Here is a 55888-nt window from a genome sequence, read left to right as displayed (position 1 = left end):
ACTCGTCGCGCCGCTCGCCGAGTTCGGCCACCAGATCGACACCAGCACGCTGCGCGCGAACGCGCTGCGCACCTGGGTCAAGCGCTTCATCGAGCAGAAGAACAACGACCTGATGCTGATGTTCGAGTCGTTCGGCTTCAAGCGCGGCGTGCCGCTCGACGCGGACCTGATGTTCGACGTGCGCGCGCTGCCCAATCCGTACTACGACCACGAGTTGCGCCCGCTCACCGGGCTCGACCAGCCGGTCATCGCCTTTCTCGACGCACTGCCGATCGTCCACCAGATGATCGACGACATCCATGCGTTCCTGATGAAATGGCTGCCGCACTTCCGCGAAGACAACCGCAGCTACCTGACCGTCGCCATCGGCTGCACGGGCGGTCAGCATCGCTCGGTATTCATCGCGGAAACGCTCGCCGCGCGCGTCGCGCACGAGGCGAACGTGATCGTGCGGCATCGTGACGCGCCGGTGGATGTCGACGCGTCGTCGCGGCTCGTCACCGAGGTCGACCGACCCTAGCGACGGCCCGCCCAACGCCCGCGCGCCATGTCCTCCCTATCGACCACCCTGATCGACCTGCCGCTGTTCCCGTTGCATACGGTGCTGTTTCCCGGCGGCCTGCTGCCGCTCAAGGTGTTCGAGGCGCGCTATCTCGACATGTCGCGCGCGTGCCTGCGCGACAATGCGCCGTTCGGCGTCTGCCTGCTGAAAAGCGGCCCCGAGGTCGCGCAGGACGGCGCGGTGTCGGTGCCCGAGACGATCGGCTGCATGGCGCGCATCACCGAGTGCGACACCGGCGAATTCGGCATGCTGTTCCTGCAGGCGATCGGCACGCAGCGGTTCGAACTGCTGTCTTACCGCGTCGAATCGAACGGGCTGCTGGTCGGCATCGCCGAGCCGCTGCCCGACGACATCCCGCTCGAAGGCGAACAGGCGCTCGCGCAGTTCGGCTCGTGCGCGGAGGTGCTCGAACGCATCATCGATGCGCTGAAGAAGAAGACCGAGCCGGACAAGCTGCCGTTCGCCGAACCGTTCCGCCTCGACGACCCGAGCTGGGTATCGAACCGCCTCGCGGAACTGCTGCCGCTCGATTTGCGCGCGCGGCAGAAGCTGATGGAGTTTCCGGACGTCGGCGCGCGCATCGACGCCGTGCACCACGTGCTCGATCGGCACGGCTGGTTGTAAGCGTCTCGCAGCCGGCCCCCTTCCCGCCTTTACAGCAGCGGCCCGCTCAGCGCATCGAGCAGCTTGCGCACCGGCGCCGGCACGCCGTACGCGTCGAGCCCGGCAAGCGGTACCCATGCCGTCTCCGCCTCCTGCGCGTGCACGGCCGCCGGCGCGCCGCCGTCGGCCAGCTCGCTCAGGCGCGGCTCGATCTCTAGCCGGAAATGCGTGAAGGTATGCGTGAGCGGCGCGAGCGGCACCGGGCCGCCGCCGCCGAAGCGGCGCGCGAGATCCGCGAGCGCGGCATCGCCGTCGGCCTGCGGCAGGCTCCACAGGCCGCCCCAGATGCCGGCCGGCGGACGCCGCTCGAGCAGCACGGCGTCGCCGTCGCGCAGCACCAGCATCCAGGTCTTGCGCGTCGGCACGGTCTTCTTCGGCCGCGCGGCCGGCAGTTCGCGCTGCCGGCCCGTCGACTGCGCGACGCAGTCGCCCGCAAACGGACAGCGCGCGCAGTCGGGCTTGCCGCGCACGCACAGCGTCGCGCCCAGATCCATCAGCCCTTGCGTGTAGGCGCTCACGTCGGCCGCGTTCGCGGCATCGGGCAGCAGCGATTCGGCAAGCGCCCACATATCGTTCTCGACGCGCTTCTCGCCCGGAAACCCTTCGACGCCGAACACCCGCGCGAGCACGCGCTTCACGTTGCCGTCGAGGATCGTTGCGCGTGCGGCATACGCGAACGACGCGATCGCCGCAGCCGTCGAGCGGCCGATGCCGGGCAGTTCGGCGAGCGCGTCGGGCGTGGCCGGAAACGCGCCGCCGTGTTCCGCGACCACGACCTGCGCGCAGCGGTGCAGGTTGCGCGCGCGCGAGTAGTAGCCGAGCCCCGCCCACAGCGCCATCACGTCGTCGATCGGCGCGGCCGCAAGCGCGGCGACGTCCGGATAGCGTTCGAGAAAGCGCGTGTAATACGGGACGACGGTCGATACCTGCGTCTGTTGCAGCATGATTTCAGACAACCAGATCCGGTACGGATCGCGGGTGTTCTGCCACGGCAGGTCGTGACGGCCGTGCACGCGCTGCCATGCGATCAGGCGCGTGGCGAAGGTGCGGTGCAGCGGCGTGACGGGAAACGGAGCGGGGGCGATGCGGGGCGGCTTCAAGTTTTCGGATCGGAAGAAAGGGAGTTCAACGCTGGCAGGTCGGACAGAAATAGGTCGACCGCTGGCCCTGCACGATTTGCCGGATCGGCGTGCCGCATACGCGGCACGGCGCGCCCGCGCGATCATAGACGAAGCAGTCGAGCTGGAAATAGCCGCTCTCGCCGTTGCTGCCGACGAAATCGCGCAACGTGCTGCCGCCGCGCTCGATCGCGTCGGCCAGCGTCGCGCGCGCTGCGTCGGCCAGCCGCTCGTAGCGCGCCAGCGACACCTTGCCGGCGGCGGTGGTCGGGCGGATGCCGGCGCGGAACAGGCTCTCCGACGCGTAGATGTTGCCGACGCCGACGACGATGTCGCCCGCGAGCAGCGCCTGCTTGACCGACACTGTGCGCCCGCGCGTGCGCGCGTGCAGCAGCGCGCCGCTGAACGCCGGCGAGAACGGCTCGACGCCGAGGCTCGCGAGCAGCGGATGCGCATGCACGTCGCCCGCCTCGCGCGGATGCCACAGCACGGCGCCAAAGCGGCGCGGATCGCGGAACCGCAGCACGAATTCGTCGAAGATCCAGTCGATGTGGTCGTGTTTCGCGGCGACCGGCACGCCGGCGGCCGGCAGCACGCGCAGCGTGCCGGTCATGCCCAGATGGACGATGAACCAGCCCGCATCGATTTCGAACAGCAAATACTTGCCGCGGCGCTCGACGGCAAGCACTTCGCGCGCGCGCAGCTGTTCCGCGAGCCCGGCCGGCACGGGCCAGCGCAGCATCGCGGTACGGACGTCGACACGCTCGACGCGGCGGCCTGCGACAAAGGGCTCGATGCCCCGGCGCGTGACTTCGACTTCTGGCAACTCTGGCATGGTTTGCGGGTCTGAAACCCGATGATCACGATCGTGCGTGTATTGTAGCGAGCGCGTTACAATCGGTTGAAACATCGAACGGATTTCCATGACCCTGCCCTCGAAGCTGCTTCAGAAGCGCCCCGCCGCCGCCGCCGAGCGCGGCGCGCGCGCATTCCCGGTCCGCCGTGCGCTCGGTGCCGCGCTGTTCGCCGTCTGGACCCTCACCGCCTTCCCGGCTCACGCGCAGGATCCGGCAACGGACGACGCGGAGTCGCAGGGTGCGTTCGATCATGTGATGCCGGACGAGAAGAAGGATCTCCCCGGCGTCGCACTGACGAGCCAGATCGTCTACCAGGTGCTCGCCGCCGAGGTCGCGCTCCAGCGCAACCAGCCTGCGCCGGCGTACCAGACCTACCTCGCGCTCGCGCGCGACACGCGCGATCCGCGCATGGCGCAGCGGGCGACCGAGATCGCGCTCGGCGCGCAAAGCCCGGCCGACGCGTTGTCCGCCGCCAACCTGTGGCGCCAGTACGCACCCGACTCGAACCGCGCATCGCAGGTGGACGCCGCGCTGCTCGTGCTCGCCGGCAAGCCGGCCGACGCGCAGCCGATGCTCGCGCGCGAACTCGCACGCGCGACCGGCGAGACGCGCGGCCCGGCGATCCTCGCGCTGCAGGCGCTGCTCGTGCGCGGCCCCGATCGCGTCGGCGGCCTCGCGGTGCTGAAGGACATGCTGAAGAACGACATGAGCCGGCCCGAGGCGCAGCTCGCGATCGCGCGCCAGCAGCTCGCGGTCGACGACAAGGAAGGTGCCGCGCAGTCGCTGAAGCAGGCGCTGCAGATCCGCCCCGACTACCTGCCCGCGGCGCTGATGCTGTCGCAGATGGGGCCGGCGGAGCGCGCGGCCGGCATCGCGTCGTTCGAGAAGTATGTGCAGCAGAATCCGAAATCGCGCGATGCGCGGCTCGCGCTGTCGCAGCTCTATCTCGCCGACGATCGCCTCGACGACGCGCAGAAGCAGTTCGAGACGATGCGCAAGCTCGACGCGAAGGATCCGACGCCGCTAATGGCGCTCGCGCTGATCAAGATCCAGCAGAAGAAGCTCGACGATGCGAGCGCGTACCTGAAGCAGTACGTGCAACTCGGTGCGAAGCAGCCGGATCTCGACGTCGGCCAGGGCTACATCTACCTCGCGGAAATCGCGATCGAACAGGGCAACGACGCACAGGCGTCGCAATGGCTCGACAAGGTCGACCAGACGAGCCAGCACTACCTGCCCGCGCAGATCACGCGCGCGCAACTGCTGCAGAAGCAGGGCAAGACCGACGAGGCGCGCAAGGTGCTCGACGACCTGCCGGTCAGCGATCCGCGCGACGCGGCCGTGATCGCGCGCACCGACGCGTCGATCCTGTTCACCGCGAAGCGCTATCCGGAGGCCGAAGCGCGCCTCGGACAGGCGGTCCAGGACTTCCCCGACGATCCCGACCTGCGCTACGACTACGCGATGGCGGCCGAGAAGACCGGCCACTACGCGACGATGGAAAAGCAGCTGCGCGAGCTGATCCGTACGCAGCCCGACAATCCGCAGGCGTACAACGCGCTCGGCTATTCGCTCGCCGATCGCAACCAGCGCCTGCCGGAGGCAAGCAAGCTGATCGAGAAAGCGCTGTCGCTCGCGCCGAACGACGCGTACATCATGGACAGCCTCGGCTGGGTGAAATACCGGATGGGCGACACGGCCGGCGCGGCGAAGATCCTGCGCCGCGCGTACGAGCTGCAGCCGAACGCCGAAATCGGCGCGCATCTCGGCGAAGTGCTGTGGAAGACCGGTTCGCAGGACGATGCGCGTTCCGCGTGGCGCGCCGCGCAAAAGCTCGAGCCGGACAACGAGACGCTCGTGCAGACGCTGAAGCGCTTCCAGATCAACGGTCTTTGATGCGGATGTTCCCGATGCTTTCCCTGTCTTCCCGCGCGCAGCGCACGCTGGCCGCGGCCGGCGCGGCGCTCGCGCTCGCCGGCTGCGCGAGCACGCCGCCGTCGGCGCACGCGCCGGCCGGCGCCGCGCTGCAAACCGCCGCGACGCATGCCTATCACGGCCGCTTCGCGGTGCAGTACAACGACCGTCTCGGCAAGCCGCAGAACGTGTACGGCAACTTCGACTGGCAGGAGCACGGCGACGACGTGTCGCTCGAACTGCGCAGCCCGCTCGGCCAGACGCTCGCGATCGTCAAGTCGACGCCGCAGGTCGCGACGCTCGAATTGCCGAACCGCCAGCCGCAGTACGCGACCGATGTCGGCGAGCTGATGCAGAACACGCTCGGCTTCTCGCTGCCGCTCGCGGGCCTGCGCTACTGGCTGCTGCCGACGCCCGCGCCCGCGACGCCCGCCGAGACGGTGCGCGACCCGGCCGACGGCACGCGCGTCAAGCAGATCCGCCAGGACGGCTGGACCATCGATTACCTCGCCTACGCGGACGCCCCGGCCACGGGCGTCAAGCGCGTCAACCTCGTGCGCGCGACGCCGCCGCTCGACATCAAGCTCGTGCTCGACCAGTGAGCACCCACCCACGCATGACCGATTCGACCCGCTCGCTGCGCGACTGCCTCGCGCCTGCGAAACTCAACCTGTTCCTGCACATCACCGGCCGCCGCCCGAACGGCTATCACGATCTGCAAAGCGTGTTCCAGTTGCTGAACTGGGGCGACACGCTGCACTTCACGCTGCGCGACGACGGTCGGGTCGTCCGCGTGACCGACGTGCCCGGCGTGCCCGAGCAAAGCGATCTCGTCGTGCGCGCGGCCAACCTGCTGAAGGCGCATGCGGGCACCGCGGCCGGCGTCGATATCGAGATCGACAAGCGCCTGCCGATGGGGGCGGGCCTCGGCGGCGGCAGCTCCGACGCCGCGACGACGCTGCTCGCGCTGAACCGCCTGTGGCGGCTCGACCTGCCGCGCGCCGAACTGCAATCGCTCGCGGTCAAACTCGGCGCCGACGTGCCTTTTTTTGTTTTTGGAAAAAATGCGTTCGCAGAGGGTATCGGAGAAGAATTAGCTGAGGTACAATTGCCGACTCGCTGGTTCCTGGTTGTGACGCCAAGCGTTCATGTCCCGACCGCTGAAATTTTTTCAGATGAGTTGTTGACAAGAGATTCGAAGCCAGTCACAATTACGGACTTTCTTGCACAGCAAAACGTTGATGCGGGATGGCCAGACAGCTTCGGCCGGAACGACATGCAGCAGGTTGTGACAAGGAAGTACGCGGAAGTTGCGCAGGTGGTCAAATGGTTGTATGATGTGACCCCCGCGAGGATGACCGGCTCCGGAGCAAGCGTGTTTGCAGCGTTTCGCAGCAAGCAGGAGGCAGAAGCGGCGCAAGCCAGACTGCCTTCCGGTTGGAACGGCGCTGTTGCCGAGAGCCTGAACGAGCATCCGCTCTTCGCTTTCGCGTCATGAAGTTTTGCTTGATCGGATGTCCTACCGTCCGGTGAAGTTATCAGTTAAGTGTAGGGGAGTCGCCAAGTTGGTCAAGGCACCGGATTTTGATTCCGGCATGCGAGGGTTCGAGTCCTTCCTCCCCTGCCAAAAATTTTCCCGCATTTTCCCGCCTAAGCCCGAAGCAGGTGCATGATGAGCAGCCATGACGGCCTGATGGTTTTTACTGGCAACGCGAATCCCGCGCTTGCTCAGGAAGTCGTCAATATTCTTGGAATCCCCCTCGGCAAAGCAATGGTCAGCCGTTTCTCCGACGGCGAGATCCAGGTCGAGATCCAGGAAAACGTGCGCGGCAAGGACGTCTTCGTCCTGCAATCCACGTGCGCACCGACCAACGACAACCTGATGGAACTGATGATCATGGTCGATGCGCTGAAGCGCGCATCCGCCGGCCGGATCACTGCTGCCATCCCCTACTTCGGCTACGCCCGTCAGGATCGCCGCCCGCGTTCGGCGCGCGTCGCGATCTCGGCGAAGGTCGTCGCGAACATGCTGGAAATCGCCGGCGTCGAGCGGATCATCACGATGGATCTGCACGCCGACCAGATTCAGGGCTTCTTCGACATTCCGGTCGACAACATCTACGCGACGCCGATCCTGCTGGGCGACCTGCGCAAGCAGAACTACGCGGATCTGCTGGTCGTGTCGCCGGACGTCGGCGGCGTGGTCCGCGCCCGCGCGCTCGCGAAGCAGCTCAACTGCGATCTCGCGATCATCGACAAGCGTCGCCCGAAGGCGAACGTGTCGGAAGTGATGAACATCATCGGTGAAGTCGAAGGCCGCACCTGCGTGATCATGGACGACATGGTCGATACGGCCGGCACGCTGTGCAAGGCTGCGCAAGTGCTGAAGGAGCGCGGCGCGAAGCAGGTGTTCGCCTACGCGACGCACCCGGTGCTGTCGGGCGGCGCCGCCGAGCGCATCGCCGCGTCGGCGCTCGACGAACTCGTCGTCACCGACACGATCCCGCTGTCGGCCGAATCGCTCGGCTGCTCGAAGATCCGTGCGCTGACGAGCGCGAGCCTGCTGGCCGAAACGTTCTCGCGGATTCGCCGCGGCGATTCGGTGATGTCGCTGTTCGCGGAATCCTGATCGCGCTACGACAAGCAAAAGCATGCGTAAAAAGCGAAGCGGCAACGCTTCGCTTTTTGCACAATCGGACGGGATAGACGAAACCCCGGCCGTTTCATCGGGGGCCGCCGTATCGACGGCCCCGTTTTACTGCCTGGTCGCGGGCAGCCATTGGAGAATCACATGAAAGTCGTCGCTTTCGAGCGCCAACAGCAAGGTACGGGTGCGAGCCGCCGCCTGCGCAACGCCGGTAAGACCACGGGTATCGTTTACGGTGGCGAAGCCGCCCCGCAAATGATCGAACTCGATCACAACGCGCTGTGGCACGCCCTGAAGAAGGAAGCCTTCCACTCGTCGATCCTCGACCTCGAAGTGGCCGGCCAGTCGCAACAGGTTCTGCTGCGCGACGTGCAATACCACCCGTTCAAGCAACTGGTGCTGCACGTGGACTTCCAGCGCGTCGACGCGAAGAAGAAGCTGCACACGAAGGTGCCGCTGCACTTCCTGAACGCTGAAGTCAGCCCGGCCGTGAAGCTGTCGAGCGCGGTCGTGTCGCACGTCGCGACGGAAATCGAAGTCGAGTGCCTGCCGGCTGCCCTGCCGGAGTTCCTCGAAGTCGACCTGTCGAAGATCGAAGCCGGTCAGTCGCTGCACGCGAAGGACATCGCACTGCCGAAGGGCGTCACGCTGACGGCCCACGTCGACGCGGAAAACCCGGTTGTCGCATCGGCGACGGTTCCGGCAGGCGCCGTGTCGGACGCTGCGGAAGGCGAAACGCCGGCTGAGTAAGCGCCTCATCGATCCGTTTCACGAAACGGTCGACGCAACCCGCCGCGGCTTGCCCGGCGGGTTTTTCTTTTTCTGCGCCCAGGCGGCCGATGCCGCCTTCGAAACGTCATGATCAAACTGATCGTCGGCCTCGGCAATCCCGGGGCGGAATACACCGCAACGCGTCACAACGCCGGCTTCTGGCTGATCGACCAGCTCGCCCGCGAAGCCGGCGCGACGCTGCGCGACGAGCGCCGCTTCCACGGCTTCTACGCGAAAGCGCGCCTGCACGGCGAGGAAGTCCACCTGCTCGAGCCGCAGACCTACATGAACCGCTCGGGCCAGTCGGTTGTCGCGCTCGCGCATTTCTTCAAGATCCTGCCCGACCAGATTCTCGTCGCGCACGACGAGCTCGACCTGCCGCCCGGCACCGTGAAGCTGAAGCTCGGCGGCGGCAGCGGCGGCCACAACGGCCTGAAGGACATCTCCGCGCACCTGTCGTCGCAGCAGTACTGGCGGCTGCGAATCGGCATCGGCCATCCGCGCGATCTGATTCCGGAAAGCGCGCGCGCCGGCGCAAAGCCCGACGTCGCGAACTTCGTGCTGAAGCCGCCGCGCCGCGAAGAGCAGGACGTGATCGACGCGGCGATCGAACGCGCGCTCGCGGTGATGCCGATGGTCGTCAAGGGCGAGCTCGACCGCGCGACGATGCAGCTGCATCGCAACTGATGCGTCGTTGCACCGCCACGGTGCAACGAACGCCGACCTTCGCCTCCGGCCCGCGCAACACCGCGCATGAACGCGCACCGCGCCGCGCACATGCGGTAACCTCGTTGTTTTGCCCGTCAGGAGCCAAGCGGTGAGCCGTTACTGGAGCGACGTCGTTCAGCAACTCGTGCCTTACGTGCCGGGCGAGCAGCCCGCGCTCGCACATCCCGTCAAGCTGAACACCAACGAGAATCCCTATCCGCCGTCGCCGCGCGTCGTCGCGGCGATCGCGCGCGAGCTCGGCGAAACCGGCGACACGCTGCGCCGCTATCCCGACCCGCTCGCGCGCGCGCTGCGCGAGACGGTCGCCGCCCACCACCGGATCCGCGCCGAGCAGGTGTTCGTCGGCAACGGCTCCGACGAGGTGCTCGCGCATACGTTCCAGGCGCTGCTCAAGCATGACCGGCCGCTGCGCTTCCCGGACATCACGTACAGCTTCTACCCGACCTACGCGCGCCTGTACGGCGTGCAGACCACGACCGTGCCGCTCGCCGACGATTTCTCGATCCGCGTCGACGACTATCTCGACGACGGCGGCGGCGTGCTGTTCCCGAACCCGAATGCACCGACCGGGCGTGCGCTGCCGCTCGCGGATGTCGAACGGATCGCGGCCGCGAACCCGTCGTCGGTCGTCGTGATCGACGAGGCCTATGTCGATTTCGGCGCGCAGTCGGCGATTACGCTGATCGATCGCCATCCGAACCTGCTCGTCGTGCACACGACGTCGAAGGCGCGCTCGCTCGCCGGCATGCGCGTCGGCTTCGCGTTCGGCGACGCGGCGCTGATCGACGCGCTGAACCGCGTGAAGGACAGCTTCAACTCGTATCCGCTCGACCGGCTCGCGCAGGTCGCCGCACAGGCTGCATACGAAGACGACGCGTATTTCGGCGCCACGTGCCGGCGCGTGATCGACAGCCGCACGCGGCTCACGCAGGCGCTCGACGCGCTCGGCTTCGACGTCGTGCCGTCGGCCGCGAACTTCGTGTTCGCGCGCCATCCCGCGCACGATGCGGGCACGCTCGCGGCAAAGCTGAAGGAACGGGAAATTTTCGTGCGGCACTTCCGGCTGCCGCGCATCGACCAGCATCTGCGCATCACCGTCGGCACCGACGCCGAATGCGATGCGCTGATCGCCGCGCTGCGCGAGCTGCTGCACTGAAAAGCACGCGGGCGGCATGCGCCGCCCGGAAGGGTGTCACGCGACGCGCGCCGGCGCATCGCCTGCTCTGCCGTACATCGCCACCCGTTGCGGCGGGCGGCTGTCGATCGAAGTCGGCGCTTTTGCGCGCTTACTTCGATTCCCCGCAGAGCGCGTGGTACTTCTCCATCAATTGCGCGTGCGATTCGTCATGCTGCGGATCGCGCGGAATGCATTCGACCGGACACACCTGCTGGCACTGCGGCTCGTCGAAATGGCCGACGCACTCGGTGCACTTGTTGGGGTCGATCACGTAGATCTCCGGGCCCATCGAAATCGCGCCGTTCGGGCACTCGGGCTCGCACACGTCGCAATTGATGCACTCGTCGGTAATCATCAAAGCCATACTGATCTCGCTTCCTCAGGCCGGCGGCCGGCTTCTCGTCGAAACCGGCCGGCGCCGCGTCACGCGGCCGGGCCTCCCATCGCGGCGACCTTCTCGGTCAGCCATTTTTCCACCGACGGGAACACGAACTTGCTGACATCGCCACCCAACTGCGCGATTTCGCGCACGATCGTCCCCGAAATGAACTGGTACTGATCGGACGGCGTCATGAACATCGTCTCGACGTCCGGCAGCAGATAGCGGTTCATCCCCGCCATCTGGAACTCGTATTCGAAATCGGATACCGCGCGCAGGCCGCGCACGATCACGCGCGCGTTGTTGGTGCGGACGAAGTCCTTCAGCAGGCCCTTGAACCCCATCACCTTCACGTTCGGATAGTGGCCGAGCACCTCGTTCGCAATCTTCAGACGTTCTTCGAGCGAGAAGAACGGCTTCTTCGCGCGGCTGTCGGCGACCCCGACGACCAGCGTATCAAAAATGCTCGACGCACGCCGCACGAGGTCTTCGTGCCCGCGCGTCAGCGGATCGAACGTACCGGGATACACGGCGACTACCATGTCGCTCCTCCTGTCATCACGCAAACGGGAATGCAGCTGCGCAACGCGCACGCCGCTGCAGAGATGGGCCTGCGTCGCCTTTGCGGCGCGCCGCCTCGTATGGAACGCGCATTATTCATCATTTTCGCGCCGCAGCAAATGATAGTGAACCGCGCCGGCTTTGCCGCGCTTGACGATCTGCCAGCCCGCGAGCGCTTCGTGGGCGGCCGGGTCGAGTTCCGCGCCGCTCTCGACGTACAGCGCGCCGCCCGCCGCGACGAGCGGCGCACTCAGCGCAAGCGCGCGCGCGAACACGGCCGCGTCGCCGAACGGCGGATCGAGGAACACGACGTCGAACGCGCCCGGCGCGAGGCCGGCCGCGAGGCGCAGCGCATCGGCCTCGGCGACCTCGACCGTGCACGCGCCGAGCTTGTCCCGGATCGCGCGCAGCTGCTGCGCGGCGCGCGGATGGCGCTCGACCATCACGACGCTCGCCGCGCCGCGCGACGCGGCCTCGAAGCCGAGCGCGCCGGTGCCCGCGAACAGGTCGAGGCAGCGCTGGCCGGCCAGATCCTGGCCGAGCCAGTTGAACAGCGTTTCGCGCACGCGATCGGGAGTCGGGCGCAGCCCGTCGAGGTCGAGCACCGCGAGCGGCGTGCGTTTCCAGTCGCCGCCGATGATGCGAATCGTGTGCGGCTTGCCGCGACTGGAGGGGGCCGACGAACGGCCGGAAGGGGAACGGGACATACTCAATATCGAGACGGGGGGAACGGGCGCGCGCGGGGGCGTGCCGCCAGACAGGCGCACGTTACCACAGCGGCGGCGCACACTGACGCGAGCGCCCCGCCGCGCCTGATAAAATGCACGGTTTCGGCCGCCGTGCGCCGCACCCGCGCGAACGCAGACGGCCCGTCCGGCATCCCGCCCCCGCGGCAGCCGCCCTCTTCCCGACGTCAGACCATGTTCAGCTTCTTCAAACGATTCAAGAAAACGCAGGAGCCCGATCCCGCGGAATCGCAATCGGCCGACGCGCCGCAGCCCGATGCGCCGGCCGAAGCACCCGCGCCCACGGCACCGCCCGCGGCCGATGCGCCCCCTGCGCCGCCCCAGCCGGCCGCCCCGGCCGTCGTGATGACGGTCACGCCGACCGATAACGGCCGCGACGAGGTCGTCGAGACCGTCGAGATCGTGCCGCCGCCCGTGCAGGACGCGTCCGCGAAGAAATCGTGGCTTGCGCGCCTGAAGACGGGGCTCGCGAAGACGGGCTCGAGCATCACGGGCGTGTTCGTCAACACGAAGATCGACGAGGACCTGTACGAGGAACTCGAAACCGCGCTGCTGATGTCCGACGCGGGCGTCGACGCAACCGAATACCTGCTCGGCGCGCTGCGCGAGAAGGTGCGCGCGGGCCGGCTGACCGACCCGCAGCAGGTGAAGGCCGCGCTGCGCGACCTGCTCGTCGAGCTGCTGACGCCGCTCGAGAAATCGCTGGTGCTCGGCCGCGCGCAGCCGCTCGTGATGATGATCGCGGGCGTGAACGGCGCCGGCAAGACGACCAGCATCGGCAAGCTCGCGAAGCATCTGCAGAGTTTCGACCAGTCGGTGCTGCTCGCCGCAGGCGACACGTTCCGCGCAGCCGCGCGCGAGCAGCTGACGGTCTGGGGCGAGCGCAACAACGTGACGGTCGTGCAGCAGGAAAGCGGCGATCCGGCCGCGGTGATCTTCGATGCGGTCAGCGCCGCGCGCGCGCGCAAGATCGACGTGATGATGGCCGACACGGCCGGCCGCCTGCCGACGCAGCTGCACCTGATGGAAGAACTGAAGAAAGTGAAGCGCGTGATCTCGAAGGCGCACGACGGCGCGCCGCACGAAGTGCTGCTCGTGATCGACGCGAACACGGGCCAGAACGGCCTCACGCAGGTGAAGGCATTCGACGACGCGCTCGGCCTGACCGGGCTGATCGTCACCAAGCTCGACGGCACCGCGAAGGGCGGGATCCTCGCCGCGATCGCGCGGCAGCGCCCGGTGCCGGTCTACTTCATCGGCGTCGGCGAGAAGGTCGAGGACCTGCAGCCGTTCAGCGCAGAGGAATTCGCGGACGCGCTGCTCGGCTGAACGCCGCGCTCCGCACCGCACGCACAAGGCGCCTTCGGGCGCCTTTTTCAATGGTTCGGCGGGCGCGCCGCGAGCGCGCGGCTGCCCGCGCTCCCGCGTTACTCGGCGTCCGGCTGCACGCCGGGCTCGGCCGCCTTGAACGCGTCGAGCGTCGATGCGTAATCGGCGATCCGCTGGATCGTCGGATAGACGGTCGTGTCGATCGAGAAGCGGTTCGCGTTGAACACCTGCGGCACGAGACAGATATCGGCGAGCGTCGGCGTATCGCCGAAGCACAGCTTGCCCGTGCGCGGATCGCCCGCGAGCCGCGTTTCGAGCGATGCGAAGCCCGACTCGATCCAGTGCCGGTACCACGCGTTCTTGTCATCCTCGGACACCTTCAGCGTGTGCTTCAGGTATTTCAGCACGCGCAGGTTGTCGAGCGGATGGATCTCGCACGCGATCTGCAGCGCGATCGCCCGCACGTACGCGCGATCGACCGGCTGCTTCGGCAGCAGCGCGGGCTCGGGATGGGTCTCGTCGAGATACTCGACGATCGCGAGCGACTGCTGCAGCGTCGCGTCGCCGTCGATCAGCGTCGGCACGAGCGCATCCGGATTCAGCGCGCGATAGTCGTCCTTCAGTTGCTGGCCGCCGTCGCGCAGCATGTGCACGGGCACGTAGTCGTACGGCAGCCGCTTCAGGTTCAGCGCGATCCGCACGCGGTACGAAGCGGAACTGCGGAAATAGCTGTAGAGCTTCATGGGATGTCTCTCGTAGTCGTATTCGGCCGGCGGCGCGCCGCCGGGAACCAGAGTGTAGCGCGGCCGCGCGGCGGCCCGCCGCTTGTGTGCGCGCTGCCCGTGCGATACTCGGTGCATTCCTGACCGCTCACCGCGCGACCCGATGCCGGCCGCGCCCCCACGCTCCGATGACCGCTGCCCACGATCCCGCCACCCCGTTCCCCTGCGCCCGCTTCATCAAGGAAATCGGCCGCGGCCCGCACGGCGCGCGCGCGCTGTCCGCCGACGACACGTATGCGCTCTATCGCGCGATGCTCGACGCGCGCGTGTCGGACCTCGAGCTCGGCGCGATCCTGATCGCGTACCGCCTGAAAGGCGAAACCGCCGACGAGCTGGCCGCGATGCTCGCCGCCGCGCACGCGTCGTTCGAGCCCGTGCACGTGCAGGACGCCGCCTTCCGTCCGGTGTCGATCCCCAGCTACAACGGCGCGCGTAAACAGCCGAACCTCGTGCCGCTGCTCGCGCTGCTGCTCGCGCGCGAAGGCGTGCCGGTGCTGGTGCACGGCGTGTCGCAGGATCCGGGCCGCGTGACGAGCGCGGAGATTTTCGCGGCGCTGTCGATCGCGCCGTCGACGTCGCACGACGCGATCGAGGACACGCTCGCCGAGCGTCGCGTCGCGTTCGCGCCGATCGACGCGCTCGCGCCGCGCATCGCGCGCCTGCTGTCGTTGCGCGCGGTGCTCGGCGTGCGCAATTCGACGCACACGCTCGTGAAACTGCTGCAGCCGTTCGCGCCGGCGGGCCTGCGGCTCGTCAACTATACGCATCCGCCTTACCGCGACAGCCTCGCGCAGCTGTTCCGCGACCATCCGGACGCCGCGCTCGGCGGTGCGCTGCTCGCGCGCGGCACCGAGGGCGAGGCGGTCGCCGACACGCGGCGCCAGGTGCAGGTCGACTGGTTGCACGACGGCGTCTGCGACACGCTGATCGAAGCCGAGCGTTCGTCGGCCGACGCGCCGCCGGTCGAACTGCCGGAATCGCGCGATGCGGAAACGACCGCCGCGTGGACCGGCGCCGTGCTGCGCGGCGAGATTCCGGCGCCCGAGGCGCTCGCGCGACAGGTCGAGACGATCGTGCGAATCGCGCGGATCGCGCCCTGACGGGCTTCGCCGCGGCGAAGCCGGCCGGTTTCACCTCCGACCATTTGACACGCGCGGGCATCCTGGCATAGAGTTGTCGCCATGCGTTCCTTTTCGAACACCCTCCGAATTACCTCCGGCCGCCTAGCGCGGCCGCTATCGCTACGACTAGCCTAAGGCTGTCGTAGCGCCGTGTGCTGTCCGCACGGTCCCTCCCAGCAGTTCTCGCAGCACCCTTCTCGCAGTTTTTACAACCCGAAGTCGTCAGCTTTCGTCCGTCTATCCGTCGGTCGATTCGCGAAGATCATCCGCATCCGCAGCGCGATCCGGCGCCACGGTGCGAGGCAGCGTCAACCGTCGCTCATGCCGTCCGTCTTCGCTCGCGACTTGAGCCCCGAGGCCAGGAAGATGAAGCGCAACCCGCAAGACAAGTACCGAGCGTTCGAACCCGTCCGTATCAACGGCCGCAAGTGGCCGACCCGCACGATCGAGCGTGCGCCGGTCTGGATGAGCACCGACCTGCGCGACGGCAACCAGTCGCTGATCGAGCCGATGAGCATCGAGCAGAAGCTCGAATTCTTCGAGATGCTCGTCGCGATCGGCTTCAAGGAGATCGAAGTCGGTTTTCCGTCGGCGTCGCAAACCGACTTCGATTTCGTGCGCAAGCTGATCGACGAGCAGCGCATCCCCGACGACGTGACGATCGAAGTGCTCGTGCAGTCGCGCGAAGACCTGATCGCACGCACGTTCGAGGCGCTCGAAGGCGTGCCGCGCGCGATCGTGCACCTGTATAACGCGATCTGCCCGTCGTTCCGCCGCATCGTGTTCGGGATGTCGAAGGACGACGTGAAGGCGCTCGCGGTCGACGGCACGCGGCTCATCAAGGAATACGCGGCGGCGCGTCCGGACACGCACTGGACCTACCAGTATTCGCCGGAAACCTTCAGCATGACCGAACTCACGTTCGCGCGCGAAGTGTGCGACGCGGTCGCGCAGACGTGGCGTCCGACCCGCGATCACAAGATGATCGTCAACCTGCCGGCGACCGTCGAAGCCGCGATGCCGAACGTGTTCGCCGACCAGATCGAATGGATGGACCGCAATCTCGCGTATCGCGACAGCATCGTGCTGTCCGTGCATCCGCACAACGATCGCGGCACCGCGGTCGCGGCTGCCGAACTCGCGCTCCTCGCGGGCGCCGACCGCATCGAGGGCTGCCTGTTCGGCAACGGCGAGCGCACCGGCAACGTCGACCTCGTCACGCTCGCGCTCAATCTCTACACGCAGGGCATCGACCCGGGCCTCGATTTCTCCGACATCGACGCGGTGCGCCGCGTCGTCGAGCGCTGCAACCAGATTCCCGTGCATCCGCGCCACCCGTATGCGGGCGACCTCGTGTTTACCGCGTTCTCGGGCTCGCACCAGGACGCGATCCGCAAGGGCTTCGCGCAGCAGCGCGCCGACGCGCTGTGGGAAGTGCCGTACCTGCCGATCGATCCGGCCGACCTCGGCCGCAGCTACGACGCGGTGATCCGCGTCAACAGCCAGTCCGGCAAGGGCGGCGCGACGTTCCTGCTCGAACGCGGGATGGGCTTCACGCCGACGCGGCGCGTACAGATCGAATTCAGCCACGCGGTGCAGACGCTCGCCGACGCCTCCGGCGAAGAAGTGACGGGCGATGCGATCTGCGCGCTGTTCGCGCGCGAATTCTTCGAGACCGACGGCCCCGCCGCGCGCCACAACCAAGGCGCGCGCTGGCAGAACCGCGAGATCGGCGGCGCGTTCTCGGCCGACGCGACACCCGAAGACGCGGTGCAGCACGCAGCCGCCGCCTTCGCGGCGGCCGCCGGCGCGACGATCGATGTCGCGTCGTGCGAGCACGTGCGCACGGCGGACGGCCGGATCGCGGTGTCGGTCGGCTGCCGCGTCGGCGATGCGCCGCTGCGGCACGGCGTCGGCGTGCATGCGGACGCGACGAGCGCCGCGCTCGATGCGGTCGTCAGCGCGATCAACCGTTCGGCGTGGCACTGCGCCGACCGCCGCGCGGCGGCCTGAGCGCGCGGCCAGCGGTTCAGGGCCGGTTCCCGCCGATCGGGAACGGGCCCTGGAACACCCGGTCAGCGAACGGGGCGTGACCGCCCGTGCGCCGCGCGATCCGCGCCGCACGGGCCAGCAAAAAGCGGCCTACAAGGCCGCTCCGGTCGGGACGATAAAAGGAGCGCCACGCGCGCTCAGGTCTCGGTCGCGCACCGCGTCGCCTGCCATGCCAGCAGGCGCCAGCGACCTTTCTCGTGGGTCTGGACGGCAGTATAGGCAATCGGGAACACGAGGCCGCCGTTGTTGGTTTCCATCTCGATCAACGCGCGCCCCGTGACGACGCAGGTGTCGTCGCCGACCGGCAGCACGTCCTGCGACTGGACCTCGATCTGGCGATAGCGGCGGCGGCCGGCGGCGATGGCGTCGATGAACTGCTGCTTGGTTTCCCGCTTGCCGTTGGTGTGCACGTAGAACACCTTGTCGGACAGCAGCGCATCGAGCGCCTCGCCGTCGCCGTCCACCATCGCCCGGAACCGATCGCGCTCGAGCGCGCGGATCGCATCGACCACCTTCGTCATCGCCTGACTCCTCGGCAACGCGCACGCCGTGCGTGGGCGTGCGGGGATCAGAAGTTGTACTGCACGTAGAACTGGTGGAAATTTACCCCAGGATTCGGCTCTTTGATACCCGCGTTAGACACATGTTGAAAACGGTAACCGACCTGATACTGTTGCCGTTCTCCGAACTGCGCGCCGACGCCGGCGACCGGCGCGAACTGGAACGCGGTCGACAGCGAGAAATTGTCCGAGATCGTCGGGTGCGTCAACAGCCGGACGCCGCCGCCCGCTTCGATGAACGGCCGGATCTGCCCGGCACTCTTGATGAAGCGGAACATCGGCGTCACGCCGAATTCGCCGATGCTGCTGTGGACGTTGCCCCCGGTGTGCCAATAGCCGGCGTGCCCTTCCACCACAAACGAGAAGTGCCAGCCGCCGATCTCCCACCAATTCCAGCCCGGATCCCACACGACGCCGAGCTCGCCCATGTCGATCCCGCGGCGATCGGAGAAGCCGCCGCCCGCCTGGATGCCCCACCGATCCGCAAAGGCCGCCCCCGATCCGCCCAGCAGGGAAGCCGCCAGCATCGCGTGCAGCACAAGCCGGCTACGCGGCCGGCGATTCTTCTTGTTGTTCATCTGACACTCCAACTTTGTGGGTTGAATGGAGCCCGGCGCAACGGCCCGGCTCGAGCGAACTGAATGGTATGGTAAAGGACTTTTCGAATCGGCATCACGAAGCGAAATTGTTTGCTTCCAAATCTACAAAAATCGAAAGCGTCTGCTGATTTCCATCCAAAACAAGGGCTTACGGAACTTCGCTCGGCCGCGCCTGTCGCAGAAGAAGCTATCGGGTTTCAAGGATCGATAGAAAAATCGGGAACTCCAATGCCCGCGCGCGCTCTAAGGAATTAGCACTCGGCTTGCGGGAGTGCTAAGATTGGCCTCGGAATCTCGATCCGAGTCCGGGGTTCATCCCTGATTCCAAAGGAGTTTTTTAGTGAGCAACGCCCTGACCCTTCCGAATACCCTGAGCCCGGCGCCGGCCAAGGCCGAATCGGCAGGCTCGCTGGCGCTCGCAACTCAAGCGATGTTGCCGGGCCAGCTTGGCAACCTCGACGCGTATATCCAGGCCGTCAACCGCATTCCGCTGCTGACCGCCGAAGAGGAACGCCAGTACGCGACCCAATTCCGTGAAGAGAACGACCTCGACGCCGCGCGCCGCCTCGTGCTGTCGCACCTGCGGCTCGTCGTGTCGATCGCGCGCAACTATCTCGGCTACGGCCTGCCGCACGGCGACTTGATCCAGGAAGGCAACATCGGCCTGATGAAGGCCGTGAAGCGTTTCGACCCGGCGCAGAACGTGCGCCTCGTGTCGTACGCGATCCACTGGATCAAGGCGGAGATTCACGAATACATCCTGCGCAACTGGCGCACGGTGAAGGTCGCGACGACCAAGGCGCAGCGCAAGCTGTTCTTCAACCTGCGCAGCCACAAGAAGGGCGTGCAGGCGATGACGCCGGAGGAAATCGACGGCCTCGCGAAGGAACTCAACGTCAAGCGCGAAGAAGTGACCGAGATGGAAACGCGGCTGTCGGGCGGCGACATCGCGCTCGAAGGGCAGGTCGAGGACGGCGAGGAGTCGTACGCGCCGATCGCCTATCTGGCCGACTCGCACAACGAGCCGACCGCCGTGCTCGCCGCGCGTCAGCGCGACATGCTGCAGACCGACGGCATCGCGCAGGCGCTCGACGCGCTCGACGCGCGAAGCCGCCGCATCATCGAGGCGCGCTGGCTGCACGTCGACGACGACGGCTCGGGCGGCTCGACGCTGCACGATCTCGCCGCCGAATTCGGCGTGTCGGCCGAACGCATTCGCCAGATCGAAGCGAGCGCGATGAAAAAGATGCGCACCGCACTCGCCGAATACGCATAAATCCCGGCGATTCAGAGCGCTTCATCGAAAACCGCTGCCTGCCCGGCAGCGGTTTTTTTTCGCCCATTGATGGACCTGATTCATCGGGTATTTCGCGGTTCCCGAGGACCTTCCGCACAAGCTTGATCTACCTCAAGTTTCGGCCCGCGGTTCGCGACGGTCTGCCGCAGCGCAGCACTCGGCTTTGCAAAGCCGTCCTTTTAAAATTGGCATGTCAGGCGCAAAAGGATTAAAACAGCTTAACGGCCGTCATAAATCCGACGTAAAGTCGCCCCAATTCGAAGTAAATCGATTCAGGATTAATGCCTTGATCTCGATCAATAAAAATCCGGTGCCGCCGCCCGCGAGGCCGCCCGGCACGCCCGGCTGGCGCGCGCGCCTCGGCGCGTGGGCGCGCGGGCCGACCCTCGCCCGCGACATCACGCTCGTGCTGATCGTCAAGCTGATCCTGTTGATGTCGCTCAAATACGCATTCTTCAATCATCCGCAGGCTGAACACATGTCGTTGCCGCCTGCCGCCGTCGCCGAGAAGCTGCTCTCGGTACCGGTGCCCGCTTCTACCGAGGGAGACCACCATGATAAGTAGCGAAGTCGTCGATCTGTCACGTCTGCAGTTCGGCATCACGGCGCTCTACCACTTCCTGTTCGTGCCGTTGACGCTCGGCCTGTCCTGGCTGCTCGTCATCATGGAAGCCGTCTACGTGATGACCGGCAAGCAGGTCTACAAGGACATGACGCAGTTCTGGGGCAAGCTGTTCGGGATCAACTTTGCGATGGGCGTGACGACCGGCATCACGCTCGAATTCCAGTTCGGCACGAACTGGTCGTACTACTCGCACTACGTCGGCGACATCTTCGGCGTGCCGCTCGCGGTCGAAGGCCTGATGGCCTTCTTCCTCGAATCGACGTTCGTCGGCCTGTTCTTCTTCGGCTGGAACCGCCTGTCGAAGGTCAAGCACCTGATCGTCACGTTCCTCGTCGCGCTCGGCTCGAACCTGTCCGCGCTGTGGATCCTCGTCGCGAACGGCTGGATGAACAATCCGGTCGGCGCCGAGTTCAACTACCAGACGATGCGCATGGAACTGACCAACCTGTTCGACGTGCTGTTCAACCCGGTCGCGCAGGTCAAGTTCGTGCACACGGTGTCGGCCGGCTACGTGACGGCCGCGATGTTCGTGCTCGGCGTGTCGTCGTGGTACCTGCTGAAGAAGCGCGACGTCGATTTCGCGCTGCGCTCGTTCGCGGTCGCGGCCGGCTTCGGCCTCGCGGCTACGCTCTGCGTGATCGTGCTCGGCGACGAATCGGGCTACACGACCGGCGAAGTGCAGAAGATGAAGCTCGCCGCGATCGAATCCGAATGGGAAACGCAGCCGGCGCCCGCATCGTTCACGCTGATCGGCATTCCGAACCAGGAGGAACAGCGCACCGACTACGCGATCAAGATCCCGTATGCGCTCGGCCTGATCGCGACACGCTCGATCGACGAGCCGGTGATCGGCCTGCGCGAGCTCGCGAAGCACAGCGAGGAGCACATCCAGAGCGGGATGGTCGCGTACGGCGCGCTGCAGAAGATCAAGGAAGGCGACACGAGCGCGGCGACGCGCGAACTGTTCGACCAGCACAAGCAGTATCTCGGCTACGGGCTGATGCTCAAGCAGTTCACGCCGAACGTGGTCGACGCGACGCCGGAGCAGATCAAGGCCGCCGCGAAGAAGACGATTCCGCCGGTCGCGCCCGTGTTCTTCTCGTTCCGGATCATGGTGTTCCTCGGCTTCCTGTTCCTCGCGACCTTCATCGCCGCGTTCTGGTTCTGCGCGCGCCGCGAACTGCTGCAGGACAACCGCCGCTGGTTCCTGCGCTATGCGGTATGGGCGATCCCGCTGCCGTGGCTCGCCGCGGAATTCGGCTGGGTCGTCGCCGAGCTCGGCCGCCAGCCGTGGACGATCGCGGGCATCCTGCCGACGCATCTTTCCGCGTCGAGCCTGACGCCGACCGACCTGTACCTGAGCCTCGCCGGTTTCATCGCGTTCTACACGGCGCTGTTCGTCATCGAGATCAAGCTGATGTTCAAGTACGCCCGCCTCGGCCCGTCGTCGCTGCATACCGGCCGTTACCACCACGAGCTGGCGGCCGCCGGCGAGCGCGCGGCCGTCTGAGCGCGCCCCCGCAACCGAACAAGGAATCGCTATGGACTATGCAACTCTCAAGCTGATCTGGTGGCTGCTGGTCGGCGTGCTGCTGATCGGCTTCGCCGTCACCGACGGCTTCGACATGGGCGCGACCGCGCTGCTGCCGTTCCTCGGCAAGACCGACGAAGAGCGCCGCATCATCATCAACACGGTGGGCGCGACGTGGGAAGGCAACCAGGTGTGGCTGATCACGGCCGGCGGCGCGATGTTCGCCGCGTGGCCGCTGGTCTACGCCGCGTCGTTCTCCGGCTTCTACTTCGCGATGCTGCTGGTGCTGTTCGCGCTGTTCTTCCGGCCCGTCGGCTTCGACTATCGCAGCAAGCGGCCCGACCCGCGCTGGCGCGCAGGCTGGGACTGGGGCCTGTTCGTCGGCGGCTTCGTGCCGGCGCTGGTGTTCGGCGTCGCGTTCGGCAACCTGCTGCAGGGCGTGCCGTTCCAGTTCGACAGCGACCTGCGCGTGACCTACCACGGCAGCTTCTGGGCGCTGCTGAACCCGTTCGCGCTGCTGTGCGGGCTCGTCAGCCTCACGATGCTGGTCGCGCACGGCGCCGCGTTCATCAAGATGAAGACCGACGGCGCGATCGCGCGCCGCGCATCGGTCGCGCTGCGCGTGTCGTCGCTGCTGGCAGTCGTGCTGTTCGTGCTGGCGGGCGTGCTGGTCGCGTCGTATATCGGCGGCTTCCACATCACGCGCGCCGCGCCGACCGATACGGTCGCGAACCCGCTGCTGAAGGACGTCGCCGCCGGCTCGGGCCTGTGGCTCGCGAACTACCGCGACTATCCGTGGATGATCGCGGCGCCCGTCGTCGGCATCGCGGGCGGCCTGCTCGCGCTGCTGCTCGCCGGTTCGAAGCAGGAAAAGACCGCGTTCTTCTGCACGGGCCTGATGATCGTCGGCGTGATCCTGACCGCGGGCTTCTCGATGTTCCCGTTCATCATGCCGTCGTCGCTCGACCCGCGCAGCAGCCTGACCGTGTGGGATTCGACGTCGAGCCAGAAGACGCTGATGGTGATGCTGTTCGCGGTGATCGTGTTCCTGCCGATCATCCTGCTCTACACGAGCTGGGTGTATCGCGTGATGCGCGGCAAGGTCACGCGCCAGGTGCTCGAAGAGAACAAGCACTCGATGTATTGAACCCGGCCGGGGCGCGCAGGCGCCCCGCCGCACCGTTTCGCAAGGAGTCGGATCATGTGGTATTTCAGCTGGATTCTCGGTATCGGCGTCGCGCTGTCGTTCGGCATCGTCAATGCGATGTGGCTCGAGGCACGCCAGAAGAAGCAGGAAGCGCCGGTGCGCACGCAGCGCGACTGACGCGACGCAGTGCCGCCGCCGGTGTCGGCGACGGACCTCGCGCGGTCTTTTTCGCCGCGCCAAAGCAAAACGGCTTGCGACGCATCGCAAGCCGTTTTCATTTCCGGCCTTGAGCGGCCGGCCCGTACCCGCCGGGCCGGCCGCGCCGCATCAGGCCGGTTGCGCGGCCGCGCCGCCGCCCGCGGACGGCAGGCGTGCGCCGAGCTGTTCCGCATAGCGTGCCGCCGCATTGCCGCAGACGATGTGGAACGTATCGGGCGATATCCACGCGACGTCGAGCGTGCCGAGCCGGTCGCGATCGACCGCCGACGCATCGCGCACGACGACGCGCAGCCGCGTGGCCGCGATCGCGTCGAGCGACGCGACGTTGGTTGCGCCGCCGAATACCGCGAGCCAGCGCGCCGGGTCCGGATCGAGCGGACCGGCTGCAGCGCCGGTAACGGGCTGCGCGGCGGCAGTCGCTGCGGCCGCCGGTGCGGCGGACGTGCCGCTGCCGATCGCGCTGCGCATCTCGTCGGCGATCAGGTCGGCCTCGGGCCCGATGATTACCTGCACGCTGTTACCGCCGCGCTTGAGCACGCCGCGCGCACCGATCGCCTTCAGTTCGGGCTCCGATACTTTCTCAGGATCGACGACCGTCAGCCGCAGGCGCGTCGTGCATGCGTCGACGACCGTCAGGTTGCCGGCACCGCCGAGCGCGGCGATATAGCGTTGCGCGCGCGGTGCAGCAGCAGCGGCACCCGCGCCCGGCGCGACGAACCCGCCCGAAGCATACGACTCGGTCGCCGCATCGGCCGAGGCCGGCTCGCGGCCCGGCGTCGCCATGTTGAACTTGCGGATGAAGAAGCGGAACAGCCCGTAGTACGCGACGCCATACGCGAGACCGAGCGGAATCGCGATCCAGCCCTTCGTCGACAGCCCGTAGTTCAGCACGTAGTCGATCGCGCCGGCCGAGAACGTGAAGCCGAGCTTCACGCCGAGGATCTGGCAGATCGCGAGCGACAGCCCCGTCAGCACCGCGTGGATCACGTACAGCACCGGTGCGAGGAACATGAAGCTGAATTCGATCGGCTCGGTCACGCCCGTGAGGAACGACGTGAGCGCCATCGAGAACAGCAGGCCGCCGACCATCGCGCGGCGCTCCTTCGGCGCTTCGTGCAGCATCGCGAGACACGCGGCCGGCAGGCCGAACATCATGATCGGGAAGAAGCCGGCCATGAAGGTGCCCGCAGTCGGGTCGCCCGCGAAGAAGCGGTGCAGATCGCCGTGCACGATCTCGCCGCCGGCGGGCGGCGTGAAGTTGCCGAACACGAACCAGGCGAGCGAGTTGATGATGTGGTGCAGGCCGGTAACGAGCAGCAGCCGGTTCAGGAAGCCGAACACGAACGCGCCGATCGCGCCCGCGGTCGTCAGCCACTGGCCGGCCGCATCGATCGCATGCTGGATCGGCTGCCACACGTAGCCGAACACGATGCCGAGCACCACGCACACGAGCCCCGTGATGATCGGCACGAACCGCTTGCCGCCGAAGAACGCCAGGTAGTCGGGCAGCTTGATGTCCTTGTAGCGGTTGTACAGCAGGCCGGCCACCACGCCGGCGATGATCCCGGACAGCACGCCCATGTTCAGCTTCGGGTCGATGTCCTTCATGATCGCGGTTTCGATCAGGTAGCCGATCGCACCCGCGAGCGCCGCAACGCCGTTGTTGTCCTTCGCGAAGCCGACCGCCACGCCGATCGCGAACAGCAGCGGCAGGTTGTCGAAGATCGCGCCGCCGGCGTCGGCGATCATCTTGATGTTGAACACGTCCGGTTGCCCGAGCCGCAGCAGGATGCCGGCGACCGGCAACACCGCGATCGGCAGCATCAGCGCCCGGCCCAGGCTCTGTATCTTCAGAAACGGATTCCCGTCCATTCAGTCCTCCAATCCTTGTCTCGCTTCGTTGACCTGATTGCTTTCGTAGTAAAACGGGCCGCGCGCCCGCCGGCGACGCTCAGTCGAGCGGCCAGACCTCGCGGCTTGCTGCCCTTACCGCCTGCGCCGAATCGAGCGCGAGCAGATCCTGCGCACGCTGGCGACACAGCTGGTAATCGAGACGGCGCACCCGCGCCTTGATGCCCGGCACCGCGACCGGGTCGACCGACAGCTCGGTCACGCCGAGGCCGACGAGGATCGGCACCGCGAGCGGATCGCCGCCGAGCGCACCGCATACGCCGACCCACTTGCCGTGTTTTTCCGCACCGCGCACCGCGATGTCGATCAGGCGCAGCACGGCCGGATGCAGGCCGTCGGCCTGCGCGGCCAGATCGGCCTGGCAGCGGTCCATCGCGAGCGTGTATTGCGTCAGGTCGTTGGTGCCGATCGACAGGAAATCCGCGTGCTGCGCGAGCTGGTCGGCGAGCAGCGCCGCCGAGGGCACCTCGATCATCGCGCCAACCTCGATCGGCTCGGTGCGGCCCTGCGCGCGCGCGAATTCGTCGATGCGCTTTCTGAGCCGCACCAGTTCGCCGGCGTCCGTGACCATCGGCAGCAGGATTCGCACCGCGCCGGCCGGCTGCACCGCAAGCAGGCCCTGCAACTGATCGTCGAGCAGGTCCGGGCGCACCTGCGCGAGCCGGATGCCGCGCAGGCCGAGCGCGGGGTTCGGCTCGGGCGGCAGCGTCAAGTAGTCGACCTCCTTGTCCGCGCCGACGTCGAGCGTGCGGATGATCGCGGTGCGGCCCTGCAGCGCGTCGACGATCGACTGGTAGCTCTGCCGGTGTTCGGCGACCGTCGGCGCCGCCTGACGGTGGATGAACATCAGTTCGGTGCGCAGCAGGCCGACCGCGTCCGCGCCGTTGTCGACCGCGGTGTTCGCGTCGTCGAGCGTCGCGATGTTCGCGGCGACCTCGATCGCACGCCCGTCGACGGTGGCGGCGGCCGCACCGGCCATCTGCCGGTTCGCCTCGCGCACGCCGGCCTGACGCTGGCGCTCGTGCCGCGCGCGCTCCACGTCGAGCGCGGTCGGCGCATGTTCGAGACGGCCCGCGCTCGCGTCGATGACGACCTGCGTGCCGTCCGGAATCGCATACAGCGCGTCGCCGACCGCGACCAGTGCCGGAATGCCGAGCTGTCGCGCGATGATCGCCGCGTGCGAGGTCGCACCGCCGCGCGCCATCACGAGCGCGGTCACGCGCTGGCGGTCGAGCGACGACAAGTCCGATGGCGTGAATTCCTCGGCTGCGAGCACGGCCTCGTCGGGCAGCGCGCGGGTCGCGCCGCTCGTGTGGCCGAGCGCGCGCAGCACGCGCTTCTCGATGTCGCGCAGATCGGCCGCGCGCTCGGCGAGCAACGCGTCGTCGAGCTTCGACAGCGTGTCGATCTGCGTGCGGATCGTCGTGCGCCATGCGAAGCCCGCGCTCTTGCCGAGGCTGATCAGGTCGCGCGCCGCATCGATCAGCGTCGGATCCTCGAGCAGCACGCGATGCACCGCGAAGATCCCCGCTTCGCCGACCGCGCCGCGCGCCGACGCATTGCGCACCGTTTCGTCGAGTTCCGCATCGACGGCCTTCAGCGCGCGGTCGAGCTGGCGGCTTTCCGTCGCGGGCGTGCCGACGGCCTGTTCGGGCGGCACGAGCTCCGCGTCGTCGAGGCGCACCAGCGTGCCGACCGCGATGCCGGGCGCCGCGCATACGCCTGCCAGCGTGTTCGGCGCGAGCGGTGCGCCGCTGTTGTGGACGATCGCCTGCGGCGCGGGCGACTTCAGCCGCGCCGGCTTTTCCTCGACCTCGCCGTGCGCCTCGCGCAGCAGTTCGTTCGCGACCGCGTCGACGGCCTGCTGCGCCTGCGCGCCGCGGCCGACGAGTTCGATCGTCGCGCGCTCGCCGGCGCCGAGGCCGAGCAGGCCGACCACGCTTTCGATCGGCGCCTTGCGGCCGTCGAAATGCACGTCGACATGCGCATCGAGCCCGCGCGCGGCTTCGCGCGCCCGCGCGGCCGGCCGTGCGTGCAGGCCGCCCGGCTGCGTCAGCACGATCTCGCGGCGCACTTCGTTCATGGCTGCCGCGCCGGCCTCGGCCGCCTGCGCGGCGGCGTCGCCCTTGCCGCGCAGCGTCAGCAGCGAGGTACTGCCGGCCGTCGCGAAGCCGCCCGCGCGCTCGACCACCTCGAACGCATCGGAATTCGCGATCGCGATCACCGACACGAGCGAATGCGCGCTGCGCGCGACCGCATCCTGGTCGAACTCGATCAGCAGGTCGCCCGCTTCGACGCGCGCGCCGGCCTCGACGCGCGCGGTGAAGCCCTGCCCGTTCAGCTCGACGGTATCGATGCCGATATGCAGCAGCACTTCCGCGCCTTGCGGCGTCGTGATCGTCACCGCGTGGCCCGTGCGCGCGAGATGCGACACGACCCCCGCGCACGGCGCGACGAGCCGGCCTTCGAGCGGGTCGATGCCGAGCCCGTCGCCGAACATCCCGCCGGAGAACACCGGATCGGGCACGTCGGCCAGCGCGACGATCGGCCCCGTCAACGGGGCAAGCAGGACGATCGGATCATGGGCGGAACTCTTCAACTGGGACTCCTCGGCGCGTCTCATCGGCGGTCTCGGCTATCAGTGCGTTTCGGTGACTTTGTTCAGGTGGCGCGGCGTGTCGGGATTGCGGCCGCGCGCGACGGCGAGATCCGCCGCCATCACGTAGAACGAAAGAATGGCGGCGATCGGGTCGAGCGCCGAATGAGCGGACGATGCGAGCGGCAAGCTCGCGCCCGGCGTGCCGGCCGGCGCCGCGAGCAGCACGGCGGCGCCGCGTGCGCGCATGTCGGCGGCGAGCTGCAGCAGGCCGGACTGCTCGGGCCCCGGCGGCGCGAACACGAGCAGCGGGTAGTCGCGGTCGATCAGCTCCATCGGGCCGTGACGCACTTCTGCGCTCGAGAACGCCTCGGCCTGGATCCCGGAGGTTTCCTTCAGCTTCAGCGCGGCTTCCTGCGCGATCGCGAGGCCCAGGCCGCGGCCGATCACGATCATCCGCTCGACGCCGGCCAGCGCGGCGACGGCGGGCGACCAGTCGAGCGCGCCGGCCTGCTCGAGCACGTCGGGCAGCCCGCGCAGGGCCGTCATCAGCGCCGCGTCGCGCTGCCAGAACGCGACGATCTGCGCGGACAACGACAGCATCGCGATATAGCTCTTGGTCGCGGCGACCGACAGCTCGGGGCCGGCCAGCAGCGGCAGCTGGTGCTCGCACGCGTCGGCGAGCGGCGACGGCAGCACGTTCACGGCGGCGACGGTGCGCGCACCGGCTTCGCGCAGCGCGGCCATCGTGTTGACGAGATCGGGGCTCTGGCCCGACTGGGAAAACGCGATCGCGAGCTGGTCCTGCACCTTCAGCGGCGCCTGCTGCAGCGTCGCGACCGACATCGGCAGCGACGCGACGGGCACGCCGAGGCGGCTCATCGTCAGGCTCGCGAAATAGCTCGCGGCGTGATCGGAGCTGCCGCGCGCGACCGTCAGCGCGACGGCCGGCGGATGATCGAGCAACTGGCCGGCGAGCGCTTCGACGCGCGCGGTATCGGCGAGCTGGGCGGCGACGACGCGGGCGGACTCGCGCGCTTCGTTAAGCATATTCGACAATCGATTCTCCTTCGACGTAGGTCGCGGTGAGGTTCAGGTCGCGATCGAACACGACGAGGTCGGCCCATGCGCCGCGCTCGACGCGACCGCGATCGGCAATGCCGAGGTAGTCGGCTGCGTAGCGCGACATCCGGTTCGATACGTCGGCGATCGGCAGGCCGAGCGACACGAGGTTGCGCAGCGCCTGGTCCATCGTCAGCGTGCTGCCGGCGAGCGTGCCGTCGGCGAGCCGCACGCCGCCGAGGCACTTCGTCACGTGCTGGCTGCCGAGCCGGTATTCGCCGTCGGGCATGCCGGTGGCGGACGTGCTGTCGGTCACGACGTACAGGCGCGGGATCGCGCGCAGCGCAGCACGAATCGCGCCCGGATGGACGTGCAGCAGATCGGGAATGATTTCCGCGTATTCGGCATGCGCGAGCGCTGCGCCGACGAGGCCCGGGTTGCGGTGATGCAGCGGCGACATCGCGTTGAACAGGTGCGTGAAGCCGCAGGCGCCGTGCTTGAGCGCGGCAACCGCGTCGTCGTAGGTCGCGAGCGAGTGGCCGAGCTGCACGCGCACGCCGCGCGCGGCCATCTCGCCGATGATCTCGATGTGGCCGGCGATTTCCGGCGCGAGCGTGACGACGCGGATCGGCGCGATCGACAGGTACTTCAGCACTTCGTCGAGCACCGCCGACACGGCCGCGTCGGGCTGCGCGCCGAGCTTGCCCGGATTGATGTACGGGCCTTCGAGATGCACGCCGAGCACGCGCGCGCCACCCGGCGTGCGGGTGCGCGCGACGAGGCCGAGGTTCGCGACGACGTTCATCAGCTCGTCGCGCGGCGCGGTCATCGTGGTCGCAAGCAGGCTGGTCGTGCCGTACTGCGCGTGCGTGCGCGCGATCGTCTCGATCGCGTCGCCGCCTTCCATCACGTCGGCGCCGCCGCCGCCGTGCACGTGCAGGTCGATGAAGCCGGGCAGGATGTAGGGCGCGTCGTTCTTCGCGGGATCGGCAGGCGTGCCGTCGAGCCGCGTGATGCGGCCGTTCTCGCTATCGAGCGAACCGTGAATCCAGCCGTCGGGGGTCAGGATGTTTCCAGTCAGCATGACATTCTCTTGGTGATCTGGTGACGCGAGCGTTCGCGTCGTGATGTGCAAATTCGTTTCGCGCCTGTCGCGCGCGGGCAGTCTCGCGCGTCAGCGTTTCAGTTCGGCGACGAAGTCGTAATAGTCGTCGCGGCAATACGTTTCGCTGACTTCGATCGCGCGCTGATCGGCGCCGTAGCCGATGCGCGTGATCACCAGCAGCGCCGCGCCCGGCTTTACCGCCATCCATTTCGCGATTTCGCGCGTCGCGTTCACCGCGCGAAAGTGCTGCAGCGCGCGCACCACGTTCATGCCGCGCGCCTCGAGGTATTCGTACAGCGACGCGCCGAGCGCCTGCGGGTCGGGCACCACCGCGGCCGGCAGCGTCGAATGCTCGACGGCCATCACGATCCCGTCCGCGCGGCGCAGCCGTTCGAGCCGCGCGACCGTCGCGCCGGGCGCAAGGCCGAGATGCACGAGCTCGTCGCGGCTCGCGGGGCGCAGCCGGCGCGACAGCCACACCGAATCGGGCGTGAAGCCGCGCTGCCGCATCTTCGCGGTGAAGCCGACCAGCCGCGACAGCGGATCGGCGACGCGCGGCGTGATGAAGCTGCCCGCGCCGCGCGCCCGCTTGATCAGTCCCTGCTCGGCCAGCAGCGCGAGCGCGCGCCGGGCCGTGATCCGCGACACGCCGACCGACGCCGACAGCAGCCGCTCCGACGGCAGCGCCTCGCCGGCGCGCCACGCGCCGCCGTGAATCGCGCCGGCCAGCTTGCGGGCGAGCTGCAGATAGAGCGGCGTATCGCTGAGCGGATCGGGCGCCAGTTCGGACCAGCCGGTTTCCATGTGCCTCCGGGTGTCGGACGACGACCGCGGGCCGTCGAAAGTGAACGCATTATATAACCACCATAATACCAGTCAACGAACTGGTACTAGCACTGCGAAAATCGCCGAAAGCCTTGCCAGGCAAGCGGTTTAGTGCCGGAAAAGCCTTTGTTTACAATGCAGGGCAGGATAGGGATTTACCCGGATTGGTATGCAAGGGGACAACTTCGACGAGACGCCGATGGGAATTTCCTGGCGGGAAACAAGACCGGAATAGAACCAGTTGAGCCGACTGGTCTGCATTCCGGGCGGCGCCACGCTCGGCTCTCAGTGGAACTCCCGGCTCGACGTGCGCAGCCCGCCGAGCAGCGGCGTCAGGTCCTCGAAATGCTGCGCGACGAGGTGCCTCACGTCGCTCACGACCTGCCAGACACCCGACGCCGCGAGCAGTTGCGAATCGAGCGTCGCGCGACGCTGCCGCGCGAGCAGCTCAGGCCGGACGATCACGTTCACGCAGCCCGTTTCGTCCTCAAGCGTCATGAACATCACGCCGTTCGCCGTGCCCGGCATCTGGCGCGAGATCACAATCCCGCACGCGCGCGCGAGCCGGCCGTCGGGACGATCGCGCAACTCGGCGGCGGACGACAGCCGCTGCGCGCGCAGCGCGGGACGCAGCAGCGCGACGGGGTGACGGTTCAGCGTGAGGCCCGTCGTGTCGTAATCGGCGAGGATCTCGTCGGCTTCCGACGGCGCGCCGAGCGCCGGCCGCTCCGCTTCGTCGATCGGCGCGGCCGCGAGCAGGTCGCGATCCGGCGCCGCGGCGACGGCCTGCCACAACGCGTCGCGGCGGTGGCCGGCCAGCGTCGCAAGCGCGTTCGCGGCGGCGAGCGCTTCGAGGTCGCGGCGTTCGAGCTGCGCGCGGCGCGCGAGTGCGTCGACGTCGCCGAACGGGCCGGCCGCGCGGGCGGCCTCGATGCGCCGCGCAGTCGCTTCGCCGAGACCGCGCACGAGCGACAGGCCGAGCCGCACGGCGGGCTGGCCGTGCGGCGGCGGCTGGTTCGGCAGCGCTTCGAGCGAGGCTTCCCAGTTGCTTTGCGTGACGTCGATCGGCAGCACCTGCACGCGGTGGCGCTTCGCGTCCTGCACGAGCTGCGACGGCGGATAGAAGCCCATCGGCTGGCTGTTCAGCAGCGCGGCGAGGAAGATCGCGGGCTCATGGCATTTGAGCCAGCTGCTCGCGTAGGCGAGTTTGGCGAAACTGGCCGCATGGCTTTCGGGGAAGCCGTATTCGCCGAAGCCCTTGATCTGTTCGAAGATCTGTTCGGCGAATTCGCGTGTATAGCCGCGTTCGAGCATGCCGTTGACGATCTTGTCGCGATACGGGCCAAGATCGCCCCGGCGCTTCCATGCCGCCATCGCACGGCGCAGTTGGTCAGCCTCGCCGGGCGTGAAACCGGCTGCGACGATCGCGATCTGCATCACCTGTTCCTGGAAGATCGGTATGCCGAGCGTGCGCTCGAGCACCTCCTCCAGCGCTTCGCTCGGGTAGGTGATTTCCCCTTCCTCCTCTCCCGCCTTGATCCTGCGCCGCTTCAAATACGGATGCACGGCGCCCCCCTGGATCGGCCCCGGACGCACGATCGAAACCTCGATCACCAGATCGTAATAATTGCGCGGCCGCAGGCGCGGCAGCATCGACATCTGCGCACGCGATTCGATCTGGAACACGCCGACCGTATCGGCGCGGCAGATCATGTCGTAGGTGGTCACGTCATCCTGCGGGATGTGCTCCAGCATGAACGGCTTGCCGTCCGGCTCCGGCCCGCGCCATGCGGTGCGCATGTCGAATGCGCGATGCAGCGCCGACAGCATGCCGAGCGCGAGCACGTCGACCTTCATCAGCTTGAGCGATTCGAGATCGTCCTTGTCCCACTGGATCACGCGCCGCCCGTCCATCGCCGCATTCTCGACCGGCACGAGTCGCGTGAGCTTGCCGCGGCTGATCACGAAACCGCCCGAGTGCTGCGACAGGTGGCGCGGAAAATTGAGCAGCCGTGCGGCAAGATCGGCCCACGCGCGGATCAGCGGCGTCGCCGGATCCAGCCCGGCCGTCGCAAATTTCTGCAGCAGATCGCGGCTGCCATCGAACCAGCGGTACCCTTTCGCGACGCGATCGACCAGCATCGGATCGACGCCGAGCGCCTTGCCGACTTCGCGCAGCACGCCGCGCGGGCGGTAGGTCGAGACGGCGGCAGCGAGGGCGGCGCGATGCTTTCCGTATTTCTCATAGATGTGCTGGATCACCTCTTCCCGGCGCTGATGCTCGAAGTCGACGTCGATATCGGGCGGCTCGCCGCGCTCCACGCTGATGAAGCGTTCGAACAGCGTCGTGCTCTGGTCAGGATCCACCTCGGTGATGCCAAGGCAATAGCAGACCACCGAGTTCGCGGCCGAGCCGCGGCCCTGGCACAGGATGTTCCGGCTGCGCGCAAATTTGACGATGTCGTAGACGGTCAGGAAGAACGGTTCGTAGCTCAGCTTCGCGATCAGCTCCAACTCGTAATCGATCCGCCGCTGCACATGCTCGGGCACCTTCCCCGAGTATCGCCGGCGCGCCCCTTGTTTGGTCTCCTGTTCCAGATAGCTCGTCGGCGTGTGCCCCTTCGGCACGATCTCGTCGGGATACTCGTAGCGCAGCGTGTCGAGTTCGAAATGACACGCATCGAGAATCGCACACGTCTGCGCGATCTCGTCCGCCGAAAACAGCTTCGCGATCCGCGCACGCGAACGCAGGTGCTGTTCCGCATTCGGCGCGAGCGCATAGCCGCACTCCGACACCGGCATCCCGACCCGGATCGCCGTCATCACGTCCTGCAGCGGCTTGCACGAGCGCCGGTGCATCGTCACGTCGCCGAGCGCGACGACGCGCACGCCGCGCCGCGCGCCGGCCGCGCGAATCTCGTCGCGTTGCGGGCCGTCCAGCGCGCGCTGCAGTTGCACGAGCCCGAGCCGCGCGCGCTCGCCGAACGTCGCGCGAAACCACGCGACCTGCGCATCGAGCACGTCCGCGCGCACCGGATATACGGGTACGAGAATCGCAAAACAGTCGGGCATCCCGCGCAGATGCGCGAATTCCTCCGGCGGCCTCGACAGCATGCGCGGCGTCAGCTGGTACGTGCCTTTCGGCGCGGCCATCCGCCGCCATGAAATCAGCTCGGACAGGTTGCCGTAGCCTTCGCGGTTCTGCGCGAGCAGCACGAGCCCGAACGCGCCGGGCCCCGGATCGTGGCCGGGCGGCGCCTCATCCGGCGTGACCTCGAAGTACGAACCGATGATCAGCGGCAAGCCGGCCGCCTGCGCCGCGACATGCATCCGCGGCGCGCCCGCGAGCGAGCATTCGTCGGTGATCGCGATCCCGCGATAGCCGAGATCCACGGCGCGCTCGACCAGTTCCTCCGCATGCGACGCGCCATGCAGGAACGAAAAGTTCGAACGGCAGAACAACTCCGCATAAGCGGGCAGCAACCGGGATTCCGCAACCATCGCCGCTCACCCGAACAGGCCGTGCAGAAACCAGTGCGGGTCCGCCTGGCTGCTCATGCGTTCCTTGAATATCCAGTAGCACGCGCCCTCCTCGTCCTGCGCCACGCAGTAATCGCGCGCCACGTGCTGACCGTCGAACCACCCCGCCTCGATCCGCTCGGGCGACGACATCATCCTCAGCGGCGTACGGAACACTGGCCGGTTCTCGCGCATCAGCAGCGGCAGCGGCTCCGCCAGCAACCACGCAGGACGCGGCGGCACTGCCGGCGGCGCGCCCGCCGGCTTGCCGGCCTGCGCATCGAGCGACACCCAGCGGTTCGCCACCTCGGGCCGGTGATCGGCCAGCGGCGCCGCGCGCAGCACGTTCTCCGCGCCGAGCCGCGCGACCAGCAGTTCGAGCAGCCGCGCGCGCGTCTCCTTCGTGCCGCCCGGCTCGGGAAACAGGTCGTCGGCCGGCGGCGCGACCGATTCGACACGCGTGGCCTTCAGGCGCACCGCGATCACCGCGGCCGGCAATTCGACCCGCGCAAGCCGTTCGCCGAGCAGCCGCATGAAATGCGCCTCGTCGCGCACGGGCGCAGCGAACGCGAGTTCGAGCGGCGTCGGCGGCACGGCCTGGCGGCCGCGCTCGTGTTCGAGATCGAACGTCATCGCGGCCAGCGACAACTGCCGCGCGGCCAGCCAGCCGCACAACTGCACGACGAGCCGCCGCGCGGCGAACAGCACGGCCTCCGCATAGTCGACGCGCTCCGCCAGTTCGAGCCGCACGTCGAACACCGGCGGCACCGCCATCCATGCCAGCGGCTCGACCGCGTCGCCATACGCGCGATCGAGCGCGGCCAGCAGCGCGGGGCCGCAACGGCGCTGCAGCCCCGCGCGCGGCAGGCCGCGCAGATCGGCGAGCGTGCGGCAGCCGAGGCCGTCGAACCAGCCCGCATACGGACGCGCCTCGGGCAGCAGCACGCACGGCAGGCCGTCGAGCGCGCGGACCAGCGACGCATGGGCGGCCACCCGGCGCCGGATGCGCGCCCGCGCCGACACGCGCGCCAGCAGCCACGCGCCGCCGCCGGTCGGCGCGGTAGACAGCCGCATCGCATAACCGAGCGCCGCGAGCGTTGCGCGCACCTGCCGGCACAGCGACGGCAGCCCGCCGAACAGGCGCAGGCTCGGACCGACATCGACGATCAGCGTGGCTTCGTCGCCCAGCGCGACGCAGGGCGAAAAACGCAGCAGCGCGAGCGCGACCGCGCGCAGCGCATCGGCCTCGCGCGCCGGGTCGCGTTCGACCAATCGCGTGTCGGGCGCGAGCGTCAGCACGCCGCCGCGCTTCATGCCCGCGCGCACGCCCTGCCGGCGCGCGGCCGCGTCGGCGATCAGCACGGCGCCCTGCTCGAGCACCGCGCAGCCGGCGTCGGCCGCGCCGTCGTCAGACGGCGGCGGGGCGCACACGTCGAGCGGCAGGCGCGGCAGATGGATGCCGAGCAAGACGCGCATAGCGGCTCTCCACGATGGGCGATGGCAGGTCGAGTTCGAGCGGCTCGCTGCGCGCGGGCCCGCGCCGCTTGACGATGTCGAGCGACACGCCGCCCGGCACCGGATACAGCGCGACGCGCAGCACCGCGGGCGACGGCTGCCGCGCGGCCGGCAGCGGGCGCAGCATCACGAACAGCGTATCGCCGGTGCGCGCGGCCGCGAGATGCAGGCGTCGCAGCGCGTCGGGGCGCGCGTCCTGCCACAGCAGCAGCGCGCCGCAGCAGCCGGTGCGGAGCGCCTGCTCGGCGGCCCACAACGCATCCGTGCGGCTGCCGGCGCGCAGCCACAGCAGCGCGTCGGCCGGCACACCGAGACTGGCGAGCGCGCTCGCATGCGGCGACTGCGGCGGCGCGACGAGCGCCAGCGGCCGCCGCGCGCTGACGGCGTGCGCGAGCGCCGGCGCGAGCAGGCGCATTTCGCCGCAGCCCGGCTGCGCAGCCAGCAGTTCGACGAGACTGCCCACCGGCCAGCCGCCGCCCGGCAGCTCGGCGGACAGCGACGCGAAGCCCGTGTCGATCGTGCGCGGACCGCCGCGCGCAAGCTGAGAACCGCGCCACAGCGACGGATGAAGGGATTCCGGGGACAGGGATGAGGCGGACATCATGCGACTCGATGCTGTATGGATATACAGTATAGAGGATCGCCACGGACGCTGTCAGGCCCCAACAAAAAGGGACAGGCAATCCGTCGATCGGCGCGGCTCGGCCGCCCGCGCCGGCATCGGCATGGGCGCGACATGCGGCCCAATCGCCGCACCGAATCGCTCGCACAGCACGGTCGCGCGAGCGACGGCCTCTCGCCGGCGCCCCTCGATGCAAAACGGGCCGCCCTGGCCGGCGAAATCTGTTCGCACCGGCCGGGCGGCCCGTTCATCCGGGGCAGCCGATCAATCGATCAGCCGAGCAGCAGCGCGTCGTCGTCGAGCTGCTCGTGCCGCACCTTCTCGAACATCTGCAACAGGTCCGGCACGTCGAGCCCCTTGCGCGCGTCGCCCGACACGTCGAGCACGACCTGCCCCTGGTGCAGCATCACCGTGCGGTCGCCGTAGTCGAGCGCCTGTCGCATGCTGTGCGTGACCATCATCGTCGTCAGCTTGCTCTCGGCGACGATGCGCGCGGTCAGCTCCAGCACGAACGCGGCCGTCTTCGGGTCGAGCGCGGCCGTGTGCTCGTCGAGCAACAGGATCCGCGACGGCCGCAGCGACGCCATCAGCAGGCTCACGGCCTGCCGCTGGCCGCCCGACAGCAGCCCGATGCGGTCGGTCAGCCGGTTCTCGAGGCCGAGGTTCAGCAGCCGCAGCTTGTCGCGGAACAGCTCGCGCGACAGGCGATCGAGCGCGGCCCCGAAACCGCGCCGCACGCCGCGCGCCATCGCGAGCGCCATGTTCTCCTCGATCGTCAGCGCCTCGCAGGTGCCGGCCATCGGATCCTGGAACACGCGCGCGACGAGGTGCGCGCGATCCCACGCGGCCTTGCGCGTGACGTCCGTGCCGTCGATCGTGATGCGCCCCGCATCGACCGGCTGGTCGCCGCTGACCGCATTGAGGAAGGTCGACTTGCCGGCGCCGTTCGAGCCGATCACCGCGACGAACTGGCCGTCGGGGATCTCGAGCGACAGCCCGCGCAGCGCGCGCGTCTCGATCGGCGTGCCGGGATTGAACGTGAGTTTCAGGTCTTGTGCGGACAGCATGTCATGCCCCTCCGTTCTTGCGCGCGAACAGCTTCTTGCGCGTCGCCGGCAGCACCAGCGCGATCGTGACGAGCGCGGCCGTCACGAGGTTCAGGTCCTGCGCCTTCAGGCCGATGAATTCGCTGTTCAGCGCGAGCGCGATGAAGAAGCGATAGACGATCGCGCCGATCACGACGGCGAGCGTCGTCAGCACGAGCCGGCGCGCGGGCAGCAGCGTCTCGCCGATGATCACGGCGGCCAGCCCGATCACGATCGTGCCGATCCCCATCGAGATGTCGGCGCCGCCCTGCGTCTGCGCGAACAGCGCGCCGGCGAGCGCGACCAGCGCATTCGACAGCGCCATCCCGGCGAGCGTCGCGCGGCCGGTCGCGATGCCCTGCGCGCGCGCCATCCGCGGGTTCGCGCCGGTCGCGCGCATCGCGAGGCCGAGCTGCGACGAGAAGAACCAGTCGAGGCCGAGCTTCGCGACCACCACGACGATCGCGAGCAGCGCCGGACGCAGCACGTAGTCGGGCAGCCAGTCGGGCTGCAGCACGGTGAAGATCGTCGGCTCGGTGATCAGCGGCACGTTCGGCCGGCCCATGATCCGCAGGTTCACCGAATAGAGCGCGATCATCATCAGGATGCTGGCGAGCAGATCCATGATCTTCAGGCGCACGTTGAGCCAGCCCGTGACGAAGCCGGCCAGCGCGCCCGCGACGATCGCGAGACAGGTCGAAGTGAACGGGTCGTAGCCGGCCGAGATCAGCGTCGCGGCGACGGCGCCGCCGAGCGGAAAGCTGCCGTCGACGGTGAGGTCGGGGAAATTGAGGATGCGGAACGAGATCAGCACCCCGAGCGCGACGAGACTGAAGATCAGGCCGATCTCCAGCGCACCCAGTAACGAGAACAGAGACATGATGGGGAATCCTGTTGCGTGCCAGCCGCGCGTGTGCGGCCGGGCAAAGCGGACGGGCGGCCCCGGGTGGGGGCCGCCCGTCCGGCGATGTCGTTCAGGCCCGGATCGGGCCTGCCAGCGCGGCGGCGAGCCGGCCGCGGCTTACTTGATGACCGTCTTCGCTTCCTTCACGAGGTCCGGCGACAGCGTCACGCCCTGCTTCGCGGCCGCGCCCGTGTTCACGAACAGTTCGAGGTTGCTGCTCGTCTCCGACGCGATCGCGCCCGGCTTCTCGCCCTTCAGGATGCGCGCGACGACCTTGCCGGTCTGCCGGCCGAGGTCGCCGTAGTTGATGCCGAGCGCCGCGATGCCGCCACGCTTCACGCTGTCGGTGTCGCCCGCGACGAGCGGGATCTTCGCTTCGTTCGCGACCTTCACGAGCGCTTCGTACGCGGACACGACGTTGTTGTCGGTATTCGTGTAGATCACGTCGACCTTGCCGATCAGGCTCTTCGCGGCCGGGCCGATGTCGACGGTGCGCGGCGCGGCCGCTTCCTTCAGCGTCATGCCCTGCTTCGCGAGGATCTCCTTGAGCTCCTTCACGACGACGACCGAGTTCGCCTCGCCCGGGTTGTAGACCATGCCGACCGTCTTCGCCTTCGGCACGACGCGCTTGATCAGCGCGACCTGGCGATCGAGCGGCAGCTTGTCGGACACGCCCGTCACGTTGGTGCCCGACGGGCCCCAGCCCTTCACGAGCTGCGCGGCGACCGGATCGGTCACGCCCGAATAGACGACGGGCACGCTCTTGGTGGCCGCGACGACCGCCTGCGCGGCCGGCGTCGCGATCGCGACGATCACGTCGGGCTGGTCGCCGACGAACTTGCGCGCGATCTGCGCGGCCGTGCCGGTATTGCCCTGCGCGCTCTGGTATTCCCACTTGAGCTTGTCGTCGCCGTAGCCTTCCGCCTTCAGTTCGGCGCGCACGCCGTCGCGGATCGCATCGAGCGCCGGATGATCGACGATCGACAGCACCTTGACGGTCTGCGCCTGCGCGGCGCCGGCCAGCGCCAGTGCGGCCACGCCGGCCGTGATCGAACGGATCGCGAAAGTCTTGAAACGCTTCATGGGTGAGTCTCCCCCGTATTGTCGGTTCTGGATGATGGATTCCCGCCGCGGCGAGTGCCGCCGCCCGCCCGAAGCGGCGACGGCCGGCCCGCGCACGCACCCCGGGAAGGCGCGCGGCGGCGAACGCACGAGGATACCATTTCCGCAGACCACCGCCTGACTCCGCGCTTTCGCATGTTCGCCCGCCGCGCGCGGGACCAGCGACCCTTCATCGCATGCGCGGCAAGGCCGGCCGCCGCGCCGCCGAAGCCGGCCAAACGCATGCGCCGCTTTACGTTATGCTGTCGACCGAGCCCGTCCACCTGATCGGAGGCGCCCATGCCACGCGGTATCCGTTCGATCGCGATCGCTGTCGTCGCGGCGGCGCTGGCGCCAGCGCCGCCCGCCGCAGCTTCCGGGCTGACCGACGGCAATGCGCAATACGACGACTGCATGCTGCAGGCGCTGCGCGAGAGCCGCAACGGCGCGGCCGCGCAATTGATCCAGCGCTCGTGCGACGCGCTGTACCGCAACAGCGCGATGACGCTGCCGCGCGAGCGCCGCTATCACGAGTGCGTCGTGCAGTCGCTGCCGGGCGTGCGCGACAACTACGCGATCCAGCAGATCCTGTCGATCTGCTCGCGGCGCGGCGAAATGTAAGTGCGGCGCGCGCGGATGCAAAAAGGGCCTGCGCGATGCAGGCCCCGGCGGTTCAGCGGTATGTCCGGCGTGTCGTTCAGAACGACGCGACCATCGAGCCCTTGAACTGCTTCTTGATGAATTCCTTCACTTCCGGCGACTGGTACGCCTTGACCAGCTTCTTCACCCACGGCTGATCCTTGTCCTTCGCGCGCACGGCGATCAGGTTCGCATACGGGCTCGTCAGCGATTCGAGCGCGATCGCGTCCTTGGTCGGCTGCAGGTTCGCGGCGAGCGCGTAGTTCGTGTTGATCACGGCCGCGTCGACGTCCGACAGCACGCGCGGCAGTTGCGCGGCGTCGAGCTCGGAGATCTTCAGCTTCTTCGGGTTGTCGGCGATATCGAGCACGGTCGCGTTATTGCCGCCCGTACCGGCGCCGGCCTTCAGCTTGATCACGCCCTGCGTCTGCAGCAGCAGCAGCGCGCGGTTCTCGTTCGACGGATCGTTCGGCACCGCGAGCTTCGCGCCCTGCGGCAGGTCCTTCAGCGACTTGAACTTCTTCGAGTACACGCCCATCGGCGAGATATAGGTCAGGCCCGCGCTGACGAGCTTGTAGCCGCGCTGCTTCACCTGGCTGTCGAGGTAGGGCTGGTGCTGGAAGCTGTTCGCGTCGAGATCGCCCGCGTCGAGCGCCGCGTTCGGCTGCACGTAGTCGTTGAACTCGATGACCTTCACGTTCAGGCCTTCCTTCTCCTTCGCGACCTTCTGCACGACCTGCCACACTTCGGCGTCCGGGCCGGCCACGGTGCCGACCTTGATCACCTTGTCCTCGGCGTGCGCGCCCGCCGACAGCGTCAGCGCGGCACCGGTTGCCAGCACGGAAAATACCTTCAGGAGACTGCGACGCTTCATCTGTTTCTCGCTTTCTTGCAAACTGAAAATGGGGCGCGATACGGGTATGCCCCGACTCGCAGGAAGGGGCAAATGGTGTCACAGGATCGGCGGGAAGTGAAATACATCCCGCTCATATGGGTATGCACCGCGACGGTGCCGGCAGCGGATCGCCGGCTTCTCGGCGAGTGGCGAAAGGGTGTGCGTCAGGCAGCGGCGGCATGCACTGCCGGGCCGCCGAACGCGGGTTCGGCGCTCCGTGCGCCGTCCCGCTGCGCCGTCTCGCCCACCCGGAACGCGCCGACTGCGTCGCGCAGCCGCGCGGCCTGCTCCTGCAGCGACGCGGCGGCGGCCGCGGCCTCCTCGACGAGCGCCGCGTTCTGCTGCGTCACCTGATCCATTTGCGTGACCGCGCGCCCGACCTGCGTGATGCCGCTCGCCTGCTCCTCCGACGCGGCGGCGATCTCGCCCATGATGTCGGTCACGCGCGCGACCGCCTGCAGGATCTCGCCCATCGTCGTGCCGGCCTGCCCGACCAGTGCCGAGCCGTTGCGCACGCGCTCGACCGAATCGACGATCAGCGTCCGGATCTCCTTCGAGGCCGTCGCGCTGCGCTGTGCGAGCGAGCGCACCTCGCCCGCCACCACCGCGAAGCCGCGACCCTGCTCGCCCGCGCGCGCGGCTTCGACCGCCGCGTTCAGCGCAAGGATGTTGGTCTGGAACGCAATCCCCTCGATCACGCCGATGATGTCGGCGATCTTGCGCGAGCTGTCGTCGATCTCGCCCATCGTGCCGATCACGCGGTTCACGACGTCGCTCCCCGCGCGCGCGATTTCCGACGCGCTGTTGGCGAGCCCGCTCGCCTGCCGCGCGTTGTCCGCGTTCTGCTTCACGGTCGCGGTCAGCTGCTCCATGCTCGCGGCGGTCTCCTCGAGCGACGCGGCCTGTTCCTCGGTGCGCTGCGACAGGTCGTCGTTGCCGGCCGCGATCTGGCGGCTCGCCGCCGCGATCGACTCGGCCGACTGGCGGATCCCGCCGATGGTCGCCTGCAGGCGCGCCTGCATGTCGCGCATCGCCGCCATCATGCTCGCGCGGTCGCCCGCGCGCACCGGCACCGGCTGCGTCAGGTCGCCCTGCGCGATCCGGGTCGCGAGCGCGGCCGCCTGGTCCGGCTCGCCGCCGAGGCTGCCGCGCACGTTGCGGATGATCACGAGCATCGCCGCGCTGATCACGAGCCCGATCACGAGCACGACCACGAGGTGGCCGGCCAGCGTCCGGTAGTAGACGGTATCGATGTCCTTCAGGAATACGCCGCTCGAGATGTTCCAGTCCCACGGCGCGAAGCGCGTGACGTAGCTGATCTTCGGCACCGCGGTCTCGCTGTGCGGCAGCCGCCCGCGGTACTCGGCGAAGCCGCTGCCGGTCGCCTTCGCGGCATTCAGGATCGTGACGAACAGCGGCTTGCCGTCCGGATCGAGATAATCGCCGACCTGCGTGCCGACCAGCTTCGGCAGCGTCGGATGCATCAGCACGACCGGCTTCGAATCCATCACGAACACGTAGCCCGCGTCGCCGTAGCGCATCGCGGCGAGGCTCGCGAGCGCGTCGCGCTTCGCATCGGCCTCCGGCAGCGTCCCGCCCTGCGCGAGCGCGTAATACGCCTTCACGATGCCGGCCGCCGAATCGACGAGATTCGTGATTCCTTCCTTGCGCTCGGCAAGCATCGTCGCGCGCGTCTCGTAGGCGCTCCAGGCGCCGACGCCCAGCAAACCGATCCATACCAGCGCAAGCGCGAGCCACAGCTTGCGGTTCAAACTCATTCTGCTCATCTGCGTGCCTTGATGTCGATGTCGTCGCGCACGAACGGCCTGCCGCACGCAAACGGTTGCTCCCGTATTTACGGCAGCGGCGCTTACAACTTGAATACGGCGCCGCGCCCGGCACGACAGCGAACGCCCGCTGTGCTACAAAGATCGGCCGACCGGCGCGCGCAATGCGCCGGCGACCATCCGAGGCCATACCGACATGTACGTCATCGACATCCACTACACCGCGTCGCTCGAGCGCATCGACGACGCGCTCGAACGCCACCGCGCGTATCTGCAGCCGCTGCTCGACAAAGGCATCTTCATCGCGGCCGGGCCGAAGGTGCCGCGCGAAGGCGGCGTGATCCTCGCGGCGCGCATCGATCGCGACGCGCTCGATGCGATCCTGCAGACCGACCCGTTCGTCACCGAAGGGCTCGCGACCTATCGCGTGACGGAATTCCGCATCACGCGCGCCGCGACCGGCTTCAACGTGCCGGCGCTGCCGTAACGCGATAGGCGTCGCGCGCCGGGGCCCTGCATGCAGGCCGCAAGCGCGCCGACAGCGGCGATCAGGAAAAAGGCGGGAGAAAAAGAAGGAATGCGTGACGGCGCGTCGCGGCCGTCACGCGCCTGCCGGGTCGAACGCCCGGGCAAGCGCGGCACGCCGGCCGGTCAGCCGATCAGCAGCTTGAGGTCGTGCACCCACGGGCCGGGGCCCTGGCCGTCGCGCACGAACAGCCGCAGCTTGCCGTCCGGATCGAACACGTAGCTCGCGGCCGTGTGATCCATCGTGTAGCTGCCGGGCGTCTTGCCCGGCACTTTCGCGTAATAGACGCGGAAATCCTTCGTCACCTTCTTCAGCGCGGCTTCGTCGGCCGGACGCAGGCCGATGAACGACGGATCGAACGCGGGCACATACTGGCCGAGCAGCGCGGGCGTGTCGCGCTCCGGATCGACGGTCACGAACAGCACCTGCACGCGCTTCGCGGCATCGGGCCCGAGCTGCTTCAGCGCCTCGGACAGTTCGGCCATCGTCGTCGGGCACACGTCCGGGCAATGCGTATAGCCGAAGAACATCACGACCGCCTTGCCCTTGAAATCGGCCAGCGTGCGCACCTTGCCGGTCGTGTCGGGCAGCGCGAAATCGGTGCCGAACTGCGTGTTGCCGGTGATGTCGAGATTCTGGAACTTCGGCGCGTTGTCGCACGCCGACAGCAGCGACGCGAGCGCGAATGCGCACGCGAGCAGCCAGCCTTGGCGCGCGCGGCGCCCGAACCGTGAATGGAGCATTGCGTTCAAATCGTGCGGGTTACACGCCGAGCAGCGGGCGCGCGTAGTGATCGACGAGCAGCGCGGCGAACAGCAGCGACAGGTAGACGATCGAGTAACGGAAGGCCTTGCGGGCGAGTGCGTCCGAGTAGTCGCGATAGATCTTCCACGCATACGCGAGGAACACCGCGCCGAGCAGCACCGCGCTCGTCAGGTAGACCGCGCCGCTCATCCCGGAGATGAACGGCATCAGCGTGACCGCGAACAGGATCACCGTATACAGCAGGATGTGCAGTCGCGTGAACTTCTCGCCGTGCGTGACCGGCAGCATCGGCAGGCCCGCGTTCTCGTAATCCTTGCGGCGGTACAGCGCGAGCACCCAGAAATGCGGCGGCGTCCACACGAAGATGATCAGCACGAGGATCCACGCGTCGCCCGGCACCGCGCCGGTCACCGCGGCCCAGCCGAGCGCCGGCGGCATCGCGCCCGACGCGCCGCCGATCACGATGTTCTGCGGCGTCATCGGCTTGAGCAGCAGCGTGTAGATCACCGCGTAGCCGACGAAGGTCGCGATCGTCAGCCACATCGTCAGCGGGTTCGTGAACGTATAGAGCGTCCATGCGCCGAGGCTGCCGAGCACGGCCGAGAACAGCAGGATCTGCGGCGTCGTGATCTCGCCGCGCGCGGACGGGCGCCATGCGGTGCGGCGCATCATCGCGTCGACCTTCTGCTCGACCAGGCAGTTGATCGCGAACGCGGCGCCGGCCAGCAGCCAGATGCCGACCGTACCGCCGATCAGCACGTGCCACGGCACCATGCCCGGCGTCGCGAGGAACATGCCGATCACCGCGCAGAACACCGCGAGCTGCGTGACACGCGGCTTCGTCAGCGCCATGTACTGGGAAAACCGGCTACCGGGCGATTGGGAAAGGGTGCTTTGCATGGGGACGGTCACGCCGGGGCGGCGTCGCGCGCGGGCTGCACGACACGGCCGGGGCGGCTTGAAAGGATGCGAAAGTTTAACATGACGACGAGCAGCAGCAGGATCGCGGCGCCGCCGTTATGGGCGACCGCGACCGGCAGCGGCCACTGCAGCACGATGTTGGTCAGGCCCGTCAGGAACTGCAGCAGCACGACCAGCAGCACGCCGTTCGCGGGCCGCCGCAGCGACTCGAAGCGGCGCATCTTCAGCGCGAACGCGACCAGATACGCGACCACGACGAACGCGAAGGTGCGGTGCGTCCAGTGGATCGCGACCAGCGCGTCCTGCGTGATCGCTTCGCCGTCCTGGGTCATCCCGAGCGCACGCCACAGATGGAAGCCCTGCGCGAAGTCCATCGGCGGAATCCACTGGCCGTTGCAGGTCGGGAAATCGGTGCATGCGAGCACCGCGTAGTTGGTGCTCACCCAGCCGCCGAGCGCGATCTGCACGACCAGCAGCACCAGCGCCGCGAGCGCGGCCGCGCGGTAGCGGCCGGCCTCGGGGTCGTACGACGGCAGCGGCGTCTGCCGCGCCGCGAGCCAGCCGAGCGTGCCGAGCAGCGTGAGGCCGAGCAGCAGGTGGGTCGTGACGATCACCGGCTGCAGCTTCATCGTCACCGTCCACGCGCCGAACACGCCCTGCACGACGATCAGCAGGAGCAGGCTCGTCGGCCACCACGGCGACACGTGCAGCGGACGGCGGCGCAGCCGCGCGGACCACGCGATCACGACCTGCGCGATGATCAGCACGCCGATCGCCATCGCGAAATAACGGTGGATCATCTCGATCCACGCCTTCGTCATGCTGACCGGACCGGTCGGCATCGCCTGGTGCGCGGCCGTGATCGCCGCGTGCGCGATGAACGGCGACGAGGTGCCGTAGCAGCCCGGCCAGTCCGGGCAGCCGAGGCCCGAATCGGTCAGCCGCGTGAAGCCGCCGAACATCACCAGGTCGAGGGTCAGGAAGGTCGTGATCCACACCAGCTTGCGGAACTTGTTGTCGTCGGCCTTCACCCACACGTACGACAGCGGCAGCAGCGCGATGCAGAAGCCGATCAGGCCGAGTTGCAGTAAATAGGACATCGGTAGGGTGCCTCTTCGTCTCGCCTTAGCCGATGCTCGACCACTTCAGCAGCTTCGTGACGTCCGCCTTGATCTTGCTGGGGTTCGGATTCTTCGGGAAGCGCATCATCAGGTTGCCGTTCGGGTCGACCAGGTAGATGTGGTCAGTGTTCTGCGTGCCGGCGTCGACCGGCAGCCACGCGGCGACCGCAGCCGGATCGGCGACCAGCCGGCGCGTGTCCGGATACGCGTCCAGCACCTTCTGCGGCACGGCGCCCGCATCGCTGCGCAGCCACACCATCGTGATCCGGTGCCGCTCGCCGGCCTGCGTGACGCGGATCTGGCGCATGAAATAGAGCTTTTGCGCACATGCGTCGTCGCACGCGCTGCGGTCGGTCATCACGAACAGCCATACGCCGCGCAGCGACGACAGCGGCACCGTCTTGCCGGTTTCGTCGGTGACCTGCAGGTCGGCCGGGATCGGCCGCTGCGGCTCGATCAGCGTGCCGTAGTTGGTCGAGCCGCCCTTCGGCTTGATCACGTAATAGGTGAAGTACGACGCGAGCATCGGCGCCGCGCAGACGAGCCCCAGCAGCACGAGCATCCAGCGGCCTCGCTTGCGGGCCGCGGGCGAAACCGGCGCGGCGGCCGGACCCTGACGGGAAGATTGCATGGACAAATCAGACCTCTCGAAACGAACCCGCGGCGCAGGCGCCGCGTCCGGGCATCGCGCTCACGCGCCGGCCGACTTCTTCGCCGCACGCCTTGCCGCGTACAGGCCGAAGCCGAGCGCGGCCGCCGCCATGCCCCACCACTGAAACATGTAACCGTAATTGCGCTCGACGCCGGTCGTCGCCGCCGGCCAGTCGCGCACGAGCTTGTCGCCGTCGTCGCTCGTCTGCTGGATCACGAACGGCTGCAGCGGCAGCCCGGTTTCCTGTGCATACGCGGCGACGTCCAGGTTCTGCCGGATCTTCTGGTGCGCCGCCGAGCCGCCTTCGCCGAGCTCGAACGCGCGCGACGCGTCGGCGCGCGCGATGCCTTCGATCTCCACGTCGCCCTGCGGCGTCGCGAACGGCTCGATCGCGGTGCGATCGGCGATGTTGCGCGGCAGCCAGCCGCGGTTGACCAGCACGTAGCCGCCGCCCGTGAGTTTAAACGGCATCACGACGTAAAAACCCGGCTGGTCGTTATACGGCCGATTGTCGAGGAACACCGCTTGCTCGGGCATGAACCGGCCCTTTGCGCGCACGCGGTGAAACTCGATCGACGCGAGCGGCAGCGGCTGCGCGCCGACCTCGACGGGCGCCGCGTGCTCGTAGCGGACGATGTTTTCCTGCAGCGCTTCCTTCTGGTGCGCGCGGTCGCGCTGCCAGAAACCGAGACGGATCGTGACCGCGACGACGACGAGGATCAGCAGCGCAGGCAGCCAGCGGATCTTCATCGGGCCGCCCGTTCGCGCCAGGCGCATTCGCGAAAGCGAAGTGCGATAATTATCCTCTTCCTTTCGAATTGCCGTCGTCCGGTTCGTGTCATGCACATCCTCGTTCCCATCGCCTTCGTCCTCATCATTGCCAGCATGGGCTCGGCGCTCTACTTCATGATGCACGACCGCGGCCATACGAAACGCATGGTCTGGTCGCTCGCCACCCGCGTCGGGCTGTCGATCTCGCTATTCCTGTTCATCCTGCTCGCGAACTGGATGGGCTGGATCCATTCGACCGGCCTGCCGATCGGGCGTTGACGCCGCCGTCGCGGCGGTCGCCGCGACCGCTGTGACATATCGCCGCACGGCCGCGCCACCAAGCAAAAGCGCCGCCTGACTGAGTCGCGGCGGCGCCCGGTCGATGCTGGCCGCCGGCAGCGCTCCGCCGCCCGGCCCTCACCAACGAAAACGGCCCGCGCATTGCTGCGCGGGCCGTTTTTTCATTTACAGCCAGTAGACGACGACGTACAGGCCGAGCCAGACGACGTCGACGAAGTGCCAGTACCACGCGGCGCCTTCGAATGCGAAGTGGTGATCGGGCTTGAAGTGGCCGCGGATCATCCGCACCAGCACCACCGCGAGCATCGTGCCGCCGAGGAACACGTGGAAGCCGTGGAAGCCCGTCAGCAGGAAGAACGTCGAGCCGTAGACGCCCGAGTTCAGCGTCAGGTTCAGTTCGTTGTACGCGTGGTAGTACTCGAAGCTCTGCAGGAACAGGAAGCAGACGCCGAGCACGAGGGTCGCGGCCAGCCATGCGATCGCCTTCTTGCGGTGATCTTCACGCAGCGCGTGGTGCGACACCGTCAGCGTCGCGCCCGACGACAGCAGCAGCGCGGTGTTCAGCGTCGGGATCGGCCACGGACCCATCGTCTTGAAGTGACCGGCGAGCGCGGCCGGGCCTTCGTTCGGCCACACGGCGGAGAAATCCGGCCAGATCAGCTTGTAGTCGAGGCTGCCGAGCTGGTGCAGCGCGATTTCGCGCGCATAGAACAGCGCACCGAAGAACGCGCCGAAGAACATCACTTCGGAGAAGATGAACCAGCTCATGCTCCAGCGGTACGACTTGTCGACGTTCTTGCCGTAGTGCCCGCCTTCGGACTCGGCGATCGAATCGCCGAACCAGTGGTACAGCGTGAAGAGCAGCCACAGCAGGCCGAGCAGCGCCGTGTACGGCGCCCAGTCGTGACCGTTGATCCACAGTGCGACCGACCCGAGCATGACCAGCAGGCCGACGGCCGCGCTGATCGGATGCTGCGACGGATGCGGCACAAAATAGTACGGGGTCTGGTTTTGACCGCTCATGCTTGATTCTCCACTTCAGTCCAATTTGTGTACCGGAAACCGCTCCGGATATATTTCTTGCGCGGCGCGACTGCCCTGCCGCTACGCTTTCCCGCACGAAGCGCCGGAGCGCTCCGCACTGCATTCTGTTTGTTGCACCGCCTAGCCGACGACCGCGCGCACGATCAGGATCAGCACGCCGATGAACACGCCGGCCGCGAGCAGCGCGACGATCAGCACGTGCAGCGGATTCAGCTGCGTCGCGTCCGCCTCGAGGTCGCGGCGCTTGCGCACGCCGAAAAACGACCACAACACGGCTTTCAGCGCCTGACCGAACGATCCGCTTCGCTTGATCTCCGTCATTTCGCCCCGTCCCTCGTCACGCATCCGGCTTTGCCGCCGCGCCCTGCGCCGCCGTGCTGCGCGTCGCCGGCGCCGGCGATGCCGGCGTATTCAGTTCGAAGAACGTGTACGACAACGTGATCGTCTTTACGTCCTTCGGCAATTTCGGATCGATCACGAACACCACCGGCATCTTGCGCGACTCGTTCGCGGCCAGCGTCTGCTGCGTGAAGCAAAAGCACTCGATCTTCTTGAAAAACTCCGTCGCCTGCTTCGGCGCATAGCTCGGAATCGCCTGCGCGACGACCGGCCGGCCCTGCCCGTTCGTCACGTCGTACACGATCGTCGTCAGCTCGCCCGGATGCACGTCGAGGCTGTTGTGCTCCGGCTTGAAACCGAGCGGGCCGCGCGCGTTCGCGTCGAACTCGACCGACACGGTACGACTGGTGTCGACCTGCGTATTCTTCGCCTCGCGCTCGCTGACGTCGCGCTGCACCAGATTGTTGATGCCCGTGACCTGGCAGATCGCGCGATACATCGGGATCAGCGCAAAGCCGAAACCGAACATCAGCAAGGCGACGACGAACAGCTTCGCCAGCATCGAACGATTGAACGCGCGATCGGCGGCGCCCGCTTCCGGCTTCGACATACGACAACTTCCTCGCTACAGCGTCAGTTACTGCGTCAGTGAGTGGACAGCCACCACTGCTTGATCACGACACCCACAAAAAAAACGGCGGCGATGACGAGCAGGATGAGGCCGAGCCGCTTGTTGCCCGCGCGGATCTGCTCGGGCGTTCGTCTTTGTTGTGGATTCCGGTTCATCTGAAACTTCGCTTCGGCGTCCGCCGCGCCGGCCTGCGCGGCAGGCAGCGGCGGAACGCGCGGTGACACTTATTCGACGTGCGGCGGTTGCTCGAACGTGTGGAACGGAGCCGGGCTCGGTACCGTCCACTCGAGGCCCGTCGCGCCATCCCACGGCTTGTCGGCCGCCTTCTCCAGTTCGCCGCCGCCACGGTAGGCCGGCAGCACGACCGCGAACAGGAAGTACACCTGCGCGAGGCCGAAGCCGAATGCGCCGATCGTCGCGACCTGGTTGAAGTCCGTGAACTGCGCCGGGTAGTCCGCATAGCGGCGCGGCATGCCGGCGAGACCGACGAAGTGCATCGGGAAGAACGTCAGGTTGAAGAAGATCATCGACGCCCAGAAGTGGATCTTGCCGCGCGTCTCGTTGTACATCCAGCCCGTCCACTTCGGCGACCAGTAGTACCAGCCGGCGAACAGCGCGAACAGCGAACCGGCCACCAGCACGTAGTGGAAGTGCGCGACCACGAAGTAGGTGCCGTGATACTGGATGTCGAGCGGCGCCATCGCGAGCATCAGGCCCGTCAGGCCGCCGAACGTGAACACGAACAGGAAGCCGATCGCGAACAGCATCGGGGTTTCGAACGTCATCGAGCCGCGCCACATCGTCGCGAGCCAGTTGAACACCTTCACGCCCGTCGGCACCGCGATCAGCATCGTCGCGTACATGAAGAACAGCTGGCCGGTGACCGGCATGCCGGTCGCGAACATGTGGTGCGCCCAGACCATGAACGACAGGATCGCGATCGAAGCCGTCGCGTACACCATCGAGCTGTAGCCGAACAGCGTCTTGCGCGCGAACGCCGGGATCACCTGCGACACGATCCCGAACGCCGGCAGAATCATGATGTACACCTCGGGGTGGCCGAAGAACCAGAAGATGTGCTGGTACATCACCGGATCGCCGCCGCCTGCCGCGTTGAAGAACGACGTGCCGAAGTGGCGGTCGAACAGCACCATCGTGATCGCGCCTGCCAGGACCGGCATCACGGCGATCAGCAGGTACGCGGTGATCAGCCAGGTCCACGCGAACATCGGCATCTTCATCAGCGTCATGCCCGGCGCGCGCATGTTCAGGATCGTCACGACGATGTTGATCCCGCCCATGATCGACGATGCACCCATCAAGTGGACCGCGAAGATCGCGAAGTCCATGCCCGGGCCCATCTGCGTCGACAGCGGCGCGTACAGCGTCCAGCCGGCGGCCGTCGCGCCGCCCGGCGCGAAGAACGAGCCGACCAGCAGCACCGCCGCGACCGGCAGCAGCCAGAAGCTGAAGTTGTTCATCCGCGCGAACGCCATGTCGGATGCACCGATCTGCAGCGGAATCATCCAGTTCGCGAAGCCGACGAACGCCGGCATGATCGCGCCGAACACCATGATCAGGCCGTGCATCGTCGTGAGTTCGTTGAAGAACTCCGGACGCATGATCTGCAGGCCCGGCTCGAACAGCTCGGCACGGATGCCGAGCGCCATCACGCCGCCCGACAGGAACATGATGAACGAGAACAGCAGGTACAGCGTACCGATGTCCTTGTGGTTGGTGGCGAACAGCCAGCGCCGCCAGCCGTGAGGCGTTTCGTGCGCGTGGTCGTCGTGCGCGTGGTCCGCGGCTACGTCGTGCCCGATGCTAGACATGAGAATCTCCTAATGCGAATACGTCGACTAACTCAGCGACACGTCAAGCCGCCGGCCCGATCTCGACACGCCGCGCTTCCTTCGCGTCGGCGCCGCCCGTGATCGTTTCCGGCTTTTTGAGAACAATGTGGTCTTCCGCCACGCCTGCGGCCTTCAGCGCGTCGCGCACGGCTTGCGCGCGATGCTTGGCCAGTTCGGCGTTCGCGTCGGCCGAGCCCGTCTTGTCGGTGAAACCCGACAGCGCGAGCTTCGCGTCCGGATGTGCCTTCGCATAGTCGGCCGCCGCGGCGATCGCCGCCTTCGCGTCGGCCGGCAGCGTGCTCTTGCCCGTCTCGAAGTAGATCGTCGACAGCGCGGCCGAGCTTGCTGCGGCCGGCTGCTCCGCTGCGCCCGATGCGGCCTGCGCCGGCGCCGAGGCGGCTTCGGCCGGAGCCGATGCGGCTTGCGCTGCGGCGCCCGCGGTGTCTTCCGGCATCTTGCCGTTGCGCGCGTCGGCGACTTGCTTCGGCTGCAGCAGATCGTTCTTGTGGTTGCCCCACGAATTGCGTTCGTACGTGATGACCGATGCGATGTCGAGATCCGACAGCGACGCCCACGACGGCATCGCGCCCTTGCCGTGCAGCACGCGCTCGACGTGGCCGGCGATCGGGCCGTTCACGATCGGGCTGCCGTCCATCGCCGGGAACGCGCCGAGACCCTTGCCGTTCACCTGGTGGCAGGCCGCGCAGTTCGCCTTGTAGACTTCCTCGCCGTGCGCGACGAGTTCGGCCATCGTGTAGACCTTGTTCGGGTCGACCGCCGCGCCGGCCATCTTGGCCTTCTGCGCGCTCACCCACTTCGCGTAGTCTTCATCCGACAGCACTTCGACGACGACCGGCATGTACGCGTGCTCCTTGCCGCACAGCTCGGTACAGAAACCGCGGAAGGTGCCGACCTTGTCGGCCTTGAACCACGTGTCGCGCACGAAGCCCGGGATCGCATCCTGCTTCACGCCGAACGCGGGCACGTACCACGAGTGGACGACGTCGTTCGCGGTCGTGATGATGCGGATCTTCTTGTTGACCGGCACGACGAGCGGGTTGTCGACTTCCTGCAGATAGGTGTCGGTGATCGGCTTCTTGCCCATCACTTCGTCGCGCGGGGTGGTCAGCGTCGACAGGAAGCCGATGCCCTCGCCCGGGCCCTTCACGTAGTCGTAGCCCCACTTCCACTGGTAGCCGGTGACCTTGATCGTGAGATCGGCGTTCGTCGTGTCCTTCATCGCGACGACAGCCTTCGTCGCCGGCAGCGCCATCAGCACGACGATGATGAACGGCACGATCGTCCAGATGATTTCGACGGTCGTGCTTTCATGGAAATTGGCGGCCTTGTGGCCCTTGGATTTGCGATGCGCGAAGATCGAATAGAACATCACGCCGAACACGCCGATGAAGATCACCGTACAGAGGATCAGCATCATCGTGTGGAGATCGTAGAGCTCCTCGGCGATCTTCGTGACAGGCGGCTGAAAATTGATTTCATTGACGCGGGGGCCGCCCGGGCTGTCACCGACCGCCAGAGCGGCACCGGCAAAGAGCAATCCGCTGCATGCCAGCACGCCCGTGAGGGCTCGCTTGATTGTTTTCATAGCATCCTTACCCAAAATTTCCATTCAAACCCTCCCCCGTCGCCAGCCGCCTGCCTGTTGCTGCCGGCGAACCTGCCTCGTCAGCCGCAGCGCCGGAGCGACACGCGCAGTTCGTCGGCGAACTGCGCACGCTTGTATTGCGCGAGATGCTGCCCGATTACGACGGTCTGCCCGCGCGACACCAGTCGAATCGGGTCGCGTGGCGTCGCGCCCGGCTCGACCCGCACCCAGCGCGGGTTGAATTCGATCTGCGTGAACCGCTCCGCATCCATCCGCTCGATCACGAGCCGGTGCGGAAACAGCCTGATGCGCTCGTAATCGACCGCATGGCGGGCGTAGATCGCAAACGCGACGCCCACGACCAGCAATTCGATTCCGGTGAAGGGCATGACGAGCCACGCCCCCCGCCACATCAGCAACGCCGCGATCACCAGCGAGAAGCCCGCGAGCGACGCGTAAAACAGCACGAACTGGCGCGGCGACACCGAACAGTTGCGTTTCATGAGCCAGTCGTTCAGGACCGGTTCGTCGTCCGCCGTCTCCGCCAAAACCCTCGCTGCTTCCATCGCCGCCTCACGCGAATGGCATGCGATGCATGCCTGCATCGGACTCGCCGCCCCGTATTGCGGGGACCCCGGGACGACAAGCTGACGCATTATAGGCGGGTTCAATGGCATCCACAAGCAAGCGGCTATCGGCCCGCGAGCCAAGCGCGACAAGCTTCCCGGCCATTTCAGCCGTCAATTCGACCCTGCTTTGCACCGCTAATTTCAGACATAACAAAACCCCTCTTTACCGCTTTACCGATTCTTCGGACGCCCCTTTCCGATGTCTTCGATGCGCACGATTCCGTGCCCTTCGGCGGTCGTGCGCGGCACGGCTTTCCATGCGTGGCCGTAGATCACCTCGAAGGTCAGCGCGATCGTGCCGTCGGCGCGCCGGCGCGCGTCGAGCGCGTCGCCGAGCGCCTGCCGGAAGCGCCGCGCCGCCTGCCGCGGCGCGGTGCGCTCGAACGGATAGGCGCCCCAGCGGCGCACGTCGGCCAGCAATGAATCGGGGGATTTGTAGGTGACGGTCAGCACCTCCTGGTCCATCACGGGGATCTCGAAACCGCTTTCGACCAGCATGTCGCCGAGGTCGTGCATGTCGACGAAATCGATCACGCGCGCCGCGTTCGGCACGATGCCGAGCGCCGCTTCCGCCTCCGCGCAGGCCGCGCGCAGTTCGCGCAGCGTGTCGGGGCCGAGCGTGCTGAACATCAGCAGGCCGTTGACGCGCAGCACGCGCTGCCATTCGGGCAGCACCGCGTCGGGGCGCGAATGCCAGTGAAGCGCGAGATTCGACCAGATCAGGTCGAACGCACCGGCCGCGAACGGCAGCGCGGCGAAGTCGGCCTGCGCGACGCGCGGGCCGCGCTGGCCGAGCGCCCGGCCGAGCGACGCGGGCAGCCAGCGGCGCCAGCTCGTCTGCTCGATCTCGCGCTGCGCGGCCCGCGCGAGCATCGCGCCGGACAGGTCGACGCCGAACACGGGCGCCTCCGGGAACCGCGCGCGCAGCGCCGGCAGGTCGTCGCCCGGGCCGCAGCCCGCATCGAGCACGGCCGTCGGGCTGACCTTGATGTATTCGAGGCGCTCGTTCATCCGCTGCGCGATCTCGCGCGGCAGGAACGCGACCGCGTCGAACGTGGCGGCGCGGCGGTCGAAGATCCGCCGCAGACGCCGTGCGTCATTGGCCGGACGGCCGGTTGAAGTCGAAGCTGGGGACATGTCGGGCACACTGGCGAAGAGCCCGAAGTATACTCGCTCGCCCCGCGGGCTTCAGTGAAGCGGGGCCGCAAGGAGTGTTCGCGATGGTCCGCCGTTCCCTTCCGCGCCCGGTGCGCGTCGTTTTGTCGCAGGTTCGCGCGCTGGCGGCGCGCATGGCCACGGTGGCATTGCCGAACCGTTGCGCGCTGTGCGGCAATTTGTCACATGCCGTGATTTGCACCGCGTGCGACGCCGCGTACTGGAACGAAGCGCGGCTGCGCTGCGACATGTGCGCGGTGCCGCTCGGCATCGGGGCGCCGCGTCGGCGCGACGGGCATACCGGCTGCGGGCATACCGGCTTCGGGCATACCGGCTTCGGGCATACCGGCTTCGGGCATACCGGCTTCGGGCATACCGGCTCCGGCCGCACCGGCGCCGCACGCGCCGCCGCGTATCGCTGCAAAGCCTGCCGCACGGCGCCGCCGCCGTTCGACGCGACGCTCGCGCTCGCCGACTACCGCGCGCCGCTCGACGGGCTCGCGCGCGGGCTGAAGTTCCACGCGCGGCTCGCGCTCGGTGCGGAATTCGCGGCGCGGCTCGCACGGCTGGTCGACGATACGCGCGGCGCGGGCGGCTTCGACGTGGTGGCGCCCGTGCCGCTG

Annotated in this window: 55 protein-coding genes and 1 tRNA gene (1 of these 56 cut by a window edge); 22 read left to right on the top strand and 34 right to left on the bottom strand. The window is 67.7% G+C overall.

Annotated features, from left to right (window positions below; all coding sequences use genetic code 11):
• Positions 1-520, top strand: partial view of an RNase adapter RapZ gene (gene rapZ / locus BST28156_RS21270; RefSeq protein WP_009693757.1) — the 3' portion only. The gene continues 389 nt to the left of window position 1, outside the view; 520 of the gene's 909 nt are visible here — the last part of the coding sequence; the start codon falls outside the window, past its left edge; it ends in the stop codon at positions 518-520.
• 27 nt (positions 521-547) lie between these two features.
• On the top strand, positions 548-1186 hold the full coding sequence (locus tag BST28156_RS21265) for an LON peptidase substrate-binding domain-containing protein (protein ID WP_060246900.1): 639 nt from the start codon (positions 548-550) through the stop codon (positions 1184-1186).
• A 29-nt stretch (positions 1187-1215) separates the two neighbouring features.
• On the opposite strand, the gene mutY is transcribed toward BST28156_RS21265, so the two are convergent.
• Together mutY and mutM are read right to left on the bottom strand one after the other, a co-directional pair.
• Positions 1216-2325 (bottom strand): A/G-specific adenine glycosylase, encoded by a 1110-nt coding sequence (mutY, locus tag BST28156_RS21260; protein ID WP_174903322.1) that lies wholly within the window; start codon positions 2323-2325, stop codon positions 1216-1218.
• Positions 2326-2350: 25 nt separating this feature from the next.
• On the bottom strand, positions 2351-3178 hold the full coding sequence (gene mutM / locus BST28156_RS21255) for a bifunctional DNA-formamidopyrimidine glycosylase/DNA-(apurinic or apyrimidinic site) lyase (protein ID WP_174903321.1): 828 nt from the start codon (positions 3176-3178) through the stop codon (positions 2351-2353).
• Positions 3179-3266: 88 nt separating this feature from the next.
• Between mutM and BST28156_RS21250 the strand changes: the two genes are divergently transcribed.
• From BST28156_RS21250 to hisC, 8 genes are all read left to right on the top strand, one after another.
• A complete protein-coding gene (locus BST28156_RS21250; RefSeq protein WP_174903320.1) occupies positions 3267-5096 on the top strand; it encodes a tetratricopeptide repeat protein in 1830 nt (609 codons plus the stop codon).
• Positions 5096-5716 (top strand): lipoprotein insertase outer membrane protein LolB, encoded by a 621-nt coding sequence (gene lolB / locus BST28156_RS21245; RefSeq protein ID WP_174903319.1) that lies wholly within the window; start codon positions 5096-5098, stop codon positions 5714-5716. Before BST28156_RS21250 ends, lolB begins: the two co-directional genes overlap by 1 nt.
• 14 nt (positions 5717-5730) lie before the next feature.
• Positions 5731-6612, top strand: a complete 882-nt coding sequence (gene ispE, locus BST28156_RS21240) for a 4-(cytidine 5'-diphospho)-2-C-methyl-D-erythritol kinase (RefSeq protein ID WP_174903318.1) — start codon at positions 5731-5733, stop codon at positions 6610-6612.
• 52 nt (positions 6613-6664) lie between these two features.
• Positions 6665-6741 (top strand) — tRNA-Gln (locus tag BST28156_RS21235).
• A 45-nt stretch (positions 6742-6786) separates the two neighbouring features.
• Positions 6787-7743 carry a ribose-phosphate pyrophosphokinase gene (locus tag BST28156_RS21230; protein WP_009690953.1) on the top strand — a complete coding sequence of 319 codons (957 nt, stop codon included), beginning with the start codon at positions 6787-6789 and terminating at the stop codon, positions 7741-7743.
• 162 nt (positions 7744-7905) lie between these two features.
• Positions 7906-8511: a 50S ribosomal protein L25/general stress protein Ctc gene (locus tag BST28156_RS21225; protein ID WP_060246882.1), complete on the top strand. Its 606-nt coding sequence runs from the start codon at positions 7906-7908 to the stop codon at positions 8509-8511.
• Positions 8512-8619: 108 nt separating this feature from the next.
• Positions 8620-9219: an aminoacyl-tRNA hydrolase gene (pth, locus tag BST28156_RS21220; protein WP_059512672.1), complete on the top strand. Its 600-nt coding sequence runs from the start codon at positions 8620-8622 to the stop codon at positions 9217-9219.
• Positions 9220-9349: 130 nt separating this feature from the next.
• Positions 9350-10417 carry a histidinol-phosphate transaminase gene (gene hisC, locus BST28156_RS21215; protein WP_060246876.1) on the top strand — a complete coding sequence of 356 codons (1068 nt, stop codon included), beginning with the start codon at positions 9350-9352 and terminating at the stop codon, positions 10415-10417.
• Between the two features lie 130 nt (positions 10418-10547).
• Here the strand turns inward: hisC and BST28156_RS21210 are convergent, their stop codons facing one another.
• From BST28156_RS21210 to rsmD, 3 genes are all read right to left on the bottom strand, one after another.
• Positions 10548-10802: a YfhL family 4Fe-4S dicluster ferredoxin gene (locus tag BST28156_RS21210; RefSeq protein WP_040128236.1), complete on the bottom strand. Its 255-nt coding sequence runs from the start codon at positions 10800-10802 to the stop codon at positions 10548-10550.
• A 59-nt stretch (positions 10803-10861) separates the two neighbouring features.
• The gene (gene coaD, locus BST28156_RS21205; RefSeq protein ID WP_006398238.1) at positions 10862-11359 is read right to left on the bottom strand and encodes a pantetheine-phosphate adenylyltransferase; all 498 of its coding nucleotides are present in this window, start codon (positions 11357-11359) and stop codon (positions 10862-10864) included.
• A 111-nt stretch (positions 11360-11470) separates the two neighbouring features.
• Positions 11471-12085, bottom strand: coding sequence for a 16S rRNA (guanine(966)-N(2))-methyltransferase RsmD (gene rsmD / locus BST28156_RS21200; RefSeq protein WP_174903317.1), 615 nt, complete (start codon positions 12083-12085; stop codon positions 11471-11473).
• A 213-nt stretch (positions 12086-12298) separates the two neighbouring features.
• On the opposite strand from rsmD, the gene ftsY reads away from it, so the two are divergent.
• Positions 12299-13453, top strand: coding sequence for a signal recognition particle-docking protein FtsY (gene ftsY, locus BST28156_RS21195; RefSeq protein WP_040128240.1), 1155 nt, complete (start codon positions 12299-12301; stop codon positions 13451-13453).
• A gap of 98 nt (positions 13454-13551) precedes the next feature.
• Here ftsY and maiA read toward each other — a convergent pair whose 3' ends face one another.
• Complete coding sequence (gene maiA / locus BST28156_RS21190) at positions 13552-14196, bottom strand: maleylacetoacetate isomerase (RefSeq protein WP_174903316.1); 645 nt, start codon at positions 14194-14196, stop codon at positions 13552-13554.
• 167 nt (positions 14197-14363) lie between these two features.
• On the opposite strand from maiA, the gene ybiB reads away from it, so the two are divergent.
• A complete protein-coding gene (ybiB, locus tag BST28156_RS21185; RefSeq protein WP_060246870.1) occupies positions 14364-15335 on the top strand; it encodes a DNA-binding protein YbiB in 972 nt (323 codons plus the stop codon).
• 387 nt (positions 15336-15722) lie between these two features.
• On the top strand, positions 15723-17369 hold the full coding sequence (gene leuA, locus BST28156_RS21180; RefSeq protein WP_174903315.1) for a 2-isopropylmalate synthase: 1647 nt from the start codon (positions 15723-15725) through the stop codon (positions 17367-17369).
• 176 nt (positions 17370-17545) lie between these two features.
• On the opposite strand, the gene BST28156_RS21175 is transcribed toward leuA, so the two are convergent.
• Complete coding sequence (locus BST28156_RS21175) at positions 17546-17929, bottom strand: nuclear transport factor 2 family protein (RefSeq protein ID WP_060246866.1); 384 nt, start codon at positions 17927-17929, stop codon at positions 17546-17548.
• A gap of 47 nt (positions 17930-17976) precedes the next feature.
• Positions 17977-18546, bottom strand: a complete 570-nt coding sequence (locus tag BST28156_RS21170; protein WP_174903314.1) for an acyloxyacyl hydrolase — start codon at positions 18544-18546, stop codon at positions 17977-17979.
• Positions 18547-18907: 361 nt separating this feature from the next.
• Here BST28156_RS21170 and rpoH point away from each other — a divergent pair, with 361 nt between their 5' ends.
• The 5 genes from rpoH to cydX all read left to right on the top strand — a co-directional run bounded on the left by rpoH (position 18908) and on the right by cydX (position 23344).
• Positions 18908-19843: an RNA polymerase sigma factor RpoH gene (gene rpoH, locus BST28156_RS21165; RefSeq protein ID WP_060246861.1), complete on the top strand. Its 936-nt coding sequence runs from the start codon at positions 18908-18910 to the stop codon at positions 19841-19843.
• Positions 19844-20150: 307 nt separating this feature from the next.
• Positions 20151-20429, top strand: coding sequence for a cytochrome oxidase putative small subunit CydP (gene cydP, locus BST28156_RS21160; protein ID WP_060246858.1), 279 nt, complete (start codon positions 20151-20153; stop codon positions 20427-20429).
• A complete protein-coding gene (locus BST28156_RS21155; protein ID WP_174903313.1) occupies positions 20419-21999 on the top strand; it encodes a cytochrome ubiquinol oxidase subunit I in 1581 nt (526 codons plus the stop codon). Before cydP ends, BST28156_RS21155 begins: the two co-directional genes overlap by 11 nt.
• Positions 22000-22030: 31 nt before the next feature.
• On the top strand, positions 22031-23167 hold the full coding sequence (gene cydB, locus BST28156_RS21150; protein WP_060246854.1) for a cytochrome d ubiquinol oxidase subunit II: 1137 nt from the start codon (positions 22031-22033) through the stop codon (positions 23165-23167).
• 54 nt (positions 23168-23221) lie between these two features.
• A complete protein-coding gene (gene cydX / locus BST28156_RS21145) occupies positions 23222-23344 on the top strand; it encodes a cytochrome bd-I oxidase subunit CydX (protein WP_060246850.1) in 123 nt (40 codons plus the stop codon).
• Positions 23345-23494: 150 nt separating this feature from the next.
• Here the strand turns inward: cydX and nagE are convergent, their stop codons facing one another.
• From nagE to BST28156_RS21090, 11 genes are all read right to left on the bottom strand, one after another.
• Positions 23495-25258, bottom strand: coding sequence for an N-acetylglucosamine-specific PTS transporter subunit IIBC (gene nagE / locus BST28156_RS21140; RefSeq protein WP_174903312.1), 1764 nt, complete (start codon positions 25256-25258; stop codon positions 23495-23497).
• Positions 25259-25337: 79 nt separating this feature from the next.
• Positions 25338-27920 carry a phosphoenolpyruvate--protein phosphotransferase gene (gene ptsP, locus BST28156_RS21135; protein WP_174903311.1) on the bottom strand — a complete coding sequence of 861 codons (2583 nt, stop codon included), beginning with the start codon at positions 27918-27920 and terminating at the stop codon, positions 25338-25340.
• Positions 27921-27935: 15 nt separating this feature from the next.
• The gene (locus tag BST28156_RS21130; protein ID WP_040128253.1) at positions 27936-28943 is read right to left on the bottom strand and encodes an SIS domain-containing protein; all 1008 of its coding nucleotides are present in this window, start codon (positions 28941-28943) and stop codon (positions 27936-27938) included.
• Positions 28936-30039, bottom strand: coding sequence for an N-acetylglucosamine-6-phosphate deacetylase (gene nagA / locus BST28156_RS21125; RefSeq protein ID WP_174903310.1), 1104 nt, complete (start codon positions 30037-30039; stop codon positions 28936-28938). The genes BST28156_RS21130 and nagA overlap by 8 nt, the downstream gene beginning before the upstream one ends.
• Before the next feature lie 90 nt (positions 30040-30129).
• Complete coding sequence (locus BST28156_RS21120; protein ID WP_040128255.1) at positions 30130-30864, bottom strand: GntR family transcriptional regulator; 735 nt, start codon at positions 30862-30864, stop codon at positions 30130-30132.
• 306 nt (positions 30865-31170) lie between these two features.
• Positions 31171-34386 (bottom strand): error-prone DNA polymerase, encoded by a 3216-nt coding sequence (locus BST28156_RS21115; protein WP_174903309.1) that lies wholly within the window; start codon positions 34384-34386, stop codon positions 31171-31173.
• A 6-nt stretch (positions 34387-34392) separates the two neighbouring features.
• Entirely contained in the window at positions 34393-35880 is a 1488-nt protein-coding gene (locus BST28156_RS21110) for a Y-family DNA polymerase (RefSeq protein WP_174903308.1), read from the bottom strand.
• Positions 35813-36520, bottom strand: coding sequence for a translesion DNA synthesis-associated protein ImuA (imuA, locus tag BST28156_RS21105; protein ID WP_060246958.1), 708 nt, complete (start codon positions 36518-36520; stop codon positions 35813-35815). The genes BST28156_RS21110 and imuA overlap by 68 nt, the downstream gene beginning before the upstream one ends.
• Before the next feature lie 293 nt (positions 36521-36813).
• Positions 36814-37608, bottom strand: coding sequence for an ABC transporter ATP-binding protein (locus BST28156_RS21100; protein WP_174903307.1), 795 nt, complete (start codon positions 37606-37608; stop codon positions 36814-36816).
• Between the two features lies 1 nt (position 37609).
• Positions 37610-38506, bottom strand: a complete 897-nt coding sequence (locus BST28156_RS21095; RefSeq protein ID WP_059512647.1) for an ABC transporter permease — start codon at positions 38504-38506, stop codon at positions 37610-37612.
• A gap of 141 nt (positions 38507-38647) precedes the next feature.
• Positions 38648-39613 carry an ABC transporter substrate-binding protein gene (locus BST28156_RS21090; RefSeq protein WP_060246833.1) on the bottom strand — a complete coding sequence of 322 codons (966 nt, stop codon included), beginning with the start codon at positions 39611-39613 and terminating at the stop codon, positions 38648-38650.
• Positions 39614-39931: 318 nt separating this feature from the next.
• Here BST28156_RS21090 and BST28156_RS21085 point away from each other — a divergent pair, with 318 nt between their 5' ends.
• A complete protein-coding gene (locus tag BST28156_RS21085) occupies positions 39932-40252 on the top strand; it encodes a VF_A0006 family four-cysteine protein (protein WP_174903306.1) in 321 nt (106 codons plus the stop codon).
• Between the two features lie 76 nt (positions 40253-40328).
• On the opposite strand, the gene BST28156_RS21080 is transcribed toward BST28156_RS21085, so the two are convergent.
• Both BST28156_RS21080 and BST28156_RS21075 read right to left on the bottom strand, forming a co-directional pair.
• Positions 40329-41144, bottom strand: coding sequence for a MetQ/NlpA family ABC transporter substrate-binding protein (locus BST28156_RS21080; protein ID WP_040128260.1), 816 nt, complete (start codon positions 41142-41144; stop codon positions 40329-40331).
• A gap of 185 nt (positions 41145-41329) precedes the next feature.
• On the bottom strand, positions 41330-42952 hold the full coding sequence (locus BST28156_RS21075) for a methyl-accepting chemotaxis protein (protein WP_174903305.1): 1623 nt from the start codon (positions 42950-42952) through the stop codon (positions 41330-41332).
• 196 nt (positions 42953-43148) lie between these two features.
• On the opposite strand from BST28156_RS21075, the gene BST28156_RS21070 reads away from it, so the two are divergent.
• Positions 43149-43439: a YciI family protein gene (locus tag BST28156_RS21070; protein WP_059482793.1), complete on the top strand. Its 291-nt coding sequence runs from the start codon at positions 43149-43151 to the stop codon at positions 43437-43439.
• A gap of 164 nt (positions 43440-43603) precedes the next feature.
• Here the strand turns inward: BST28156_RS21070 and BST28156_RS21065 are convergent, their stop codons facing one another.
• From BST28156_RS21065 to BST28156_RS21045, 5 genes are read right to left on the bottom strand one after another with little or no spacing between them, the layout of a single operon-like run.
• Positions 43604-44221, bottom strand: a complete 618-nt coding sequence (locus tag BST28156_RS21065; RefSeq protein ID WP_060246823.1) for an SCO family protein — start codon at positions 44219-44221, stop codon at positions 43604-43606.
• 19 nt (positions 44222-44240) lie between these two features.
• The gene (gene cyoE / locus BST28156_RS21060) at positions 44241-45143 is read right to left on the bottom strand and encodes a heme o synthase (protein WP_060246821.1); all 903 of its coding nucleotides are present in this window, start codon (positions 45141-45143) and stop codon (positions 44241-44243) included.
• Positions 45144-45151: 8 nt separating this feature from the next.
• Positions 45152-46264, bottom strand: coding sequence for a COX15/CtaA family protein (locus BST28156_RS21055; protein WP_060246819.1), 1113 nt, complete (start codon positions 46262-46264; stop codon positions 45152-45154).
• Between the two features lie 25 nt (positions 46265-46289).
• On the bottom strand, positions 46290-46916 hold the full coding sequence (locus BST28156_RS21050; RefSeq protein ID WP_174903304.1) for an SCO family protein: 627 nt from the start codon (positions 46914-46916) through the stop codon (positions 46290-46292).
• Between the two features lie 60 nt (positions 46917-46976).
• Complete coding sequence (locus BST28156_RS21045) at positions 46977-47687, bottom strand: SURF1 family protein (RefSeq protein WP_060246956.1); 711 nt, start codon at positions 47685-47687, stop codon at positions 46977-46979.
• Positions 47688-47777: 90 nt separating this feature from the next.
• Here BST28156_RS21045 and BST28156_RS21040 point away from each other — a divergent pair, with 90 nt between their 5' ends.
• Positions 47778-47987, top strand: coding sequence for a twin transmembrane helix small protein (locus BST28156_RS21040; protein ID WP_009690480.1), 210 nt, complete (start codon positions 47778-47780; stop codon positions 47985-47987).
• Between the two features lie 186 nt (positions 47988-48173).
• On the opposite strand, the gene BST28156_RS21035 is transcribed toward BST28156_RS21040, so the two are convergent.
• From BST28156_RS21035 to BST28156_RS21000, 8 genes are all read right to left on the bottom strand, one after another.
• The gene (locus BST28156_RS21035) at positions 48174-49031 is read right to left on the bottom strand and encodes a cytochrome c oxidase subunit 3 (protein WP_060246814.1); all 858 of its coding nucleotides are present in this window, start codon (positions 49029-49031) and stop codon (positions 48174-48176) included.
• A 141-nt stretch (positions 49032-49172) separates the two neighbouring features.
• The gene (locus BST28156_RS21030) at positions 49173-49373 is read right to left on the bottom strand and encodes a DUF2970 domain-containing protein (protein ID WP_060246811.1); all 201 of its coding nucleotides are present in this window, start codon (positions 49371-49373) and stop codon (positions 49173-49175) included.
• A 16-nt stretch (positions 49374-49389) separates the two neighbouring features.
• A complete protein-coding gene (locus tag BST28156_RS21025; RefSeq protein ID WP_174903303.1) occupies positions 49390-50001 on the bottom strand; it encodes a cytochrome c oxidase assembly protein in 612 nt (203 codons plus the stop codon).
• A gap of 35 nt (positions 50002-50036) precedes the next feature.
• Positions 50037-50177 (bottom strand): cytochrome oxidase small assembly protein, encoded by a 141-nt coding sequence (locus tag BST28156_RS21020; RefSeq protein ID WP_027789063.1) that lies wholly within the window; start codon positions 50175-50177, stop codon positions 50037-50039.
• A 69-nt stretch (positions 50178-50246) separates the two neighbouring features.
• Complete coding sequence (ctaD, locus tag BST28156_RS21015) at positions 50247-51854, bottom strand: cytochrome c oxidase subunit I (RefSeq protein ID WP_009690485.1); 1608 nt, start codon at positions 51852-51854, stop codon at positions 50247-50249.
• A 43-nt stretch (positions 51855-51897) separates the two neighbouring features.
• Positions 51898-53505: a cytochrome c oxidase subunit II gene (gene coxB / locus BST28156_RS21010; protein WP_060246804.1), complete on the bottom strand. Its 1608-nt coding sequence runs from the start codon at positions 53503-53505 to the stop codon at positions 51898-51900.
• Positions 53506-53561: 56 nt separating this feature from the next.
• Positions 53562-54086, bottom strand: coding sequence for a DUF2244 domain-containing protein (locus BST28156_RS21005; RefSeq protein WP_052102263.1), 525 nt, complete (start codon positions 54084-54086; stop codon positions 53562-53564).
• A gap of 195 nt (positions 54087-54281) precedes the next feature.
• Positions 54282-55247, bottom strand: coding sequence for a methyltransferase domain-containing protein (locus BST28156_RS21000; RefSeq protein ID WP_060246802.1), 966 nt, complete (start codon positions 55245-55247; stop codon positions 54282-54284).
• A gap of 83 nt (positions 55248-55330) precedes the next feature.
• Here BST28156_RS21000 and BST28156_RS20995 point away from each other — a divergent pair.
• The coding region (locus BST28156_RS20995) for a pentapeptide repeat-containing protein (protein WP_496350116.1) at positions 55331-55888 on the top strand (558 nt) is incomplete at its 3' end.

The organism is Burkholderia pseudomultivorans (assembly GCF_902499075.1).
Classification (GTDB): Bacteria; Pseudomonadota; Gammaproteobacteria; order Burkholderiales; family Burkholderiaceae; genus Burkholderia; species Burkholderia pseudomultivorans.
Note: the sequence above shows the minus strand (reverse complement) of the source record. Positions and strands in the feature narration are given on the sequence as shown.

Bases quoted from the DNA above. Each gene is read 5' to 3' on its own strand.
- BST28156_RS21265 (WP_060246900.1), top strand. From the start codon at position 548: ATGTCCTCCCTATCGACCACCCTGATCGACCTGCCGCTGTTCCCGTTG.
- mutM (WP_174903321.1), bottom strand. From the start codon at position 3,178: ATGCCAGAGTTGCCAGAAGTCGAAGTCACGCGCCGGGGCATCGAGCCC.
- BST28156_RS21250 (WP_174903320.1), top strand. From the start codon at position 3,267: ATGACCCTGCCCTCGAAGCTGCTTCAGAAGCGCCCCGCCGCCGCCGCC.
- lolB (WP_174903319.1), top strand. From the start codon at position 5,096: ATGCGGATGTTCCCGATGCTTTCCCTGTCTTCCCGCGCGCAGCGCACG.
- ispE (WP_174903318.1), top strand. From the start codon at position 5,731: ATGACCGATTCGACCCGCTCGCTGCGCGACTGCCTCGCGCCTGCGAAA.
- BST28156_RS21230 (WP_009690953.1), top strand. From the start codon at position 6,787: ATGAGCAGCCATGACGGCCTGATGGTTTTTACTGGCAACGCGAATCCC.
- BST28156_RS21225 (WP_060246882.1), top strand. From the start codon at position 7,906: ATGAAAGTCGTCGCTTTCGAGCGCCAACAGCAAGGTACGGGTGCGAGC.
- pth (WP_059512672.1), top strand. From the start codon at position 8,620: ATGATCAAACTGATCGTCGGCCTCGGCAATCCCGGGGCGGAATACACC.
- BST28156_RS21210 (WP_040128236.1), bottom strand. From the start codon at position 10,802: ATGGCTTTGATGATTACCGACGAGTGCATCAATTGCGACGTGTGCGAG.
- coaD (WP_006398238.1), bottom strand. From the start codon at position 11,359: ATGGTAGTCGCCGTGTATCCCGGTACGTTCGATCCGCTGACGCGCGGG.
- rsmD (WP_174903317.1), bottom strand. From the start codon at position 12,085: ATGTCCCGTTCCCCTTCCGGCCGTTCGTCGGCCCCCTCCAGTCGCGGC.
- ftsY (WP_040128240.1), top strand. From the start codon at position 12,299: ATGTTCAGCTTCTTCAAACGATTCAAGAAAACGCAGGAGCCCGATCCC.
- maiA (WP_174903316.1), bottom strand. From the start codon at position 14,196: ATGAAGCTCTACAGCTATTTCCGCAGTTCCGCTTCGTACCGCGTGCGG.
- ybiB (WP_060246870.1), top strand. From the start codon at position 14,364: ATGACCGCTGCCCACGATCCCGCCACCCCGTTCCCCTGCGCCCGCTTC.
- leuA (WP_174903315.1), top strand. From the start codon at position 15,723: ATGAAGCGCAACCCGCAAGACAAGTACCGAGCGTTCGAACCCGTCCGT.
- BST28156_RS21175 (WP_060246866.1), bottom strand. From the start codon at position 17,929: ATGACGAAGGTGGTCGATGCGATCCGCGCGCTCGAGCGCGATCGGTTC.
- BST28156_RS21170 (WP_174903314.1), bottom strand. From the start codon at position 18,546: ATGAACAACAAGAAGAATCGCCGGCCGCGTAGCCGGCTTGTGCTGCAC.
- BST28156_RS21155 (WP_174903313.1), top strand. From the start codon at position 20,419: ATGATAAGTAGCGAAGTCGTCGATCTGTCACGTCTGCAGTTCGGCATC.
- cydB (WP_060246854.1), top strand. From the start codon at position 22,031: ATGGACTATGCAACTCTCAAGCTGATCTGGTGGCTGCTGGTCGGCGTG.
- cydX (WP_060246850.1), top strand. From the start codon at position 23,222: ATGTGGTATTTCAGCTGGATTCTCGGTATCGGCGTCGCGCTGTCGTTC.
- nagE (WP_174903312.1), bottom strand. From the start codon at position 25,258: ATGGACGGGAATCCGTTTCTGAAGATACAGAGCCTGGGCCGGGCGCTG.
- ptsP (WP_174903311.1), bottom strand. From the start codon at position 27,920: ATGAGACGCGCCGAGGAGTCCCAGTTGAAGAGTTCCGCCCATGATCCG.
- BST28156_RS21130 (WP_040128253.1), bottom strand. From the start codon at position 28,943: ATGCTTAACGAAGCGCGCGAGTCCGCCCGCGTCGTCGCCGCCCAGCTC.
- nagA (WP_174903310.1), bottom strand. From the start codon at position 30,039: ATGCTGACTGGAAACATCCTGACCCCCGACGGCTGGATTCACGGTTCG.
- BST28156_RS21120 (WP_040128255.1), bottom strand. From the start codon at position 30,864: ATGGAAACCGGCTGGTCCGAACTGGCGCCCGATCCGCTCAGCGATACG.
- BST28156_RS21115 (WP_174903309.1), bottom strand. From the start codon at position 34,386: ATGGTTGCGGAATCCCGGTTGCTGCCCGCTTATGCGGAGTTGTTCTGC.
- BST28156_RS21110 (WP_174903308.1), bottom strand. From the start codon at position 35,880: ATGCGCGTCTTGCTCGGCATCCATCTGCCGCGCCTGCCGCTCGACGTG.
- imuA (WP_060246958.1), bottom strand. From the start codon at position 36,520: ATGTCCGCCTCATCCCTGTCCCCGGAATCCCTTCATCCGTCGCTGTGG.
- BST28156_RS21100 (WP_174903307.1), bottom strand. From the start codon at position 37,608: ATGCTGTCCGCACAAGACCTGAAACTCACGTTCAATCCCGGCACGCCG.
- BST28156_RS21095 (WP_059512647.1), bottom strand. From the start codon at position 38,506: ATGTCTCTGTTCTCGTTACTGGGTGCGCTGGAGATCGGCCTGATCTTC.
- BST28156_RS21090 (WP_060246833.1), bottom strand. From the start codon at position 39,613: ATGAAGCGTTTCAAGACTTTCGCGATCCGTTCGATCACGGCCGGCGTG.
- BST28156_RS21085 (WP_174903306.1), top strand. From the start codon at position 39,932: ATGCCACGCGGTATCCGTTCGATCGCGATCGCTGTCGTCGCGGCGGCG.
- BST28156_RS21080 (WP_040128260.1), bottom strand. From the start codon at position 41,144: ATGAAGCGTCGCAGTCTCCTGAAGGTATTTTCCGTGCTGGCAACCGGT.
- BST28156_RS21075 (WP_174903305.1), bottom strand. From the start codon at position 42,952: ATGAGCAGAATGAGTTTGAACCGCAAGCTGTGGCTCGCGCTTGCGCTG.
- BST28156_RS21070 (WP_059482793.1), top strand. From the start codon at position 43,149: ATGTACGTCATCGACATCCACTACACCGCGTCGCTCGAGCGCATCGAC.
- BST28156_RS21065 (WP_060246823.1), bottom strand. From the start codon at position 44,221: ATGCTCCATTCACGGTTCGGGCGCCGCGCGCGCCAAGGCTGGCTGCTC.
- cyoE (WP_060246821.1), bottom strand. From the start codon at position 45,143: ATGCAAAGCACCCTTTCCCAATCGCCCGGTAGCCGGTTTTCCCAGTAC.
- BST28156_RS21055 (WP_060246819.1), bottom strand. From the start codon at position 46,264: ATGTCCTATTTACTGCAACTCGGCCTGATCGGCTTCTGCATCGCGCTG.
- BST28156_RS21050 (WP_174903304.1), bottom strand. From the start codon at position 46,916: ATGCAATCTTCCCGTCAGGGTCCGGCCGCCGCGCCGGTTTCGCCCGCG.
- BST28156_RS21045 (WP_060246956.1), bottom strand. From the start codon at position 47,687: ATGAAGATCCGCTGGCTGCCTGCGCTGCTGATCCTCGTCGTCGTCGCG.
- BST28156_RS21040 (WP_009690480.1), top strand. From the start codon at position 47,778: ATGCACATCCTCGTTCCCATCGCCTTCGTCCTCATCATTGCCAGCATG.
- BST28156_RS21035 (WP_060246814.1), bottom strand. From the start codon at position 49,031: ATGAGCGGTCAAAACCAGACCCCGTACTATTTTGTGCCGCATCCGTCG.
- BST28156_RS21030 (WP_060246811.1), bottom strand. From the start codon at position 49,373: ATGACGGAGATCAAGCGAAGCGGATCGTTCGGTCAGGCGCTGAAAGCC.
- BST28156_RS21025 (WP_174903303.1), bottom strand. From the start codon at position 50,001: ATGTCGAAGCCGGAAGCGGGCGCCGCCGATCGCGCGTTCAATCGTTCG.
- BST28156_RS21020 (WP_027789063.1), bottom strand. From the start codon at position 50,177: ATGAACCGGAATCCACAACAAAGACGAACGCCCGAGCAGATCCGCGCG.
- ctaD (WP_009690485.1), bottom strand. From the start codon at position 51,854: ATGTCTAGCATCGGGCACGACGTAGCCGCGGACCACGCGCACGACGAC.
- coxB (WP_060246804.1), bottom strand. From the start codon at position 53,505: ATGGAAATTTTGGGTAAGGATGCTATGAAAACAATCAAGCGAGCCCTC.
- BST28156_RS21005 (WP_052102263.1), bottom strand. From the start codon at position 54,086: ATGCAGGCATGCATCGCATGCCATTCGCGTGAGGCGGCGATGGAAGCA.
- BST28156_RS21000 (WP_060246802.1), bottom strand. From the start codon at position 55,247: ATGTCCCCAGCTTCGACTTCAACCGGCCGTCCGGCCAATGACGCACGG.